This is a genomic window from Geobacillus sp. E263 (assembly GCF_007197795.1).
GTDB lineage: Bacteria > Bacillota > Bacilli > Bacillales > Anoxybacillaceae > Parageobacillus_B > Parageobacillus_B toebii.
Genome location: NZ_CP041632.1, coordinates 3,228,051 through 3,285,721 on the forward strand (window position 1 = coordinate 3,228,051; position 57,671 = coordinate 3,285,721).

The 57,671-nt window shown below is 42.3% G+C and carries 52 protein-coding genes, 13 tRNA genes, 3 rRNA genes and 3 pseudogenes (2 of these 71 cut by a window edge); 14 read left to right on the forward strand and 57 right to left on the reverse strand.

Going from position 1 to position 57,671, the window contains the following annotated elements; genetic code table 11:
* The 18 genes from tsaE to FNL97_RS16515 all read right to left on the reverse strand — a co-directional run.
* A protein-coding gene (gene tsaE, locus FNL97_RS16430; protein WP_012748968.1) for a tRNA (adenosine(37)-N6)-threonylcarbamoyltransferase complex ATPase subunit type 1 TsaE crosses the window boundary here: on the reverse strand, nt 1-44 show its 5' portion. The gene continues 415 nt to the left of window position 1, outside the view; only the first 44 of its 459 coding nucleotides appear in the window; the start codon lies at nt 42-44; the stop codon falls past the left edge of the window.
* Between the two features lie 323 nt (nt 45-367).
* Nucleotides 368-440: transfer RNA gene (locus tag FNL97_RS16435), tRNA-Asp, on the reverse strand.
* A 5-nt stretch (nt 441-445) separates the two neighbouring features.
* A tRNA-Met gene (locus FNL97_RS16440) sits at nt 446-522 on the reverse strand.
* Between the two features lie 190 nt (nt 523-712).
* A 5S ribosomal RNA gene (rrf, locus tag FNL97_RS16445) occupies nt 713-829 on the reverse strand.
* Nucleotides 830-1,202: 373 nt separating this feature from the next.
* Nucleotides 1,203-4,138: ribosomal RNA gene (locus FNL97_RS16450) — 23S ribosomal RNA — on the reverse strand.
* 660 nt (nt 4,139-4,798) lie between these two features.
* A 16S ribosomal RNA gene (locus FNL97_RS16455) occupies nt 4,799-6,355 on the reverse strand.
* The 16S, 23S and 5S rRNA genes sit together here with 13 tRNA genes alongside, the layout of an rRNA operon.
* 373 nt (nt 6,356-6,728) lie before the next feature.
* Nucleotides 6,729-6,802 (reverse strand) — tRNA-Gly (locus FNL97_RS16460).
* 26 nt (nt 6,803-6,828) lie between these two features.
* Nucleotides 6,829-6,902: transfer RNA gene (locus FNL97_RS16465), tRNA-Pro, on the reverse strand.
* A gap of 3 nt (nt 6,903-6,905) precedes the next feature.
* Nucleotides 6,906-6,982 (reverse strand) — tRNA-Arg (locus FNL97_RS16470).
* Between the two features lie 74 nt (nt 6,983-7,056).
* Nucleotides 7,057-7,139: transfer RNA gene (locus FNL97_RS16475), tRNA-Leu, on the reverse strand.
* Between the two features lie 16 nt (nt 7,140-7,155).
* Nucleotides 7,156-7,240, reverse strand: a tRNA-Leu gene (locus tag FNL97_RS16480).
* Nucleotides 7,241-7,245: 5 nt separating this feature from the next.
* Nucleotides 7,246-7,318 (reverse strand) — tRNA-Lys (locus FNL97_RS16485).
* 1 nt (nt 7,319) lies between these two features.
* Nucleotides 7,320-7,394 (reverse strand) — tRNA-Gln (locus FNL97_RS16490).
* 20 nt (nt 7,395-7,414) lie between these two features.
* Nucleotides 7,415-7,490, reverse strand: a tRNA-Asp gene (locus FNL97_RS16495).
* A gap of 49 nt (nt 7,491-7,539) precedes the next feature.
* A tRNA-Glu gene (locus FNL97_RS16500) sits at nt 7,540-7,611 on the reverse strand.
* Between the two features lie 20 nt (nt 7,612-7,631).
* Nucleotides 7,632-7,724, reverse strand: a tRNA-Ser gene (locus tag FNL97_RS16505).
* Between the two features lie 2 nt (nt 7,725-7,726).
* Nucleotides 7,727-7,801: transfer RNA gene (locus tag FNL97_RS16510), tRNA-Asn, on the reverse strand.
* A 408-nt stretch (nt 7,802-8,209) separates the two neighbouring features.
* Nucleotides 8,210-8,677, reverse strand: coding sequence for a SprT family protein (locus FNL97_RS16515; protein WP_062678763.1), 468 nt, complete (start codon nt 8,675-8,677; stop codon nt 8,210-8,212).
* An 88-nt stretch (nt 8,678-8,765) separates the two neighbouring features.
* Here FNL97_RS16515 and cmpA point away from each other — a divergent pair, with 88 nt between their 5' ends.
* Nucleotides 8,766-8,879 carry a cortex morphogenetic protein CmpA gene (cmpA, locus tag FNL97_RS16520; RefSeq protein WP_012748966.1) on the forward strand — a complete coding sequence of 38 codons (114 nt, stop codon included), beginning with the start codon at nt 8,766-8,768 and terminating at the stop codon, nt 8,877-8,879.
* Here cmpA and FNL97_RS16525 read toward each other — a convergent pair.
* The 6 genes from FNL97_RS16525 to acpS form a co-directional block, all read right to left on the reverse strand.
* The gene (locus tag FNL97_RS16525; RefSeq protein ID WP_502707818.1) at nt 8,874-11,039 is read right to left on the reverse strand and encodes a Tex family protein; all 2,166 of its coding nucleotides are present in this window, start codon (nt 11,037-11,039) and stop codon (nt 8,874-8,876) included. The two genes, cmpA and FNL97_RS16525, sit on opposite strands and share 6 nt — an antisense overlap.
* Nucleotides 11,040-11,371: 332 nt before the next feature.
* A complete protein-coding gene (gene ndoA / locus FNL97_RS16530) occupies nt 11,372-11,722 on the reverse strand; it encodes a type II toxin-antitoxin system endoribonuclease NdoA (protein WP_003253417.1) in 351 nt (116 codons plus the stop codon).
* A gap of 4 nt (nt 11,723-11,726) precedes the next feature.
* The gene (locus FNL97_RS16535) at nt 11,727-12,008 is read right to left on the reverse strand and encodes a CopG family ribbon-helix-helix protein (protein ID WP_003253419.1); all 282 of its coding nucleotides are present in this window, start codon (nt 12,006-12,008) and stop codon (nt 11,727-11,729) included.
* Nucleotides 12,009-12,136: 128 nt separating this feature from the next.
* Complete coding sequence (gene alr / locus FNL97_RS16540) at nt 12,137-13,300, reverse strand: alanine racemase (protein WP_062678764.1); 1,164 nt, start codon at nt 13,298-13,300, stop codon at nt 12,137-12,139.
* A 223-nt stretch (nt 13,301-13,523) separates the two neighbouring features.
* On the reverse strand, nt 13,524-14,537 hold the full coding sequence (locus tag FNL97_RS16545) for a LolA family protein (protein WP_143416200.1): 1,014 nt from the start codon (nt 14,535-14,537) through the stop codon (nt 13,524-13,526).
* A gap of 81 nt (nt 14,538-14,618) precedes the next feature.
* The gene (gene acpS, locus FNL97_RS16550; protein ID WP_012748962.1) at nt 14,619-14,978 is read right to left on the reverse strand and encodes a holo-ACP synthase; all 360 of its coding nucleotides are present in this window, start codon (nt 14,976-14,978) and stop codon (nt 14,619-14,621) included.
* Nucleotides 14,979-15,037: 59 nt separating this feature from the next.
* Here acpS and FNL97_RS16555 point away from each other — a divergent pair, with 59 nt between their 5' ends.
* Complete coding sequence (locus tag FNL97_RS16555; protein ID WP_062678766.1) at nt 15,038-15,655, forward strand: rhomboid family intramembrane serine protease; 618 nt, start codon at nt 15,038-15,040, stop codon at nt 15,653-15,655.
* A 95-nt stretch (nt 15,656-15,750) separates the two neighbouring features.
* On the opposite strand, the gene cshA is transcribed toward FNL97_RS16555, so the two are convergent.
* The 7 genes from cshA to FNL97_RS16590 all read right to left on the reverse strand — a co-directional run bounded on the left by cshA (nt 15,751) and on the right by FNL97_RS16590 (nt 23,166).
* Nucleotides 15,751-17,151, reverse strand: a complete 1,401-nt coding sequence (gene cshA / locus FNL97_RS16560) for a degradosome RNA helicase CshA (protein WP_143416201.1) — start codon at nt 17,149-17,151, stop codon at nt 15,751-15,753.
* 107 nt (nt 17,152-17,258) lie between these two features.
* Nucleotides 17,259-17,951 (reverse strand): alpha/beta hydrolase, encoded by a 693-nt coding sequence (locus tag FNL97_RS16565; RefSeq protein WP_172713598.1) that lies wholly within the window; start codon nt 17,949-17,951, stop codon nt 17,259-17,261.
* A gap of 94 nt (nt 17,952-18,045) precedes the next feature.
* The gene (locus FNL97_RS16570) at nt 18,046-19,422 is read right to left on the reverse strand and encodes a UDP-N-acetylmuramoyl-tripeptide--D-alanyl-D-alanine ligase (protein ID WP_143416203.1); all 1,377 of its coding nucleotides are present in this window, start codon (nt 19,420-19,422) and stop codon (nt 18,046-18,048) included.
* Nucleotides 19,423-19,439: 17 nt separating this feature from the next.
* Nucleotides 19,440-20,534: a D-alanine--D-alanine ligase gene (locus FNL97_RS16575; protein ID WP_143416204.1), complete on the reverse strand. Its 1,095-nt coding sequence runs from the start codon at nt 20,532-20,534 to the stop codon at nt 19,440-19,442.
* Nucleotides 20,535-20,683: 149 nt separating this feature from the next.
* Nucleotides 20,684-21,823, reverse strand: a complete 1,140-nt coding sequence (locus FNL97_RS16580) for an MGDG synthase family glycosyltransferase (RefSeq protein WP_012748956.1) — start codon at nt 21,821-21,823, stop codon at nt 20,684-20,686.
* Between the two features lie 12 nt (nt 21,824-21,835).
* Nucleotides 21,836-22,432: a DedA family protein gene (locus FNL97_RS16585; RefSeq protein ID WP_143416205.1), complete on the reverse strand. Its 597-nt coding sequence runs from the start codon at nt 22,430-22,432 to the stop codon at nt 21,836-21,838.
* An 11-nt stretch (nt 22,433-22,443) separates the two neighbouring features.
* Nucleotides 22,444-23,166 carry a polysaccharide deacetylase family protein gene (locus tag FNL97_RS16590; protein ID WP_143416206.1) on the reverse strand — a complete coding sequence of 241 codons (723 nt, stop codon included), beginning with the start codon at nt 23,164-23,166 and terminating at the stop codon, nt 22,444-22,446.
* A gap of 347 nt (nt 23,167-23,513) precedes the next feature.
* Between FNL97_RS16590 and murG the strand changes: the two genes are divergently transcribed.
* Nucleotides 23,514-24,587, forward strand: coding sequence for an undecaprenyldiphospho-muramoylpentapeptide beta-N-acetylglucosaminyltransferase (gene murG / locus FNL97_RS16595; protein WP_143416207.1), 1,074 nt, complete (start codon nt 23,514-23,516; stop codon nt 24,585-24,587).
* A gap of 462 nt (nt 24,588-25,049) precedes the next feature.
* On the opposite strand, the pseudogene FNL97_RS16600 reads toward murG, so the two are convergent.
* Nucleotides 25,050-26,326 (reverse strand): annotated as a pseudogene (locus FNL97_RS16600) (IS110 family RNA-guided transposase).
* Nucleotides 26,327-26,624: 298 nt separating this feature from the next.
* Nucleotides 26,625-27,218, reverse strand: coding sequence for a hypothetical protein (locus FNL97_RS16605; protein ID WP_143416208.1), 594 nt, complete (start codon nt 27,216-27,218; stop codon nt 26,625-26,627).
* A gap of 462 nt (nt 27,219-27,680) precedes the next feature.
* Here FNL97_RS16605 and FNL97_RS16610 point away from each other — a divergent pair, with 462 nt between their 5' ends.
* From FNL97_RS16610 to FNL97_RS18600, 3 genes are all read left to right on the forward strand, one after another.
* Complete coding sequence (locus tag FNL97_RS16610) at nt 27,681-28,010, forward strand: transposase family protein (protein WP_286173412.1); 330 nt, start codon at nt 27,681-27,683, stop codon at nt 28,008-28,010.
* A 180-nt stretch (nt 28,011-28,190) separates the two neighbouring features.
* The gene (locus FNL97_RS18595; RefSeq protein WP_286173569.1) at nt 28,191-28,886 is read left to right on the forward strand and encodes a transposase; all 696 of its coding nucleotides are present in this window, start codon (nt 28,191-28,193) and stop codon (nt 28,884-28,886) included.
* The gene (locus tag FNL97_RS18600) at nt 28,887-29,252 is read left to right on the forward strand and encodes a transposase (protein ID WP_286173570.1); all 366 of its coding nucleotides are present in this window, start codon (nt 28,887-28,889) and stop codon (nt 29,250-29,252) included. It abuts the gene before it with no gap.
* 66 nt (nt 29,253-29,318) lie between these two features.
* Here the strand turns inward: FNL97_RS18600 and FNL97_RS18605 are convergent.
* From FNL97_RS18605 to FNL97_RS16650, 6 genes and pseudogenes are all read right to left on the reverse strand, one after another.
* A pseudogene (locus FNL97_RS18605) lies at nt 29,319-30,028 on the reverse strand (transposase); the annotation flags it as partial.
* 152 nt (nt 30,029-30,180) lie between these two features.
* Nucleotides 30,181-31,122: an ABC transporter ATP-binding protein gene (locus tag FNL97_RS16630; protein ID WP_049624427.1), complete on the reverse strand. Its 942-nt coding sequence runs from the start codon at nt 31,120-31,122 to the stop codon at nt 30,181-30,183.
* Nucleotides 31,122-31,805, reverse strand: a complete 684-nt coding sequence (locus FNL97_RS16635; RefSeq protein WP_064213618.1) for an ABC transporter permease — start codon at nt 31,803-31,805, stop codon at nt 31,122-31,124. Before FNL97_RS16635 ends, FNL97_RS16630 begins: the two co-directional genes overlap by 1 nt.
* 143 nt (nt 31,806-31,948) lie before the next feature.
* Nucleotides 31,949-33,274: a hypothetical protein gene (locus tag FNL97_RS16640; protein ID WP_049624429.1), complete on the reverse strand. Its 1,326-nt coding sequence runs from the start codon at nt 33,272-33,274 to the stop codon at nt 31,949-31,951.
* Between the two features lie 6 nt (nt 33,275-33,280).
* Complete coding sequence (locus FNL97_RS16645; RefSeq protein WP_049624430.1) at nt 33,281-33,964, reverse strand: ATP-binding cassette domain-containing protein; 684 nt, start codon at nt 33,962-33,964, stop codon at nt 33,281-33,283.
* Between the two features lie 172 nt (nt 33,965-34,136).
* Nucleotides 34,137-34,340 (reverse strand): hypothetical protein, encoded by a 204-nt coding sequence (locus FNL97_RS16650; RefSeq protein ID WP_049624431.1) that lies wholly within the window; start codon nt 34,338-34,340, stop codon nt 34,137-34,139.
* Nucleotides 34,341-34,523: 183 nt separating this feature from the next.
* Here FNL97_RS16650 and FNL97_RS18090 point away from each other — a divergent pair, with 183 nt between their 5' ends.
* The 4 genes from FNL97_RS18090 to FNL97_RS16665 all read left to right on the forward strand — a co-directional run bounded on the left by FNL97_RS18090 (nt 34,524) and on the right by FNL97_RS16665 (nt 37,938).
* Complete coding sequence (locus FNL97_RS18090; RefSeq protein WP_172713585.1) at nt 34,524-34,682, forward strand: hypothetical protein; 159 nt, start codon at nt 34,524-34,526, stop codon at nt 34,680-34,682.
* Nucleotides 34,658-35,278 carry a polyprenyl synthetase family protein gene (locus tag FNL97_RS16655; protein ID WP_286173413.1) on the forward strand — a complete coding sequence of 207 codons (621 nt, stop codon included), beginning with the start codon at nt 34,658-34,660 and terminating at the stop codon, nt 35,276-35,278. The genes FNL97_RS18090 and FNL97_RS16655 overlap by 25 nt, the downstream gene beginning before the upstream one ends.
* 130 nt (nt 35,279-35,408) lie before the next feature.
* Entirely contained in the window at nt 35,409-37,367 is a 1,959-nt protein-coding gene (locus FNL97_RS16660) for a sensor histidine kinase (RefSeq protein ID WP_286173414.1), read from the forward strand.
* Complete coding sequence (locus FNL97_RS16665; protein ID WP_143416212.1) at nt 37,339-37,938, forward strand: response regulator transcription factor; 600 nt, start codon at nt 37,339-37,341, stop codon at nt 37,936-37,938. The genes FNL97_RS16660 and FNL97_RS16665 overlap by 29 nt, the downstream gene beginning before the upstream one ends.
* Nucleotides 37,939-37,985: 47 nt before the next feature.
* Here FNL97_RS16665 and FNL97_RS16670 read toward each other — a convergent pair whose 3' ends face one another.
* The 5 genes and pseudogenes from FNL97_RS16670 to FNL97_RS16685 form a co-directional block, all read right to left on the reverse strand.
* On the reverse strand, nt 37,986-38,810 hold the full coding sequence (locus tag FNL97_RS16670) for an undecaprenyl-diphosphate phosphatase (protein ID WP_143416213.1): 825 nt from the start codon (nt 38,808-38,810) through the stop codon (nt 37,986-37,988).
* A 284-nt stretch (nt 38,811-39,094) separates the two neighbouring features.
* The gene (locus FNL97_RS16675; RefSeq protein WP_143416214.1) at nt 39,095-40,051 is read right to left on the reverse strand and encodes a sporulation protein; all 957 of its coding nucleotides are present in this window, start codon (nt 40,049-40,051) and stop codon (nt 39,095-39,097) included.
* Nucleotides 40,052-40,154: 103 nt separating this feature from the next.
* Complete coding sequence (gene ytaF, locus FNL97_RS16680) at nt 40,155-40,823, reverse strand: sporulation membrane protein YtaF (RefSeq protein WP_143416215.1); 669 nt, start codon at nt 40,821-40,823, stop codon at nt 40,155-40,157.
* Between the two features lie 110 nt (nt 40,824-40,933).
* Nucleotides 40,934-41,077, reverse strand: a pseudogene (locus FNL97_RS18610) (hypothetical protein); the annotation flags it as partial.
* Nucleotides 41,078-41,245: 168 nt separating this feature from the next.
* Nucleotides 41,246-41,416: a hypothetical protein gene (locus FNL97_RS16685; protein ID WP_172713586.1), complete on the reverse strand. Its 171-nt coding sequence runs from the start codon at nt 41,414-41,416 to the stop codon at nt 41,246-41,248.
* 431 nt (nt 41,417-41,847) lie between these two features.
* Between FNL97_RS16685 and ltaS the strand changes: the two genes are divergently transcribed.
* Nucleotides 41,848-43,800, forward strand: coding sequence for a lipoteichoic acid synthase (gene ltaS / locus FNL97_RS16690; protein ID WP_205729505.1), 1,953 nt, complete (start codon nt 41,848-41,850; stop codon nt 43,798-43,800).
* Between the two features lie 18 nt (nt 43,801-43,818).
* On the opposite strand, the gene FNL97_RS16695 is transcribed toward ltaS, so the two are convergent.
* From FNL97_RS16695 to FNL97_RS16705, 3 genes are all read right to left on the reverse strand, one after another.
* Nucleotides 43,819-45,144: a S8 family peptidase gene (locus FNL97_RS16695; protein WP_143416217.1), complete on the reverse strand. Its 1,326-nt coding sequence runs from the start codon at nt 45,142-45,144 to the stop codon at nt 43,819-43,821.
* Nucleotides 45,145-45,279: 135 nt separating this feature from the next.
* Complete coding sequence (locus FNL97_RS16700; RefSeq protein WP_143416218.1) at nt 45,280-45,966, reverse strand: N-acetylmuramoyl-L-alanine amidase family protein; 687 nt, start codon at nt 45,964-45,966, stop codon at nt 45,280-45,282.
* A 150-nt stretch (nt 45,967-46,116) separates the two neighbouring features.
* Nucleotides 46,117-46,374, reverse strand: a complete 258-nt coding sequence (locus FNL97_RS16705) for a DUF3949 domain-containing protein (protein WP_143416219.1) — start codon at nt 46,372-46,374, stop codon at nt 46,117-46,119.
* A 219-nt stretch (nt 46,375-46,593) separates the two neighbouring features.
* On the opposite strand from FNL97_RS16705, the gene FNL97_RS16710 reads away from it, so the two are divergent.
* Nucleotides 46,594-47,058 (forward strand): DinB family protein, encoded by a 465-nt coding sequence (locus FNL97_RS16710; RefSeq protein WP_062679282.1) that lies wholly within the window; start codon nt 46,594-46,596, stop codon nt 47,056-47,058.
* Between the two features lie 61 nt (nt 47,059-47,119).
* Here the strand turns inward: FNL97_RS16710 and FNL97_RS16715 are convergent, their stop codons facing one another.
* From FNL97_RS16715 to FNL97_RS16735, 5 genes are all read right to left on the reverse strand, one after another.
* A complete protein-coding gene (locus tag FNL97_RS16715; protein WP_012748935.1) occupies nt 47,120-47,830 on the reverse strand; it encodes a DsbA family oxidoreductase in 711 nt (236 codons plus the stop codon).
* A gap of 141 nt (nt 47,831-47,971) precedes the next feature.
* Nucleotides 47,972-48,664: a DUF1129 family protein gene (locus FNL97_RS16720; RefSeq protein WP_143416220.1), complete on the reverse strand. Its 693-nt coding sequence runs from the start codon at nt 48,662-48,664 to the stop codon at nt 47,972-47,974.
* Nucleotides 48,661-48,993: a PadR family transcriptional regulator gene (locus FNL97_RS16725; protein ID WP_012748933.1), complete on the reverse strand. Its 333-nt coding sequence runs from the start codon at nt 48,991-48,993 to the stop codon at nt 48,661-48,663. Before FNL97_RS16725 ends, FNL97_RS16720 begins: the two co-directional genes overlap by 4 nt.
* 301 nt (nt 48,994-49,294) lie before the next feature.
* Complete coding sequence (locus FNL97_RS16730) at nt 49,295-49,936, reverse strand: tetratricopeptide repeat protein (protein WP_143416221.1); 642 nt, start codon at nt 49,934-49,936, stop codon at nt 49,295-49,297.
* Nucleotides 49,937-50,049: 113 nt separating this feature from the next.
* Nucleotides 50,050-50,520: a YjdJ family protein gene (locus tag FNL97_RS16735; protein WP_089096722.1), complete on the reverse strand. Its 471-nt coding sequence runs from the start codon at nt 50,518-50,520 to the stop codon at nt 50,050-50,052.
* Nucleotides 50,521-50,856: 336 nt separating this feature from the next.
* Between FNL97_RS16735 and FNL97_RS16740 the strand changes: the two genes are divergently transcribed.
* Entirely contained in the window at nt 50,857-51,939 is a 1,083-nt protein-coding gene (locus FNL97_RS16740) for an RNA-guided endonuclease InsQ/TnpB family protein (protein ID WP_015863580.1), read from the forward strand.
* 175 nt (nt 51,940-52,114) lie between these two features.
* Here the strand turns inward: FNL97_RS16740 and FNL97_RS16745 are convergent, their stop codons facing one another.
* Entirely contained in the window at nt 52,115-53,320 is a 1,206-nt protein-coding gene (locus FNL97_RS16745; protein WP_062679287.1) for a trans-sulfuration enzyme family protein, read from the reverse strand.
* Nucleotides 53,321-53,726: 406 nt separating this feature from the next.
* Here FNL97_RS16745 and FNL97_RS16750 point away from each other — a divergent pair, with 406 nt between their 5' ends.
* On the forward strand, nt 53,727-54,182 hold the full coding sequence (locus FNL97_RS16750) for a DUF2269 family protein (RefSeq protein WP_062756457.1): 456 nt from the start codon (nt 53,727-53,729) through the stop codon (nt 54,180-54,182).
* Between the two features lie 125 nt (nt 54,183-54,307).
* On the opposite strand, the gene FNL97_RS16755 is transcribed toward FNL97_RS16750, so the two are convergent.
* From FNL97_RS16755 to FNL97_RS16770, 4 genes are all read right to left on the reverse strand, one after another.
* Nucleotides 54,308-55,057 (reverse strand): MerR family transcriptional regulator, encoded by a 750-nt coding sequence (locus FNL97_RS16755; RefSeq protein ID WP_143416222.1) that lies wholly within the window; start codon nt 55,055-55,057, stop codon nt 54,308-54,310.
* Between the two features lie 172 nt (nt 55,058-55,229).
* Nucleotides 55,230-55,586: a putative RNA methyltransferase gene (locus tag FNL97_RS16760; protein WP_286173415.1), complete on the reverse strand. Its 357-nt coding sequence runs from the start codon at nt 55,584-55,586 to the stop codon at nt 55,230-55,232.
* 292 nt (nt 55,587-55,878) lie between these two features.
* On the reverse strand, nt 55,879-57,189 hold the full coding sequence (locus FNL97_RS16765; RefSeq protein ID WP_286173416.1) for an IS4 family transposase: 1,311 nt from the start codon (nt 57,187-57,189) through the stop codon (nt 55,879-55,881).
* Nucleotides 57,190-57,360: 171 nt separating this feature from the next.
* Nucleotides 57,361-57,671: the 3' portion of a TlpA family protein disulfide reductase gene (locus FNL97_RS16770; RefSeq protein ID WP_172713587.1), read on the reverse strand. The gene runs 238 nt beyond the window's last position; the window shows 311 of its 549 coding nt (coding positions 239-549); its start codon lies off the right edge, out of view; its stop codon occupies nt 57,361-57,363.

Sequence of the window (57,671 nt, forward strand, 5' to 3'; positions counted from 1 at the left end):
ATCGTTTCCTCAGGAGAGTGCATAATCAGTTCATAACGTTTCATCACGTTTCACCTTTACATTTTTATAATGATAACCTTCGCTTCTGAAATTTTATCATATTCTTATCACTTGTTACCACTTTCCCTGCTAATATTTAATATTATTGTTGAAAAGAAGCATCTATGCCTCTACACAATGACTAAAGTTATCGGCTTCCTTCGTCAATCTTCTTAAAGGATGAGTCCAACCTGCAGTAAGCTAGTTGCACATCTAAAAAAAAATAAAAAAACCCTAGGAAGCCACTTCCTAAGGAGAAATAAAAAAACGAAACAAGGCTGTTTCGTTTCCTACGCAAGAATTTTATTAAAATGCATTCAACCTTAAGCGGTCCCGACGGGACTCGAACCCGCGATCTCCTGCGTGACAGGCAGGCATGTTAACCACTACACTACGGGACCAATATTGGTTGCGGGGGCAGGATTTGAACCTGCGACCTTCGGGTTATGAGCCCGACGAGCTACCGGACTGCTCCACCCCGCGGTGATAGAAAGGAATGATTGAATTAGGAACAAATGATTTGGAAAACTTTAATTCAATTCGTTGCCTCTTCCTCTACTAGCTAATTCAAAGATGTCAAATGCGTCGAGGCAACTCGTAGCTTATTCGATGGAGCTTAAGCTCGTTGCTCCACCCCGCGACGATAGAAAGAAATAAATTAATCATATAAATAGCCTAGCGACGACCTACTCTCGCAGGGGCGCTGGCCCCAACTACCATCGGCGCTGGAGAGCTTAACTTCCGTGTTCGGGATGGGAACGGGTGTTTCCTCTCCGCTATTGTCACTAGGCAATTATCTCAATTGGACATTTATTATTATATTCCAATCATCACGTTTGTCAAGAGGGATTTCGTTCCCTCAAAACTAGATAACCGTCCGTTTGGAAGAAGCCGTTTTGCATAGGCGGCCTACGCTTTTCGCTTTGTCTAGCTCCGGACGCCATCGGCTCGCGACGCTTCGGTCCCGTTGCGGCGGCAACAGCCTCCTCACGGGCCCTCCAGCGCGTGTCGCCGATAGGCGGGCGTCCTCTGCTTTTCGCTTTGTCTAGCTCCGGTGCCTAGCTCTCTTGCGCCAAATAACCTTCTCCCTTGAGGTGCAAGCACCTCTACGGGCGAAGAACATTTGGCTTCGAGAGCTAAGCGCGGCACCTCCGCTTTTCCGCTTGGTTAAGTCCTCGATCGATTAGTATCCGTCAGCTCCACGTGTCGCCACGCTTCCACCTCGGACCTATCGACCTCGTCATCTTCGAGGGATCTTACTCGCTTGACGCGATGGGAAATCTCATCTTGAGGGGGGCTTCACGCTTAGATGCTTTCAGCGCTTATCCCTTCCGCACATAGCTACCCAGCGGTGCCCCTGGCGGGACAACTGGTACACCAGCGGTGCGTCCATCCCGGTCCTCTCGTACTAAGGACAGCTCCTCTCAAATTTCCTGCGCCCGCGACGGATAGGGACCGAACTGTCTCACGACGTTCTGAACCCAGCTCGCGTACCGCTTTAATGGGCGAACAGCCCAACCCTTGGGACCGACTACAGCCCCAGGATGCGATGAGCCGACATCGAGGTGCCAAACCTCCCCGTCGATGTGGACTCTTGGGGGAGATCAGCCTGTTATCCCCGGGGTAGCTTTTATCCGTTGAGCGATGGCCCTTCCATACGGAACCACCGGATCACTAAGCCCGACTTTCGTCCCTGCTCGACCTGTCCGTCTCGCAGTCAAGCTCCCTTGTGCCTTTGCACTCTACGAATGATTTCCAACCATTCTGAGGGAACCTTTGGGCGCCTCCGTTACCTTTTGGGAGGCGACCGCCCCAGTCAAACTGCCCACCTGACACTGTCTCCCACCCCGATAAGGGGTGCGGGTTAGAATTTCAATACCGCCAGGGTGGTATCCCACCGGCGCCTCCACCGAAGCTGGCGCTCCGGCTTCTCAGGCTCCCACCTATCCTGTACAAGCGATACCAAAATTCCATATCAGGCTACAGTAAAGCTCCACGGGGTCTTTCCGTCCTGTCGCGGGTAACCTGCATCTTCACAGGTAGTATGATTTCACCGGGTCTCTCGTTGAGACAGTGCCCAAGTCGTTACACCTTTCGTGCGGGTCGGAACTTACCCGACAAGGAATTTCGCTACCTTAGGACCGTTATAGTTACGGCCGCCGTTTACTGGGGCTTCGGTTCGCACCTTCAGCCTTGCGGCTTAAGCGCTCCCCTTAACCTTCCAGCACCGGGCAGGTGTCAGCCCCTATACTTCGCCTTTCGGCTTCGCAGAGACCTGTGTTTTTGGTAAACAGTCGCTTGGGCCTTTTCACTGCGGCTCTCTCGGGCTCATCACCCAAGAGAGCACCCCTTCTCCCGAAGTTACGGGGTCATTTTGCCGAGTTCCTTAACGAGAGTTCTCCCGCGCACCTTAGGATTCTCTCCTCGCCTACCTGTGTCGGTTTGCGGTACGGGCACCTCTCACCTCGCTAGAGGCTTTTCTTGGCAGTGTAGGATCGGGGACTTCGGGACCGATGGTCCCTTCGCCATCACGGCTCAGCCTTTGTGCCAGACGGATTTGCCTATCTGGCAGCCTAACCGCTTGGACAGGCTATTCCAGCAGCCTGCTCGCCCTACCTTCCTGCGTCCCCCCCATTGCTCAAACGGTGAGGAGGTGGTACAGGAATCTCAACCTGTTGCCCATCACCTACGCCTTTCGGCCTCGGCTTAGGTCCCGACTAACCCTGAGCGGACGAACCTTCCTCAGGAAACCTTAGGCTTTCGGTGCAGAGGATTCTCACCTCTGTTTTCGCTACTCACACCGGCATTCTCACTTCTAAGCGCTCCACGAGTCCTTCCGGTCTCGCTTCGGCGCGCTTAGAACGCTCCCCTACCGATGACGGGCGGTCATCCCACAGCTTCGGTGGCACGTTTAGCCCCGGTACATTTTCGGCGCAGAGTCACTCGACCAGTGAGCTATTACGCACTCTTTAAATGATGGCTGCTTCTAAGCCAACATCCTGGTTGTCTGGGCAACTCCACATCCTTTTCCACTTAACGTGCACTTTGGGACCTTAGCTGGTGGTCTGGGCTGTTTCCCTCTCGACCACGGATCTTATCACTCGTAGTCTGACTCCCAAGGATAAGTCATTGGCATTCGGAGTTTGACTGAGTTCGGTAACCCGATGAGGGCCCCTAGCTCAATCAGTGCTCTACCTCCAAGACTCTTCCCTTGAGGCTAGCCCTAAAGCTATTTCGGGGAGAACCAGCTATCTCCAGGTTCGATTGGCATTTCACCCCTACCCACACCTCATCCCCGCACTTTTCAACGTACGTGGGTTCGGGCCTCCAGTAGGTGTTACCCTACCTTCACCCTGGACATGGGTAGATCACCTGGTTTCGGGTCTACGACGACGTACTTAACGCCCTATTCAGACTCGCTTTCGCTGCGGCTCCGTCTCTTCGACTTAACCTCGCACGTCATCGTAACTCGCCGGTTCATTCTACAAAAGGCACGCCATCACCCATGAACGGGCTCTGACTACTTGTAGGCACACGGTTTCAGGTTCTCTTTCACTCCCCTTCCGGGGTGCTTTTCACCTTTCCCTCACGGTACTGGTTCACTATCGGTCACTAGGGAGTATTTAGCCTTGGGAGATGGTCCTCCCTGCTTCCGACGGGATTCCCCGTGTCCCGCCGTACTCAGGATCCACTCGGGAGGGAACGAAGTTTCGACTACAGGGCTGTCACCTTCTCTGGCGGGCCTTTCCAGACCGCTTCGTCTACCCCGTTCCTTTGTAACTCCCATGTGAGTGGTCCTACAACCCCAAGAGGCAAGCCTCTTGGTTTGGGCTGTTCCCGTTTCGCTCGCCGCTACTCAGGGAATCGCGGTTGCTTTCTTCTCCTCCGGGTACTTAGATGTTTCAGTTCCCCGGGTGTGCCCTCCATACCCTATGGATTCAGGTATGGATACTGCCCCATTACGGGCAGTGGGTTTCCCCATTCGGACATCTCCGGATCAACGCTTGCTTACAGCTCCCCGAAGCGTTTCGGCGTTTGCCCCGTCCTTCATCGGCTCCTAGTGCCAAGGCATCCACCGTGCGCCCTTTCTAACTTAACCATGCGAAAACAGCTTCATGCTTGCCGCCTTCGCTTCTCGGCTTCTTCCTATGTCTAGCTTCGGCGCCTAGCTCTCTTGTGCCAAATAACCTTCTCCCTTGAAGTGCAAGCACTTCTGCAGGTGAAGAACATTTGGCTTCGAGAGCTAACCGCGGCGCCTCCGCTTTTCCTTCCGGTTATCTAGTTTTCAAGGAACCAACTTATTTCCTGCATCCGCTCATAGACGCAGACGCAAGGCGACTACTTGAGTATGCTTCCTTGCAGCCTTGTGTCGAGGAATCCTGCTTCCTCGAATTCACTAGCAGACGCAGACACAAAACACTTGAAGGAGTGAAATGCTCCCTCAAAACTGAACAAACCCGAAGCGTCCACTTCCGACTAGCCCATAAGGGCAGTCGCTTCCGCTTTTCTGCTGTCTAGCTCCAGCGCCTAGCTCTCTTGTGCCAAATAACCTTCCCCCTCGAAGTGCAAGCACTTCAGCGGGTGAAGAACATTTGGCTTCGAGAGCTGATCGCGGCGCTTCCGCTTTTCGTACTGTCTAGCTTCGGCTCCTAGCCCCTCGGGCCGCTTCGGTCTCGCTGCGGCGGCAACAGCCTCCTCGCGAGCCCTCCAGCGCCTGCCGGGGCTAATCAGTCGCCTTCGCTTTTCGTATCATCCTTAGAAAGGAGGTGATCCAGCCGCACCTTCCGGTACGGCTACCTTGTTACGACTTCACCCCAATCACTTGCCCCACCTTCGGCGGCTGGCTCCCTTAAAGGGTTACCTCACCGACTTCGGGTGTTGCAAGCTCTCGTGGTGTGACGGGCGGTGTGTACAAGGCCCGGGAACGTATTCACCGCGGCATGCTGATCCGCGATTACTAGCGATTCCGGCTTCATGCAGGCGAGTTGCAGCCTGCAATCCGAACTGAGAGCGGCTTTTTGGGATTCGCTCCCCCTCGCGGGTTCGCAGCCCTTTGTACCGCCCATTGTAGCACGTGTGTAGCCCAGGTCATAAGGGGCATGATGATTTGACGTCATCCCCACCTTCCTCCGACTTTTAGCCGGCAGTCCCCCTAGAGTGCCCAACTGAATGCTGGCAACTAGGGGCGAGGGTTGCGCTCGTTGCGGGACTTAACCCAACATCTCACGACACGAGCTGACGACAACCATGCACCACCTGTCACCCTGTCCCCCGAAGGGGGAACGCCCTGTCTCCAGGGTTGTCAGGGGATGTCAAGACCTGGTAAGGTTCTTCGCGTTGCTTCGAATTAAACCACATGCTCCACCGCTTGTGCGGGCCCCCGTCAATTCCTTTGAGTTTCAGCCTTGCGGCCGTACTCCCCAGGCGGAGTGCTTAACGCGTTAGCTACAGCACTAAAGGGTTTAACCCCTCTAACACTTAGCACTCATCGTTTACGGCGTGGACTACCAGGGTATCTAATCCTGTTTGCTCCCCACGCTTTCGCGCCTCAGCGTCAGTTACAGACCAGAGAGCCGCCTTCGCCACTGGTGTTCCTCCACATCTCTACGCATTTCACCGCTACACGTGGAATTCCGCTCTCCTCTTCTGCACTCAAGTCCCCCAGTTTCCAATGACCCTCCACGGTTGAGCCGTGGGCTTTCACATCAGACTTAAGGGACCGCCTGCGCGCGCTTTACGCCCAATAATTCCGGACAACGCTCGCCCCCTACGTATTACCGCGGCTGCTGGCACGTAGTTAGCCGGGGCTTTCTCGTTAGGTACCGTCACCGTACCGCCCTATTCGAACGGTACTTCTTCTTCCCTAACAACAGAGCTTTACGATCCGAAGACCTTCTTCGCTCACGCGGCGTCGCTCCGTCAGACTTTCGTCCATTGCGGAAGATTCCCTACTGCTGCCTCCCGTAGGAGTCTGGGCCGTGTCTCAGTCCCAGTGTGGCCGGTCACCCTCTCAGGCCGGCTACGCATCGTCGCCTTGGTGAGCCGTTACCTCACCAACTAGCTAATGCGCCGCGGGCCCATCCGTAAGTGGTAGCCGAAGCCACCTTTCAACCAAAGACCATGCGGTCTTTGGTGTTATCCGGTATTAGCCCCGGTTTCCCGGAGTTATCCCGGTCTTACGGGCAGGTTACCCACGTGTTACTCACCCGTCCGCCGCTAACCGAACAGAAGCAAGCTTCCGTTCGGTCCGCTCGACTTGCATGTATTAGGCACGCCGCCAGCGTTCGTCCTGAGCCAGGATCAAACTCTCCAAAAAGAAAGTTGATTGGCTTCTTTTCAGCTTCAGCACCGACACCGCAAGGTGTCAAGCGCTTCAGCTTTTCACATTGTCCAGCTTCAGCGCCTAGCTCTCTCGTGCCAAATAACCTTCCCCCTCGAAGTGCAAGCACTTCAGCGGGTGAAGAACATTTGGCTTCGAGAGCTGATCGCGGCGCTTCAGCTTTTCTTATTGTCCAGCTCCGGCTCGCAACGCCTTGCGGAAAATAACCTTCCTCCGTCGACATGCAAGCATGTCTCGTCGGAAGAACATTTTCCTTTCGGCGTTATCTGCTCGCCTTCGCTTTTCTATTTGGACGCTTCGTTTTGTTCAGTTTTCAAGGAGCATTCCCTGAAACATTAGTTGTTAATTATGGAGCGGGTGATGGGAATCGAACCCACGACATCAGCTTGGAAGGCTGAGGTTTTACCACTAAACTACACCCGCATGTTTATTCATTAAGATTAAATAAATCGGGAAGACAGGATTCGAACCTGCGACCCCATGGTCCCAAACCATGTGCTCTACCAAGCTGAGCTACTTCCCGAAATGGCGCGCTCGAGAGGATTCGAACCCCTAACCTTCTGATCCGTAGTCAGATGCTCTATCCAATTGAGCTACGAGCGCAAATATTGATTTTGGAAACAACGAATTATATTTTAGCACTTCCTGAAATAAATCACAAGTATTTTTTGTATTTATGCGGTCGAGAGGACTTGAACCTCCACGGGGTTGCCCCCACTAGGCCCTCAACCTAGCGCGTCTGCCATTCCGCCACGACCGCATATTTATTAAGTTAGTGGTGCGGGTGGAGGGACTTGAACCCCCACGCCGTAAGGCGCCAGATCCTAAGTCTGGTGCGTCTGCCAATTCCGCCACACCCGCAAAAATGAGCCATGGAGGACTCGAACCTCCGACCCTCTGATTAAAAGTCAGATGCTCTACCTACTGAGCTAATGGCTCATGGCTGGGCTAGCTGGATTCGAACCAGCGCATCACGGAGTCAAAGTCCGTTGCCTTACCGCTTGGCTATAGCCCAATGTAAATAAAGTATCTAAATGGCGGTCCCGACGGGACTCGAACCCGCGATCTCCTGCGTGACAGGCAGGCGTGTTAACCACTACACTACGGGACCATCAATAAAATGGGGTTGGTGCTTTATAGACCCCAACACCCATCAGCAGTGACCCGTACGGGATTCGAACCCGTGTTACCGCCGTGAAAGGGCGGTGTCTTAACCACTTGACCAACGGGCCACGACAAAATATATCAAAAGTGGCGGAGAAGGCGGGATTTGAACCCGCGCGCCGTAAAGACACGACCTAACGGTTTAGCAAACCGTCCCCTTCAGCCACTTGGGTACTTCTCCAATGGCTCCGCAAGTAGGATTCGAACCTACGACCTACCGGTTAACAGCCGGTTGCTCTACCGCTGAGCTATTGCGGAATAAAGGGAAATGTAGTTATCTTGTTGCAAAACATCATAACTTTCCAGTTCGTTGCCTCTTCCTCTGCTAGCGAACTCAAAGTTGTTGGATGCATCGAGGCAACTCGTAGCAAATTCATAGAAGTATCGCTCATCGCTGAGCTATTGCGGAATAAAAATCACAGCAAACTTTTTCGTCGCTTCCTAATTACTTATGGACTTGGACAATCGACATTCTTTATTATATTGAGCTGAGTGATGGTTGTCAATAGCTTTTATAATCATTTATCATCCATCGCCTTTTGGCGACGGCTTTTATAATTTAGCATATACAAACAATAGCTGTCAACACTTTTTTAACAAAAATATTGTTTGTTTTTTTAGGCTTGCCTATAAATGCACAAAAATGAAACTACGGCAAACGTGCTTTCATATTTCTCCGCCGTTATCCAACATTAGTTTTCCGCCACATTGTCCACAAACATACTTGTCTGTATTGACCCGCTTTTTCCGTCTATATTTTAAACTGCACTTAGAACAAACATACACGTAAACTTTTTTTGTTCTTTGTTGTGCTTGCTGAGGGAGTGGCCGACAATAGCGGGGAGCCTGAACTTGTCGTAATAAATCACGAAAGTCTTGGTCACGATGTCGATATCCTTTTCCTTCCAAATGAAGATGGTAATGGCATAATTCATGCTTAATAATGGCAATAAGCTCTTCTTCTCCGAACACTTCGTAATATTTTTTATTTAGTTCAATGTTATGAGTTTGTAATATGTAACGTCCTCCCGTTGTTCGAAGCCTTGGATTGAATGTCGCTGTATGTTTGAACGGTTTTTTGAAAAATTGTAAAGACACTCTTTCGACAAGCCGTTGCAAATCACTTTGTTTCATTTTCGTTACTCCTTACTTTTTTGACACAGGACAGACCAACCATACATACATTATATACTAACCTTTCTGTTACAGGAGGTCGACTGTTATGCCAACATGGTTAAAAAATCAAATGAGACGAGCCTATTATGAAAAAAATCGTTACCAAATCAAATTGCTAAATCAATGCTGGTTTTTTTATCAGAAAAAACACTGCTCATGAAAGCAGTGTTTTTTCTGATTCTTCCGGTGGAATCATAGATAAAGAAATTCTTCCTTTATCGAGATCTACATTGTCAACCCAAACTTTTACCACATCGCCTACTGATACAACGTCAAGCGGATGACGTACATATTGCTTGCTTAATTTTGAAATGTGAACAAGCCCATCCTGCTTAACCCCAATATCCACAAACGCTCCGAAATCGACGACGTTCCGCACCGTTCCTTCTAACTCCATTCCCCTTTTTAAATCTTCCATTTTTAAAATGTCTTTTCGTAATAACGGCTTTGGCAGCTCATCGCGAGGATCACGTTCTGGACGAATTAAAGCGTCGATAATGTCTTGTAATGTCAATTCTCCGATGCCAAGTTCAGCAGCCGTGTCAGGAATGGAAAGAGATTGCAATGCCTGACGAAGCTCTTCACTTCCGATATGTTCAGTTGTAAAACCAATTTGGTGCAACAGCCTTTTCACTTCTTCATACCGCTCAGGATGAATCGGCGTACGGTCGAGCGGTTCGTCTCCATCAATAATGCGTAAAAATCCGATACACTGTTCATATGTTTTAGCACCAAGCCGCGGTATCGATTTTAATTCCTCGCGGTTTTTAAATTTTCCTTGTTCCTCACGGCGTTTTACGATATTTTCCGATACTGTTTTCGTAAGCCCTGATACGTATTGCAATAAAGAGACGGAGGCAGTGTTGACGTTGACGCCAACTTGGTTAACAACGGTTTCCACGACAAACTGCAATGATTGCGCTAATTTTTTTTGTGAAACGTCGTGCTGATATTGGCCAACTCCTACTGATTTTGGATCAATTTTCACCAGTTCGGCAAGCGGGTCTTGTACACGCCTTGCGATCGAAACTGCGCTCCGTTCTTCTACCTGTAAATCTGGAAACTCTTGACGGGCAAGGTCAGAGGCGGAATAGACGCTCGCTCCCGCTTCATTGACAATAAGGTAAAAAATTTCTTTATCTACTTGTTTTAAGGTGTCCGCCACAAATTGCTCCGTTTCCCTTGAGGCAGTTCCGTTCCCAATGGCAATCATTTCGACATGATATTCTTCGATAATGCGGATTAACTTTTCTCTCGCTTCTTCTATCTGTTGCTGCGGGGGATGAGGGTAAATGACATCGATTTTCAGCAATTTGCCTGTTTCGTCGACCACCGCCAGCTTGCATCCCGTTCGATAGGCAGGGTCTATACCAAGAACAATCTTCCCTTTTAACGGCGGCTGAAGCAATAGCTTGCGTAAGTTCTCCGCAAAAATATGAATCGCCCGCTCTTCCGCTTTTTCGGTTAATTCATTGCGAATATCCCGCTCGATTGACGGTTCAATAAGCCTTTTGTAGCCGTCCTCAATCGCTTCAGAAAGGAGGGAAGCGGCGGGAGATTGCGGATTTGTAATAATGTGCTTTTGTAAGTATGTCATAATATCTTCTACCGGCGCCTGAATGGAAACACGCAACACTCCTTCTTTTTCGCCGCGATTGAGCGCTAATACACGATGCGGAACAATCCTATGTACTGGCTCTTCATATTCGTAATACATTTCATATACTTTTTTCTCATCATTTTCCGACTCTTTGACAGTCGATATGATCACGCCTTTTTTCCATGTGTGCTGGCGAATCCATTGGCGAAATTGTGCATCATCCGATACCTTTTCAGCGATGATGTCTTTCGCACCTTGAAGCGCCTCTTCGACGGTACGTACTTCTTTTTCTGGTTGAATAAACTCTTGCGCTTTTTCTTCCGGCCGCGGCCTCATTGGACACGTCCATAACCATTCCGCAAGAGGCTCTAACCCTTTTTCCTTGGCAATGGTGGCTTTTGTACGTCGTTTTTGTCTATAAGGACGATACAAATCTTCCACTTGCTGCAGTTTCGTAGCATTGATGATCGCGTTTTTTAGATCATCCGTTAGTTTTCCTTGTTCATCAATAAGGCGAAGGACTTCTTCTTTCCGCTGTTCTAAGTTTTGTAGGTAATTCCATTTCTCCAAAATATCACGAATTTGCACTTCATCTAAGGCGTCTGTCATCTCTTTCCGATAGCGGGCAATAAACGGCACCGTATTTCCTTCCTCAGAAAGAGAAATCACATTGCTAACTTGCTTTGTGGACAAATGTAATTCATTCGCTATCAGGTCCATCAACGCTTCTCTATTTAACAAATCCTTACCCCTCCATGACTAAAAATAAAAATAGCTACAATGATGCAGCTATTCCTAACGAGTCGTATATGAATAAAATAGTTGGACAGATCGATTGTTTGCGACCTGCCCTTTTTTGCGCATAGCAAACTACCCACCACTTTTTATGAAACGGAGGCGATAGGTGGCTCAGTGCATTCTCTCATGGTGAATGAGACTTATATATCCTGAAGGCCGTTTCCGTCTATACTCTTGCTGCAAAAACGGAGCGGGGGTTTCACGAAACAAGTTTTGTTTCGGAGAAGAGAAATTTAAATTTCGAGCGCTACTGTTTAAAAATCTATAAGTCCTAAACTAATTTGCAGCGCTTCGTCCACCTTATCCATCATTTCATCGTCCAAGTGAGTAATTTTGTCTGTTAGCCGCTGTTTATCAATTGTCCGAATTTGCTCTAGCAGAATGACAGAATCCCGCTCAAACCCGTAACGTTTTGCATCAATTTCGACATGCGTTGGCAGCTTCGCTTTTTGAATTTGTGCTGTAATTGCCGCCACAATCACCGTCGGACTAAATCGATTCCCAATGTCATTTTGAATGACCAATACCGGACGAACGCCTCCTTGCTCTGAGCCCACTACCGGGGAAAGGTCCGCAAAATAAACGTCGCCACGCTTAACAATCAAAGCATTACCCCCCGCTAACTAAACGTTCAACGGTGTGGTCGGCCTCGTATTCTGCAAGAAACGCTTCTGAAGCAATGGATAAATTGATTTTGGCCATTTCCATATAACCGCGTCTCATCGCTTCACGGATTTGACGTTTTTTTCGCTCGCGAATATACATTTTAGTCGCTTGATAAATAAGGTCATTGCGGTTGCCGTTTTCCTGTTTTACAAGCACATCTAATTCGGTTACCAATGCTTGAGGCAAACGAACGACGATTTCTGTTGTTGCGCTAGATTCCGACACGAACATACACCTCCACGAACTGCAGCCGATTCATTACTTCCATTTCATAATACCACTAAATAAAAACGCTGCAAAGTCATTTCTGCTTTTTCTACCTATTATCTTCTGAAAAGTCTTTCAGTTTATACTTAATCATTGCCATCCAAAACAAAATTTCTCACTTCCATTATACTCTTATTTCTGAAAAAAATACGGGGAACGCGATAACTTATTGTACAAGGAACCTCATAGTTAATCGTTCCAAGATATTGAGCCACGTCATCAACAGAAATATATTCGTCGCCTTGCCGCCCAATCAGCGTCACTTTCGTTCCAACAGGCATTTGCTTCGGCAGACGGACCATTAATTGATCCATGCAAATTCTTCCGATAATCGGCGCTTTTTCTCCGTTCACAAGTACATGGAAATTTTGCAGTTTACGCAACCAACCATCTGCATATCCAATCGGGACCGTTCCAACCCACTGCTCCGTTTCCGCCGTATATGTCGCTCCATAACTCACCTTTTCTCCAGGCTTTAACTTTTTCACATGAACGAGACGGCTATGCAATGAAAAAGCTTCTTTTAGCTCATACGGCAAATATTGTTTGATTTCCGGTGAAGGAGATAGCCCATACATCGAAATGCCAAAGCGCACCATATTAAAGACTTTATCCGGAAACCGTAAAGCTGTCGCACTGTTTCCGCAGTGGATAATCGGCGGTTTATATGGAAGCCATTCAAGCATTTGCAAAAAATTATCGTATTGAAAAGAAAAATAATCCGTGTTTATTTCATCAGCTGTAGCAAAATGAGTATATGCTCCTTCCAATGAAAAATACGGATGTCGGTCAATTTGTTCAATGACGCGCTTTGTTTCCGTTTCCTCCCTGACACCTAACCGTCCCATTCCTGTATCCATTTTTAAATGAAATAAAACGGGACTCGTTTCGCTGTATACGTTTGCCGCTTGTTCTATCCATTCCGGCTGAAACACAGTGAGCGTAATCCGATGCTTTGCGGCAATATTAATATCGCTAGGCCGGCAAGCCCCTAGCACAAGAATAGGTGCAGTAACTCCTTTTTTCCTTAGCGCAATCGCTTCGTCTAAAAACGCCACTGCTAAATAAGAAGCACCTGCTTCAAGCGCTGTTTTTGCCACTTGTACATCACCGTGGCCGTATGCGTTTGCCTTCACTACCGCCATAATGCGGATGTCGTTTTGCAAAAAGTTTTTTAATTGTGAAACGTTGTAGTAAATGGCATCTAAATCAATTTCTGCCCAAGTATCGCGGTAAAACAAATTGCTCATATCTCGCTGCACTTCCTTGTCTATCAAAATGAATGCAAATACATTGAAAGATATTTACTCCAACTTTATCTTCCTATCTCGATAAAATAAAGCATTCCATCTTTTTTTAGTTTACCACTTGCAAAGCAATGAAGGAATATGTACTTATCGTCAATATTTAAGTTCCCCAGATTTTTTAGCAAACAAAAAAGGCCCAGCAACTGCTGGTCCGTGCCAATAACGGTTATTTCATTGCTTTTCCTTGTACAGAACGAGCAACCATTATCATTTCTTCTGGCGTTAAGTCTTTCGAAGCGAGCGTAAATTCGACTCCTTTATACGACCATGTAAGAGTCTGATCTGTCAACGCGCCGATCGCAAAACCTAAATCAATCGGTTCGCCATTGACAAGTGTCGGAGTGCTTGTTGCCGGCAATACTCTCGCTTTCTCTTGGACTAACGTGAATGATTTTTCGCCTCCAAATGTCATAATAATCCGTTTCCCATCTTCGGCAGCAACTTCTTTTTCATCTATTTGTTTTACCCCTTCCGGTAAATTGACCGGATACATTACTTCAATCGCTTTGTCTTCCGCTTTTGCCATCGTTGGTACTTCTAAGCGTGCTCCTGTCATGTTTTTAGAGGTATCAAACGCATCATCATCAAATTTTTTATTAAACTCTACTTTTGAAAATTGTACGGTTAACAAGGCGTTCCGGTCTGTATCCATCACTTTGACGGATACCGGCGATAAATCTTTTTTGTTTAACGTAATTTCTTGCTTTGGAATCATGTTGCTGTTCGGATAGTTTGTTTTCGTTTCAAATACGTAATGATTTTTCGTCGCTTTAAAACCCGCTTTCGAATCGCTTAAAATGTCTTTGACCAGTGACTCATACAAATACGCTTGACTGCTGTTTTTCGGCCAATCACTTTGGAAACGGAAGCTTTTGTTTAGCGCCGGAGTAAAAACAAAAACCCCTTCATCGTTGCGTAAAATCATCTGGCTTTGACCTTTGTCGGCATTTTTTAAGCTGACACGGTAGTACGAAGGCTGCTTATACCAAATTTCAACATGGTATACTTGCGGCTTAGATCCTGTTTGAAAGGTCATTTTTGCCTCTGCTTGGTAACTTGTCATCTCATCCATCTTTTCATCCAGCGCTTTCATCACGTCTTCTTGTGATTTTGCCCCGCAGCCAGTTAAAGCGACAAGCAGTATGATGCCCATAAATACACTAAACACTTTTCTCCTCATCGTTTCAACCCCTTTGTCTCATATCGATTTCCATCTGTGCATTACAATATATGAGACAACTTAGGGGAATATGCAGACTAGCTATGACAAGCGCTCAATAATGACTTGAGCAATCGCATAATCGCGGCTATGAGAGATCGAAACGTGAATGCGGCAATCCTTCCCATTTGAAACAACGATCGGTTTTCCGTTATCGTCATTCATAATTTGGATATCATGAAATGATACATTCTTTCCGATTCCTGTTCCAATCGCTTTTGCATATGCCTCTTTTGCCGCAAACCGCCCTGCCAAAAATTCTACTTTTCGTTTCGGTGATAATTGAAAAAAAATCCTTTTTTCTTCCTCCGTTAAAATTCGATCAATAAATTTTTCATTTTTCATCATTAGTTGTTCAATCCGTTCCAATTCTACAATATCGATCCCAATCCCGATAATCATCGTTCTTCTACCCTCTCTATGTACATACATTTTAATAAACGAATAAAGGAGCGAAGTTTATGTTTGCGCGCATGGAAAATGCCCATACATTTTTTCGGTTTTACCCTGCCGTTTCCATCCTTGTCGCCCTTCACGTAGTGATTTGGTTCACGTTTTTTTTACGCATTCCTATAGCCGAGCCATTATGGGAAAAAATGATTGGTTTTAATGCCGCTGTACAGAACGGGGAGTATTGGCGGTTAGTAAGCCCGCTTGTTTTACATGTACGGTTTGAACATATGATCATTAACTCCATTTCTCTTATTTTATTCGGACCTGCTTTAGAAAAAATGTTAGGGAAAAGCAAGTTTCTGCTTCTTTATATTGGCAGTGGAATATGCGCCAACATTGCAACATTTTTTGTTCTGCCAGCGATGTATAGTCACGCTGGAGCTTCTGGGGCCATTTTCGGTCTGTTCGGCATGTATGGATACTTGATCGTATTTCGCCGTGATATAATCGAAACACAACACGCGCGACTTCTTTTTGCCGTCATATGTATTAGCCTATTTATCTCATTTACTGCCCCTAATGTAAATATGGTCGCTCACCTGTTTGGTTTTTTAGGCGGTGGGATCATTGCTCCTTTCATTTCTTCCCATCTGCATCCACATCAGCCTTTTCTTCTTCATCGCTAAGATTCCGCTTTCTTCATTCATGAAAGCGGGATCTTATATTACCGAATGAGAAATATTGGATCGCTCAAATAAAAAACGGCGCTTATGCGCCGTTTTTAACGGGCAACGCGCCGTTTTTTTGTACGCTCTTTCGGTTGACTGCCTTGACGGTTCCCGCGCTTTTTCTCCCGTTTTACCGGAAGCGGCGGCTCTTCCGTTAATTGCACTGGCGTTGCATCAGGCTCTTTTGTCAACATTTTAATGCACGCGGCGACAAGCGACACGGAATCATGTTCTTCCAATAACTCTTCGGCAGCTCGTTTATAAAAAGAAAGATTTTCCGATTCGACAGTCGCAACCAGCTTTTCCACAGCGATACGCTGTTGGCCTTCTAGCGCCTCATCAAGCGTCGGCGGCTTCATCCGTTCCATCTTCCGTTTTGTCGTGCGCTCAATATTATGAAGCTGTCCAATTTCCCGCGGCGTAACAAACGTCATCGCTACACCTGTTTTTCCAGCGCGACCGGTGCGGCCGATACGGTGAACGTAGCTTTCCGGATCTTGCGGGATATCAAAATTGTAAACGTGCGTCACGCCGGAAATATCCAATCCACGTGCCGCTACATCCGTAGCGACTAAAATTTCAATCGAACCTTCTTTAAATTTACGAAGAACGGATAACCGTTTCGCTTGGCTCAAATCGCCATGAATTCCTTCGGCAGCGTACCCACGCAAGTTGAGCGCTTCTGCTAATTCATCCACGCGCCGTTTTGTACGTCCGAAAACAATGGCTAACTCCGGCGCTTGAATATCCAATAAACGCGTTAAAATATCGAATTTCTTCTTTTCTTGCACTTCTAAATAATATTGTTGAATATTTGGAACCGTCATTTCCCTCGCTTTTACTTTCACAATGTGCGGCTCATTCATAAACCGCTCGGCAATGCGGCGGATTGGCTCCGGCATCGTTGCGGAAAATAATAATGTCTGCCGTTTTTCAGGAACATTGCTTAAAATCGCTTCGATATCGTCGATAAACCCCATATTAAGCATTTCATCCGCTTCATCAAGCACAACGGTGTGCACGTTTTCTAACCGAAGCGTCTTACGGTTGATATGATCAATAATTCGGCCAGGCGTTCCTACAATGATGTGCGGGCGTTTTTTTAACGCGCGAATTTGCCGCTCAATATCTTGCCCTCCGTAAATCGGCAATACTCGAACACGCTTGACTGCGCCAATTTTATAAAGCTCTTCCGATACTTGAATCGCCAGCTCCCGTGTTGGTGCCACGACAAGCCCTTGAATGGCTTCGTTTTTTACATCTACTTTTTCGATGAGCGGAATACCAAAAGCAGCCGTTTTTCCGGTGCCAGTTTGCGCCTGTCCAATGACGTCTTTATTTTGCAGGCTTAACGGAATCGTTTCGGCTTGGATCGGGGTTGTTTCCTCGAATCCCATCCGGCTAATCGCCTTCATTAATTCGTTGCTTAATCCTAATTCATGAAACGTTGTCAATGTTATTCAAACTCCTTTAATTTCCTTACTATCCGAAATGAATCGAATAAAAATATTTAACATTTATCATACCATTTTCACGTTCTTTTTTCAATAAATACCATTTTCTAACTATTTTCCCGTAAAAATTTTTCTACTTCGCGAAATAATAGATGGCGGTCAGGGCCGTGGCAGACATGATGATATGACTCTTGTAAAACTAACAGCTTTTTTTGTGATGAACCGATCTTATTATATAAATAATAGGCGCTTTTCATCGGAACGATGCTGTCTTTTTCACCTTGAACAATCAGCGCTGGAATATGTACATTAGGCAAACTCGGCCGGACTTCATTGACTAATTTTCGGAACTCTAATATGGCTGTAAGCGGCGTTGCTAAAATTTTATTTTTGTAACGGATAAAAAGCGGATTTTCGCGAAGACGCCTCCTCCATCCATCACGAACGATTTCATGGATATCTTTTATTAATTGACGCGGATTGACATAATAAAAAGCGGCGCTTAATAGCACAAGCTTGTCAATCTTATATTTTTCCGCCAAATATACTGCGATTACTCCACCCATCGAAAAGCCGATGACATAAACCGTTTCGCATATTTCCATTAATGCTTGCAATTCCCTTTCTGCCGCTTGAAACCATTGATCATAAGTAATTCCTTTTAGTTGCAGCCGCTTTCCATGTCCGGGAAGTGTCGGTGTTTTGATCACCCAGTCCGTTCGTTTTTGTAAATATTCCGCCAGCGGAGCTACTTCATCAGGGCTTCCCGTAAATCCGTGTATACATAGACACCCAATCATCATCATCACCATTTTCCAAAAAAAATCAAAAGCGGCAGTTAGAAACGCCGCTTTTATTTTTTCACGGTTGTTTTCATTTTACACAATGATGTGGTTATTGCAAATCAGGAAGCAACTCTTCTAGCTTCATTCCACGTGAAGCCTTCAGCAAAATCACATCGCCAGAGGAAACAACCGCAAGCAAGTCTTTTGCCAAAGACTGCTTATCTTCATATGCTTTCACGCGTCCATCTGGAAAAAACGGCTGTGCCGCGAGCGCAATATGGCGTGCTAACGCTCCATACGTAAATACATAATCGACCATTTCCGGCCGCAGCATCGCGCCGATTTCCCGATGAAACTCCACTTCTTGATCGCCAAGCTCCAGCATGTCTCCTAACACAGCAATTTTTTTCTCATATCCCGTCAATTCGTGAAGCAATTGTAACGCCGCTTTCATCGATGTTGGGTTAGCGTTATACGCGTCATTAATAATCGTCCAGCCTTTCTTTGTTTCGATTAATTCCATGCGCATACGCGTCACTTGCAATTGTGAAAGTGCTTCTTGAATCTTCTCCCAGCTTACATTAAAAAAGCGAGCTACAGCAATAGCAGCCAACGCGTTATATACATGATGCTTCCCTAAAATCGGAAGGAAAAAGGAGCGATTTGGCGCTTGATGAACGGTAAACGTAGTGCCATTGGCCTGTACATGGACCGCTTTCGGATAATAATCGTTGTCGCTTCCTTGTCCAAATCTCAAGACGTGCTCAGGCAGCGGCAAGTCTGGAACCCGGTTCACCAGCAAAGGCTCGTCTCCATGATAAACAAAAAGGCCGTTCTTTTTTAAACCCGATAAAATTTCTAATTTTGCTTGAGCAATCCCTTCGCGTGAACCTAGTTCTTGCAAATGCGATTCGCCAATATTTGTAATAACTGCCGCATCCGGCTCGGCAATGTTGGATAATAATTCAATTTCGCCGAAATTGCTCATTCCCATTTCGACGACAGCCATTTCCGTGTCTTCTTCCAAACGGAGAAGCGTCAATGGCACTCCAATATGATTGTTCAAATTTCCTTCCGTCTTTTGTACTTTATATGTTGTTGCTAATAGTGCTGCTACCATATCCTTTGTCGTCGTTTTGCCATTGCTTCCCGTAATGCCGATGACTTTTACCGAAAGCTGCTTGCGATACCGATGCGCGAGGCGCTGGAGCGCGCGCAACGTGTCGTCCACGATAATCACCGGCACATTTCTCGGCGGGGTTCCTTCCGTTTCCGCCCAAAGCACAGCGCTCGCCCCTTTATCGATCGCATCTTGAACAAACGCATGGCCGTTAAACTTAGCTCCTTTTAATGGAACGTACAAATTGCCTTGTTGAATCGTTCGCGTATCGGTCGAAACCCCGTAAACCGTGATGTCGAAAAACTCGTTCGCCAACCCGCGGCCGTCCACCATCGACTGTATATCGCGCAATGTACGAGTGATCATTTCTTTCACCTTCATTTCTATTTCTCAAATGTGTACGTGATCGTTTGCTTTTCTTCATGGCGTTCGATCGCTAATTGTATGAGACGTTCAATCAGTTTTGGATAGGAAACGCCGCTATGTTTCCACAACAAAGGAAACATGCTATACGGTGTAAATCCAGGCATTGTATTAATTTCATTAATATACGCTTCGCCATCTTCCGTTAAGAAAAAGTCGGCTCGTACGAGTCCAGAAAGGTCAAGCGCCTTAAACGCGGTAATCGCCATTTGTTTAATCGTTTCGTACTGCTCTTTTGTAACGTCTGCCGGAATAATTAATTCCGTATTACCGTCTTCATATTTCGCTTGATAATCGTAAAATTCTTTTTTCGGGACAATTTCTCCAACAACCGAACAAATTGGATCATCGTTGCCGATGACGCCGATTTCGATTTCACGCCCAACAATCGCTTCCTCAACAATAATTTTTCGATCATACTTAAACGCCTCAGCAAAAGCTGCTTTTAAATCATCGCGCTGCTTGCATTTCGTAATCCCAACGCTTGATCCCGCATTCGCCGGCTTGACGAAACAAGGATAGCCAAGCTCTTGTTCCACCTTGTCATAAGCCGCTTCTTCGTTTCTACTCCATTCCCGCTTCGTAAACGATACATATTTTGCCTGACGTAATCCTGCCTGGGCAAATAAGTTTTTCATCACCACTTTATCCATCCCGACTGCGGAGGCAAGCACACCGTTTCCAACGTATGGAATATTAAGGAGCTCAAGCAACCCTTGCACCGTGCCATCTTCTCCGTTCGGTCCATGCAATAATGGAAAAATGACATCCACTACCGCTTCCTCTTGCTTTTTCCCGTCCGCAACCGCCGGCGTTTGATTTAACGCTACCGGTATAATGGCTTTTGCGTCAGATTGAAACTGCAATTGCTTTATATCATTTACTTTTCCAGTCAACCGTTCTCCCTTGATCCACTGTCCTTCTGTTGTAATATAAATCGGAATGACGTCAAATTTATTTTTATCAATGGCATTCATCACCGCCATCGCCGTTGATAAAGATACGTTATGCTCAGGCGATTTGCCGCCGTATAAAATTCCAACTCTCGTTTTCATTTAGGCTCCTCCTCTTTGTTTACCATAGTTTCTATTTTAACACGTTTCTGGCACAATCGTATGGTATTTTATATGAGTAATATAGGTTGTTTCGTCACTTTGAAAACAGTAAAAACACCATCTAACCCATTCGTTAGATGGTGAAATCGCTATTTCCAGAGAGCGCGGTATTGTCCTTGGTACATTGCCACAATCTCTTTTAATGCGTCTTGCGCCGTTTTTTCAATCTGTGAAAAATATTCATGCACCCGTCGATAAAAATGATTTTTTTCTATTTCATCCGTGAGTACATGAATGATTTTTCGTTCGTAATAACGAAACCCTGTCAAATTATAAATCAATCCATGTTTTTCAAGATATTGCAAATTAATTTGTTCTTGACCAGGCAAGTAACCAACCGTAAAAACAGGCAATTGTTTATGCAGCACTTCACTTACCGTAACGCCGCCTGGTTTTGTAATTACCGCATCTACTTCATTATACAAACGATTCATCTCTTGTGGGCTAGATATGTATGAGAAAGGGCGAATATGTGGTTGCTTCCAGCTTGCGATTTCATCATATAACTTTTTGTTCGTTCCACATAGTACCGAATAGCGAAATAAACGGGAATCTTCTACTTTCTTAAAAAAATCGACAATATTGCCTAGTCCTTGGTTTCCTCCCGCCAACAGCAAATGAAACGGGCGTCTTTTCCCCCTCAGCTCGGAATGTTTCGTCATAAACACTTCATGGACGGGAATACCTGTCACAATAATTCGTTTTTCATCAATATGATATTTCGTCATTAACTCCTTTTTTGCGTCCGCATGTGGAACAAAATGATAGTCGATGTCCCGTTTCCCCCATACGCTATTGATGAAAAAATCGGTATATACGTTGATTACTGGTATTTGAATCAGCTTCTTCCGCTTTAGCCGTTGCAAAATGCGCGATGGGAACGAATGAGTGCAAATAATGAGTGTCGGTTTCTCCTTCTCCAACATTTTTTTCATTTTATTTTCAAAATAAGGCAGCCATGGCTCAAAAGAAACGAATTCTAACCGATGAACATCATAGTACATAAACGCCTTATAAACACGATGATAGGAAGCTGGATGAGAGCGAATCCATCGTAAATACATTTCAGAAACCATTTTTTCCATCAGTTCATTACAATAGCTTAAAAAGTCGATTTTTTTACAGTATATATCTTGAAATTGCCTTTGCAGAAAATCAATCAACGTATCGGCTACTTTATGATGGCCTGTGCTCATTTGGAACAACGGTAATACAAGAATTTTCATCATCGTTAGCTCCCTTTAATTTTCAAAAGATTTTTTGCGAAATTGCTGTCCAACCCACACTCCAAGCAGAAACAACAAAAATAAAACAATCCCGATCATCGGAAAATAAATCAGTGGAATTTGCACATGTTGACCAAGCAGCATTCCAACAACGATGATGGGAATCACCCATATCGCTGCGCCAACGGATGCAAGCAATAAAAACAAACGGAAAGGAAAGCGGATCACACCGGCCATATACGGAGAAATTTGCCGAACGCCGGGGACGTAATAGCCAAATAAAATGACCCATTTTCCATATCGATGAAACAACTTTCGTGTTCGCTCCCATTTTTCCTCTTTCATCCCTACATACTTTCCGTACCTTTTAATAAATGGCGCTCCTAAAAAACGGCCGATGCCGTAGGCGACGATCATTCCTATAACAACACCGCCCCAGCTTACGATAAAACAATATTCCCATAACAGCTGCTTCCTGGCAATAACAATCCCTAGAAAAAACAGCAAACTCTCTTCCGGAGCGGGAATGCCGACAATGCCAAAAAACAGAAACAGAAAAATAATCACATATCCATATGATTGCACGTACGAAAAAAGAATGCTCGTATCCATAGATCCCCCAATTATATCGATGAAATTTGTTTATTAGTTTGCTCGTTCAGCAAATCTGTAATCGTCACCCAGCGCATATTTTTCGCTTCTTCTTCCTTCAATAACAATTCCAACGCCGAAAGCATTTGTTCTGGAGCCAATTCATCAGCGCCAAACGTTTTCCCGCTATCATGAAGAACAATCACCGCTCCATCTTTCATGCTGTTTTTCAGCCGCTTAAACAATTCCATTGTACCAATTTTGGCATTCCAGTCGCCAAGAATGTCCGTCCACATCACCGTTAAATATTTTTTCTGCAAAAACGGGGTGAACAAATTAAAATGCCCCCACGGCGGACGATAATACATCGGCCGCGTTCCCGTAATTTGTTCGATAATATCTGCTGATTTGCGCAATCCTTTTCCTAAAAAAGGAGGGAAAATGAACCAGTTGCTAATATGCCGGTAGTTATGCATCCCAATTTCATGGCCTTCATCATGCATTCGTTTCACAATATAAGGGTATTGCTTCGCCTTTTTCCCAACAACGAAAAAGGTTGCCTTCACTTGATGTTTTTTCAACAAATCTAACAGTCTCGGTGTATAATATGGGTCGGGTCCGTCATCGAACGTTAACGCGATCATTCCTGGTTGTGTTCCTTTGCGGTAAATGCGAAAATTTGTTTTTCGAATAAGAACTGTTGGAACGATGCCGTATAATATCATTACTCCAGCGAACAAAACGATCCATAGCATCGTTTTCACCTCTTTATTTGTACTTTACCAGTACTCTTTTTCTTTGAAAATAGAAAATTATAATCCTATTTATCTTTATATATCATTTTCACGTAATCATTTCCAATTTTACACTTTTTATTAAATGAATAAAATCAGTCATATGTTATATACCGCAAGCACTTTCATAAAAATAAAAAAGAAAAAGATACAAACATTGCCTTGATTCTTCTCCATCTAACGAAATTTTCATGTTTTCGCACCTCAAGCGTCAATTTGCTATAATACAATACGATATTAAAGATAGTAATAATCGTTTTTAAAAGGAATGTAAAATTTCAATATGCTCAAAAAGATAGGTGATTACATTGAATAAAAAAATTATTCTTACCGGCGGCGGAACAGCCGGGCACGTGATGGTCAATTTAGCGCTCATTCCCAAGCTAAAAGAACAAGGCTGGGATATCGCATATATCGGTTCCCACCAAGGTATTGAGCGCGAACTAATTTCGAAGGTGGAAGGCGTGCCTTATTTTCCGATTTCGACAGGAAAACTACGCCGCTATTTCGACTGGAACAACTTTAAAGATCCATTTAAAGTCCTCAAAGGTACATTTCAAGCGTACCGCATCATTAAAAAAGAAAAGCCGAGCATCGTATTTTCCAAAGGTGGATTCGTTTCCGTCCCCGTCATTATCGGCGCATGGTTAAATGGCGTCCCATCCATCATCCACGAGTCCGATATTACCCCGGGACTTGCCAATAAAATTGCGATGCCGTTTGCGACCAAAATTTGCGTCACGTTTCCAGAAACACTCCGCCATGTCAAAGAAGAAAAAGGGATTTACATTGGCGCGGTGGTGCGTGAAGAATTAAAACGAGGAAACGCCGACAAAGGGCGGGAGTACTGCCAATTTGAAAAAGGGAAACCCGTTCTTCTCGTCATGGGCGGAAGTTTAGGCTCGAAGCGGATTAACGATGCACTGCGCGCCAATTTACAAACGCTTCTTGATGATTTTCAAATCGTCCACATTTGCGGAAAAGGAAATGTCGACCCTCAATGGACGAACAAAAAAGGCTACAAACAGTTTGAGTACGTTCATGAAGAGCTTCCTCATCTGATGGCAATGGCGGATATCGTCTTATCACGAGCTGGCGCAAACTCCATTTTCGAGTTTCTCGCATTGCGAAAACCGATGCTGCTCATTCCTCTTTCCAAAGAAGCAAGCCGCGGCGACCAAATTTTAAACGCCCGCTCTTTTGAAAAATCCGGCTACGCGGAAGTGCTGATGGAAGAAAACTTAACGAACGAATCGCTGCGCAATGCCATTTATCATCTTTACCAAAACAAAGACCGCTACCGGCAAAACATGGATCGGTCCGATGCGGGAGATGCACTGCAAAAGTTGCTGACGTTGATTGAGGAAGCAAGGAAAAGTTAAGTAAAAAAGACGAGGTTGACTCAAAAGGTTGCTAAATCCACCTTTTGAAGTCAGCCTCTCTTTCCCATTTTCCCTATTTTTTTATTATCTATTATTTATTACACTTACTAATTCCTTTAGTGTGTCATTAATTGGTATAGTTGAAAACCTACAAAAAGACACCAATTGCTACTAGAGACAATACTTGTCTTGATTCTTCACTGGGTACGCTTCGCGGCCACTACTGGTTAAATTTGGTTGTAGTGGGGGGGAAGCGTATGGGATGCACCGTGGATCTCTGCATCGCTGATGATGACGAACCCTCCCATGTCTCTTGCCATCCTTGTGCCTACATTCCTTCGTTCGGTCTAGTCATCAGGCAGAGGCCGGCTAAGCTCCTTTAGGGACTCAAGGTCGAATGGATGATATCGCGCCAGCTTCTCCGTGTCATCCTTGTTGTCTAGAGAATCGAGACTATAGGCATCAAGCAGCCGTTTCGAGGCCAAAGATGTCCTGCATCATTCGCTTCGCATCGAACGCTTGGTGCTTCGTACATACAGCGTGCAATACCTTCAATAATTTTCCGCATAACACCACAATCGATTGCTTCTTCCGCAACGGATTATCAGGACGTGTCGTGTAATAGTCGTGCAGCTGCCGAAACGCTTCGTTGTGGCGGATCATCGGCATCATCACCCGGAACAGAAGGGCGAGCAACCGCCTTCTTCCACGCTTCGAGATCCGTTTTTGCCCTTTGTGTTGGCCGGAGGAATGTTCCCGCAGCGTCAGGCCCGCTAATTGGATAAGCTGCCGCGGATCCTGATAATGGGAGAAACTCCCGATCTCTGATAACAGTTCCACGATGGTCGCATCACCTAAGCCCGGAACGATCTTCAACCATCGTACTCGACCGATGTCTGTACGAGTTCGATCAGCTGCTCTGTCAGTGCCTCGATTTCTTCTTCCAGTTGGCGGTACCGGCGGACAAGCGTGGCAATTTCGATACGGGCCATCTGTTGTCCTTCCGTTACGCCAATGGAGTGTTGGGCCAGTTCTATGAGCTTCTTCGCTTTCGGTTTTTGTGGCGACTGTAATCCCTCACTTTGCCGGTAAAGGGCCAGCACCTCTTCTAGTTCTTTTCCTGCCAGATCACTCGGAAATGGCGTATATTCCAGCACCGCGAGCGCCATTTTCCCAAATGACGGGAAGACTTGGAAAAACTCCGGAAAATATCGATCAAGCCAGCGAATCATTTGATTTCGAATCGCTCCCTGTTCTTCCACCAATTTGGAGCGAAATGTCGCTCCCACGCGCAGATCCGCCTCCATCCCTTTCAGAATGCGCGGATAGCTGAATCGGCCGTCTTTCACTAACCGGGCAATGACGAGCGCATCTTTCGCATCATGCTTGGTTGGAAGGTTATCGTTCAGCTCTTTGGATCGCTTCACGTGCATCGGGTTTGTCATGACGAGAGGGATGCCTTTCTCATCAAGAAAATAGGCGAGATTCAGCCAATAATGTCCCGTTGGTTCGATGCCAACGATCACCTTGGTTTTCCCGAATTCCTTCATTGCTTCCACGATGCACTGGTACAACCATTCCAATCCTTCTCTCGATTGCAGAACGGGAAACGGCTTTTTTAACACCCTCCCTCGCTCATCCACAAAGCAGGCATAATGTTTTTTCTTTGCGATATCCATCCCAACAACCAGCGTTTGATCGGTGACTTGATTAATCTTCTTGTTTGAGATAGAATTCATGTATAGTCCTCCTTGGTATCCAAATTAGGGGTCAATTCGTGCGATTGACACCCCCGAATCATATCAAGAGGGCTTTTTTTATTCAAGTCCCCGGAAAAACTTCTAACAGGAATGCTCCTTTTATAGATACTTTCCACATGAATTTAGAATGCTTGGTAGTTTAAAGTCCTTCAAACACTTTCTCCATTTCATCTATCACACGCCCCATTGTCACTACGATTATAAAAAATAACCTTTATCGTGTGTCCGGGGGCTAATGAGTAAAAACCCTATTTTTAGTATATATTTCACGTAGAAACTAATGATATTCATGCCATTGTATTGTCCTTAGATCATCATATTGTTCATCTTTAGAAAAACCATAGTAATATTTTGGCTTTTTATCGGCAGAAAGAGCTATTGGGTTGATATCTCTTTCATTAAACTTCCCTTCCCAGTAAAAAATCTCGATATTCCCTAGATGCATTGGACGCAAAAATCTTTCTCCGTCCGGACCAGCTTCAACATATTTAATGTCATTTGTATTTGTTTTAAAAGCCAACATAAGCATATTAATGGTTTGATCATTTATCTTGGCGTAGCCAACTGTTTCAATATCATTTTTTAAATTTGATTGATAATTAAATGCTATCTCACTTTTCCAGAATGGTCCAAAAGGCTTAGATATGACAGTTTTATAGGATTGATCGTTATCCTGAAAAATATATATTTTGTTTTCACGAGCGTTTATTTCTTTTAGTAATACAGCATTCTTATGTATATAATTGTTTTTCTTAGCAGCGTTTAAAGGAGTAAGATATAAATCCAAAAAAAATACAGTACATGCAAATACAAAAACTAATATAAAAAAGACGATACCTATAAGCTTTTTAACAGGTTTCCTTTTGTTCATAAAGATCCCTTCCTCATTCATTATCTTGTCAAGCCGCTCAGCTTCCCCCCATTGTATCAAAACGAATTAGAAAAAACATCCGTATTTACCGCAAATTTGATTGCAGAAAATGCGGATGTTTAAGGATATCCATGAGATTGAACAATCGGTGGCAGCATTTTAGCGTACATCGAGCATCACAAAGAAAAGTTTTTCAGTGCTTAGGACGTTTCACTTGAGAAGCAACAAGCAGAGGGAGCTTGATCTATTATTTTCTAATTTTTAAGAAAAGTTTTTACTTCCTTTCCCATCCCTTGTTCTTCAATGATCCTGAAAAAGCGCAAGCAGCAGCTCTATATGCTACTGAGGTTTCCTGTCTGCTCTCTGAATGAAAATAACTGTTGTAAAGGTTCTTACGCTAATTTGGGGAGATGACTTTCTATTAACTACATGGGTACAATAAAAATAAAGGGGTTCATAACGATGATTAACCTTTCTTGGTCTCCTCTTGATTCAACTATCGAGTTACTAGATGTGTCTGATGCCGGTGATCATTTACGTTTAACGGTAAAAAGCAACCGAGAGTCTTCTTCCTGTCCTGCCTGTCATCATGCTTCCTCCCGCCCGCATAGTCGGTATACACGTGTGATTCAAGATCTTCCTATCGCTGATCAGCCTGTTCGACTCCTGCTTATTTCTCGAAAATGGTTTTGTGATGATTCTTCCTGTTCCGTTAAAGTGTTTACAGAGCGTTATGACTGGCTAGCGCCGCATGGCCGTCGTACGCTTCGGGCAGAACACACTTTGCGTTAAATTGCCTTTTCCACGAGTTGTTTAGCTGCGGAAAAGATTGCACAGGCGATTCTCATCTGCCTATCAGCCATGATTCATTGTTAACGATGATTCACAAAACTCCTATTCCTGTAGAGGTGTCTCCCTTTCCTCGGCGTCGATGATTTTGCTTTTCGAAAAAGCCATACGTATGGAGCGATAATTTGTGATCTTTGCAGTCATCATCCTGTTGCTCTCTTGCCAAATCGGCTGCCGCAAACACTTACTGAATGGCTGAAAACCTATTCCCATGTACAAGTGATGAGCCGGGATGGATTTACAGGATTCCGTCAAGGGATTGCCAATGCCAATCCTTCCATCCTTCAAGTGTACGATCGATGGCATTTTATCGGGAATGCGAAGAAGAGACTAGATTTCCTTCTTTTATCCCTCGTTCCTTCTGTGATGACATGGAGTGAATCGAACACATCTGTTCGTGAAATCGAAATGACAAAGGCAGAAAAGAGGAAAAAGCAGCGCCAGGAACAAAAATGGACACTCATTCAAGAAATCCAAATGGCTCATCAATCAGGCAAGAATATTTCTAGGCTTGCGAAGGAATATAAGCTGGATCGGAAAACGGTGAAAAAATATCTCCAGTTGACAACTCCGCCACTGATTCATCGACGAAAAAGAAAAACACCGATTTCCCCTTTTTTGAACCGTGTCATCGAGTTAGAAGCGCAAGGTCATACCATTCCGTCTACTGATTCTATTCTTTCTATTCTTCGCAAAGAAGGATATTCCGGCACGTTTTCGGCGGTACGAACCACGGTAGAAAAGATTCAACGGAACCGAAAGAGGAATGATCCATCGATGCTGGAACATCGTATCTCAAGGAAACAACTCGCTTATTAGATATGGACTCCGCGTCATCAACTTTCTGAGAAGGAGATCATGGGTTTGGAACGATGTCTGGAAAGTTACTCCAATGTTCGCCCCATCTATGAAATGGTTCAAGATTATCGCGAAGCGATTCGTCAAGCAGACTACGATCGTTTTTTGCGTTGGCTGCGTCATCAGCTTTCGGATTCAAAACAGCCGTTTTATCCATATACTCGGCGTTTGCGCAGCGATTTGCAGGCAGTAAAACACACTTTTCTTCTCCCATACAGCAATGGTGTGCTGGAAGGGCAAATCAACCGGTTGAAAACTATTAAACGAATGATGTATAGCCGAGCTGGATTAGCTCTGTTAGAAAAACGTGTTCTCTATAGACTGTAATCATAATTTTAATAAAACAATAAAAATCTCCAACAGGATGATAGGTAATCATTCACCAAAAGAACGTAAGAACCCGTTGAATAATTGAATCACATGAAAGTGGTCAAGAACGTGAACGGCTTTTGGACATACCTTTTCAATGGCTTTTCTCATGGCAGGAGCCAAGTCACTGACAACATACTTCACTTTGGAGCGACGGGTTGAAGCGCCTCCACAATGGCTTCTTCATTTTTTCCAGAAGCAATGGAAAGGACATTCCGAGTCTGTGTGTCCATCACCGCTACTCCGTAATCATGTCCCTTTCGGAAAGCGAATTCATCCACATATACTACTGTAGGATTCGATGTTGGTAAAAGAGCTGGGGCATATTGATAAAACCAGCGTTCTACTGTTGTGTAGGCGAGTTGTAACAAGCGAGCGACTTCTTGAATCGTTTTTCCGATGCATAACTGGGCGACCCATTGTTGAAACGATTCCGTTGCGATACTGTGAGACGAAAGTCCCGGATAAGAAACGGTGAACATCAGAGAACAGGCTTGGCAACGCCGTCTTTCTATGGGAAGTTCAATCCAAAATAGACCGACCGTATTGGTATAGCCATGAATCCATTGTTTTCGTTTCGATGACATTTTGATGGTTCGTCCAAAGCAAATAGGGCAGACCGGACAATGAGAGGGAAGAGAAAATTCGACAATCCAGCGTTCTCCCTCTTTTCGTTCTCCTTGAATAAGAAAGCCTGGTAAAGCGATCAAATCTTTGATAAACTGAGATTGTATGCGAAATTTCCTCCGTGGTTGATGGTTTGGTCACCTTTACCATACAGGAAATTTCGCATTTTTTGTACCCTTAATCAGAAAACAACCTGATTGTCAAGTACATTTTGTGGTGAAGAGCCTTTTTAATGTAATTAGTCCATAATATGTAAAAATTAAGTTTTGATCATATCTATCGCATCCCTAGATGTCCGATCAAAGAAAATATCTTCTAGTGTAGCTTTTTCCGTTTTTACTTCATATATATCAATGTTTTGGCTGGATAAATAATGAATCAATTTAGGTATATCAGCTTCCTTATACAGATAACAATATAAATATTGGTCTTTTACTTGTATATCAGAAACATAATCGACTAAATTATTTTTCATGGAATGGGCAATAAAAGAATCCTCTTTCTTTATTTTGATGGAAAGTCGTATAGTACGTTGATGTAAAGCTCTTAATTCTTCCATGCTCCCGATTTTAGATATTATACCGTTTTCCATAATAGCTATTCTGTCACAGATTCTCTCAACTTCAATAAGATTATGTGAAGTTAAAAAAATAGTCATGTGATCTTGAGATAGCTCTTGAATAAGTTGCTGAATTTCAACGGCTGACTCCGGATCTAAACCAGAGGTAGGTTCATCCAGAAAAACGACTTGTGGCTTCCCTAGAATAGCCTGGGCAATTCCTAGCTTTTTTTTCATACCAAACGAATAACTGCCAACCTTTTTCTTTTCATGACCTTTCAGCCCTACTCTCTCCAATATAGCAAGCAAATCACTATTTTTCATTTTTAATTTTTTTAATTTCGAAAAAAATATGAGATGTTCAATAGCAGTTAAATCATAGTAATAGTTTGCAGCATCAGGCATTACTCCAATGATCCTCTTGATTTGATCGATTTCTTGATTCGTTTTTCCACCTATAGTAAAACTGCCTTCAGTGGGCAAAATAATACCTGTTAACATATTCATTGTTGTCGTTTTTCCCGCTCCATTTTTACCTAAAAACCCGAAAATTTCACCTTTTTTTACATCAAAAGTAACACCTTTCACGACATAATGATCTTTAAATTTCTTTTTTAGGTTATATACCTCTATGATTTTCACTACAAATCTCTCCTTTGAAATATAGCCAAAGCTATCAACAGCATAAGAATAGAGAGAAAAAACGGAAAAATGATATAGTAACCGCCTTTAAGAATATAGTAATACGGGAGTATATACTTAATGATTTCCGATATGAATTTAGTCGAGCTAACAGACCACAATCCTAAAACAGGTAGCGCAATACCTAACAAAATACTTACAAATGTAGTATGAGACGGTTTTTTTATTACTAAAGATATCAAGATGGTTAGACTGACAGCATAGGCAATGAAACACATAATTTGCAGAAAGTCAAAAACAAATATCTGCTTAGCAAATAAACCAATAACAATAAATGAGCATAAAATACAAATCAGCCAAAACAAAAAAATCCCTAAAAACTTTCCAATAACAATAGAACTTCTAGAGGATTTAGTAACCAAAAAGCGGATCGTTTGGTTTTCAACTTCTCGGTTGATTGCATCATGGGATAAAGACAAGACAAAGAGAAACCCTAAAAACATAACTAGCCCTCGAATACTAGAGACGTAAGCTGATTCAGCATGATCTTTTTGTAATATATCCAGGTTATTACTGAAAAATTTAGAAGCAGCAAAACACACTACAAGAAAAAATGCAATCACAGCAATAGACTTAAAACCTTTGAACAAGCTTTTAAATTCTTTCTCGACAATTGCTTTCATAATAGTCACCTATTTTTGCTTTCCTTTGGAATTAAATACAGATATTAAAAGTAACGCAATAATTGCTATAAATATAAAATTTTGTGGAGACTGGTTACGATAAATAAAATAGGCAATGGTAGCAGCAATTAGTAAAACGTACTTCATAGTGTATTTTCAGTCCTCTCTTCTCTATATATTTTGTAATAAGTGAAAATACATAAGATTATTAAAACTAAGATATTGAAGAATATCCCTAGTTCCAACAACATTAGACCAATAAATAGGCATAAAACAATATATTTAATTGAAGTAATAATTATCCCTTTCTTTGTTGCAGATTTTCGTACTTTAAAATAAACACTGATAATATAAAAAACACAAGAAATTGTCAAATTAGTTAACATAATAGATAAATCGACTTTTAACAAAATGCTATAGAAGGCCAAAGCTAATAAACTAAACAAGATATTTAAACAACCTGCAATAAAATCGATTGAAATAGTTTTATAGCGATTTAATATAGGAAAAAAGTCATCAAGATCATTCGAATAGAGTAATCCTAACATTCTAATTTCATAGAAAAAATAAAAATTCATCATAAGAGTTAAATAAAAGCTAGAAATTTTATCTTCAGAACCTTGAAAAGTGTAACTAATCCAAGAATATATTATAGATAAAGTGGTGATTACTAAATATTTAAAGAGTACGAATTTATCTCTTATGTATATCTTTATGTAAGTTTTAATAATGTTCTTTAACTGCTTATTAAATAATACTAGACTGCTCACTCCTGCTATAATATTACTTAGCTTTATAATTGGTGTAGGGATACTAGTCTTTTTAGTGTTTAACAATTTATTAACAAAAAACGGACTTATAACTAATAATATAATAAATCCTAATAAAATGATATCATCGTATAATTTTATTAAATTCTTTAATAAAAGATTAATACTAAAAAAGTATGGTTCTTTTTTCCCTAATAAAAATAAAATAAATAATAGAAGCAAAGGAACCAAGAAGCGGGAAAAATATTTTTCTTTTACTACGCACACCATATACTCTATAACTTGAGAAATCATTATTAGAAAAAAGATTCGAAAAAAATAGAGTCCTATTAATGATAATGGGATTTTAAATGCAATCAACACAAAAAAGCTACAGAAATAAAAACGAATTTGGTCTTTACTGAATAATTTACACAGAAAGTTAAAGACAATAATAGTAAAAGGGGGTATAGGAGTTGTCTTTAAAAACGCAAATAATAAGTTGATACTTTCTCTTTGATTTTCATTCATAAATATTGCAACTAGATGTAAAAGGAAAATGACTGCTGGAACACCCTTTAATACAATGTCATCTTCAAACATATATAACATAACGGCTAACATTCCACCAAAAAGGAAAGCTGTACCCCACGATAGTAATTTATTAACATGCCCTTCTACTAATTTCGAGTAAATTTTAAAATATTGGTTTATGAGCATGCTATCCTATAGCACTCCTTTTTGTGAAGTGTCAACTTCTATAATTTTTCTATCCACTATTTGATAACATTTATCCGTAATAGTGATGGCCTCATCATATAAATGAGTGGTAAAAAGAATAGAATGTCCGATTTTTTTCTTGTTTAAAAACAAATCTTGAACTTCTCTTACAGATTGTTCATCCAATCCTTCGAAAATCTCATCACAAACTAGAAGAATAGGATCATACAATAAGGTGCCTATCAACACAATTTTTTTTCTTGTACCAAAGGATAAATTCTCAATGAGTTCATCTAGATAGGGCTGTACTGCTAACTTCTCAGCTAAATATTCAATTTTTTTCCTTGTTTCTTTATAAGGTAAGGAAAAAACACTTTGTATAAACGAGAAATATTCATTAGGGGTTAACAATTGGCAAAATGAGTAATCATCACTTGGAACAAATCCACTGTATTTTCTTATCTGCCGTCTTTCCCGTATATTATAATCTCCAATCTTAACCACACCAAAATCAAAATCTGTATAACCTAGTATACATTTTAAAAATAGGCTTTTCCCCGTACCATTTTTTCCAAAGAGGGAACATATCTCTCCTTTTTTTATTGTAATGTTACACTCTTGTAAAATAACTTTATTATTTATGGATTTTGTTAAGTTGCGTACATATAATACATTATTACTCATTGACATATTACAAAAACTCCATTATAATTATTATTAATAAATGGTTTATATTTAGATGTAGGCTAGAACGCATCGTTTTTTGTGAATTAATTGTGAGTTAACGATGTGTTCTAGTTATTCCGGCAAATTTGGATTGGCTCAAAAGAACTTTCATAGAGTTCTTTTGTAGCCAATTTTTTTATAGACCTAATAATTTTGCAATAGCTTCGATAACGGCAGATGATAAGGTAGAAAGATAATTAATGAGCGCATTAAGACCTCGAGCAATCGCGTCTACAATTGCACTACCCGCGAGAGTGATGATAGCCTGTTTTAGCCAGTTGCTCATTTTAGGCCAGTATTTGAGTAAGTATTCTGCGATCTTTCTAATTACACTTGACATTTTTCATCCTCCTATTAAGATGCGTTCATAGCCTACGACTACAATTTACTACATTTAAAAACAAAAAACATCCGTATTTTCCGCAAATTTGATTGCGGAAAATACCTATTTTTTAGAAAATGATGACAAAAGCTGTAATATAGTGTAAAATTTTGATGAAAATATTGGTTGGAGGTAGGTATTATGAACCAAAACTTATGGAATGTTCTTCAAACACTACTAGGGAAAGATTCCATCGGAACAACGGAACTTGCGTTAGCAAGGGAGAATTTAAGCCCAGAAGTCTTCTCAGCATTAGTGGAGTCTCTGCAAGATGGATGGAGATCAACAGGTATCAGATAAATATTGTCGGAAGAAGCGAAATAAAGACTTTTTGCAAAATCATTTGTCCACTAACTGCATGTTTCACCCATGAGTGGCAAAACGCTTGTAATGGACAGTGGAGAGATTTACATTTTGTCATTTCTGAACATGTTCCGACAGAAGACGATTATTTTCGTATTATCAAACAAAAGTCCTCATCCTTAGTAAAACTAGTTTGCGAACTCAGCAATATCCATAACCAAAACATATGGGGACCCATTGCAACTGACATCGGCATTGCCGGCCAACTGAAAAATGACGCAAAAGATATTCTTTCTGATTATAAGAGTGATTTAACGAACAAAAAGGCCACTCTTCCTTTCATTAAAGCCGTTGAATATAGTATCGAAAAAGATAATGGATGGCTGCTAAAGAAACTTCATCAACTGAAAATAAATGATCACAATTCCCTATTAAAACAGGAGATTAAGAATTATATACGTAAAACCGGAGCAATCGACTACTGTTTCATTCTCTCCAAAGTCTATATGAATAAAGCATTGGAGCAACTTACTGCCTATTTTCCCGAAAAACAAGTTCAAGTGAATCGTTTAAAAAGCTATCTAGAAAGCTAGGGATAACATGAACAAAAAAGCTTTTCCTTTTGTCATGCTATTCATTTCTGTCTTCATTATTTGTTATACTCTATTAAAAATATACAATGAGCACTTTTCTTTTCAGCATTATTTCACGATATTCATTGGAATGGCGTTTTTGTTCATTGGCATCTATAGCTATGTGCAAAAACCGAACTCCATCGTTGTTCAACATTTTTTCATGTTAATGTTGATTAGCGGGCTGGCGATTGCTTTGTCAACACCTTCTAGCTGGAACATAAAACCGGCAAAAGAATTGGAAGTAATCGCTGTTTCTTTTGCCCCGTATATTCTTATGAAATTTTTTGAGCATTTTCCTTCGTCTACAAAACCGACATTTTTTCGTCAAGTGCGTATGATCACATTATTGATTGCCATCTTCGCAACGCTCATTTATTTCTTAATAGGCATTCGTCACGATGTCATCGTCAGCACGATCGTTCGGCCATTCATTGTCGCGAACATGGTTCTATCGTTACTATCTTGTATTGTCTTATTTTATTTACACCTTCAATCCAATTCCGATAAAATAAAAAATCAAATGTATCTTTTAATCTCTGGCCTGATTCTATCGTTTGCTCCTGTTGTCATTTTTAGCTTAATTCCAGATGCGTTTCTTTCTTTTTCGGGCGTTCCTTTTCATTATAGTCTTAGCAGCATCATCGTCTTTCCTATGACACTGTCATATCTATTAACAAAGCAAGAAGTCGTTGATTTTCGAGAAATCTTTCGAAAAATTAGTTTTCAATTATTAGCAGTGATTTTGAGTTTAGTTGCATTTAACCTATTATTGGCTATGTTTTACAATATCCACTTAAAGTCAGCAATTTTAATAAACACCTTACTGGTATGTACCTTCGTTGTTTACGACCTGATCCACAAAGGATTGGAACCTTTAAAAATGAAAAAATGGGATCTTAAGAATCAAGAAATACAAAAAGAAAAATTGCTCATCCTTCAGCAATTACTGAACGGGAAGCATTTGGAATATTGCGCAAAGCTCATTGCTGATTTAATACATAAAACGATCGATGTTAGCGGAGTATGCCTGATATGGAAAAACGATAACATCCCTATGGTCTTGCATAAAACAGGAGTTTTTCTCCATTTTAACGATGCGGAACTACTGACTTGCGTTCATCCAAGCTGCCATCCTGAAAAAATGAATATCAATGGAAAGAACTTCTTTTTCTATCCTATGAATATGGAGGATGTAACGATCGGATGGGTCATCATCGGAGAGAAAACGAACGCGACGGTTTTTGAAAAAGAAGAAATCAAACTCATCGAAAAAATTCGAACCGACGCGACAGAATTATTTTCCAGTTCGAAATCGTTACAGCAAATCGAAAAACAGTTAAAGGAAACAATGAAAGAATCTCAAGATTATAAACAATTTCATTTGCTGCTGATTAATGAACAAGAAGAGGAAAAAAAGAAGCTATCTGTTTTTCTCCATGATGAGGTGTTGCAAAATTTAATCCTGCTTTTTAATAAACTTGAATTGCTAAGCAAAAATAAAGAAATGGATAACGGAGTTTTCGAAGACATTAAAGAGTCGCTCCGCAACAGTATTTTTGAAATAAGGGAAATGTGTCATGAGCTATATCCGGTTATAGTCGAAGATTTGGGATTGGAGAAAAGTCTCTATTCATTAAAAAGAAAATGTCAAACGAACCATAATGTGATCATTGAGATTGATTATAATACGAATCTGAGAGTCATTCCCGCTTCCCTCTCTATTCAAGTGTTTCGAATGATCAAAGAATTGGTTTGCAACGCTATCAAGCATTCTTCGTCAAAGAAGGTTTTCGTTTCTGTTGTAGAAACGAACAATTTCCTAAACATAAAAGTAAAAGATCATGGTATTGGATTTAAGGTGCCGAATCGTTTATCAGAGTTATCGCAAAACAATCATTTAGGATTGATTACGATTCAAAAACGAGTCAATCAGTTCAAAGGCACACTTGACATCCAATCTGAACCGGGAGCTGGGACTTGCGTTTCGATAACTCTGCCAATAGATGGGGATGGAACAAATGAAAATCAAAGTATTACTAGTGGATGACCATTTATTAGTGATGCTCGGGATTCAACAATTGTTAGAAAATGAAGCTGATTTAGAGGTTGTAAATACGATTTGTCATCCCGCCCGTTTAGAGGAGGAAATCATCAAGCACAACCCTGACGTCATTGTCATGGATATAAGAATGAAAAACGATAACGGAATTGAATGGACGAAGAAAATCGCTGAAACATATCCAACATGTAAAGTCGTTATTTTATCAGGGTATGACTATGACGAATACATTCACGCTGCTTACGAAGCTGGGGCTTATGCGTTTGTGACAAAAGAAAATTCCGCCTTTGAATTGGCCAATGCGATTAGGCAAAGCCATTTAGGAATCAAATCTTTTCCGATTGACCGATTATCCAATTATAATTCTCCTCTCACAAAAATAGAATTAAACATTCTCCAACTCATTTCCGAGGATAGAACAAACGCAGAAATTAGCGAGCTGTTAAACATCAGCAGAAGAACGGTCGAACACCACGTATCTTCGATTTTGCGAAAATTGGATGTCGACTCACGGGTCGGAGCGGTTGTCAAAGCGATGAAGCTTGGGATATTGGAATAAAAACAGCCCGATGGAATGTTGTCCATCGGGCGTCAGTTAAATAATTTCTAGAAATACACGATGTAAATAACAAGCGCCAAAACAATACGGTACACCGCAAACGGCACGAGGCGGATTTGGTTAATAAGCTTTAAGAAAAAGCGAATCGAAATGAGTGCGAACAAAAACGCGCTAATAAAGCCGGCGGTGAAAAACGGCAGAGCGTCGATCGTAAAATACTGCCAGTTTTTCAGCAAAGAGAGCACGCTCGCTCCCATCATAATCGGAACGGCCATAATGAACGTAAAATCGGCTGCCGCCCGGTGGCTCATTCCCACCAATACCCCGCCGGAAATCGTCGAGCCGGATCGGGAAAATCCTGGCCATAAGGACAAACATTGAACAAGACCGACGATAAGCGCCTGCTTATATGTAATTTGGTCCACCGTTTGCGCTTTCGGAGTAGTCTTTTGGGCAAACCAATCAGCCACAATCATCAACAGCGCTCCGAGCACCAATCCGATTAACACTGTTGCGGTGGAAAACAAATGTTCATCAATGTAATCCTCAAACAAAACGCCTAATACCCCAGCAGGAATCAACCCGACAATGACTTGCGCCAGCTTCAATCGCGGCGCCCCGTCATGATGACGTCCCCGCAATCCTAACAAATCAATAAACCGGTCTTTAAACACGACAACGACCGCCAAAATCGAGCCGAGCTGAATAACGACCTTAAAAGTATTTGCTGCATATTTTCCTAAAAATTCCTGCGATTTCAGCCACATATCATCGACAATAATCATATGACCCGTTGAGGAAACCGGGGCAAATTCCGTTAATCCTTCGACCATTCCTAAAATAATGGCCTTTATAATCTCTACAATGTCCATCCTCTAGCATTCCTTTCTTTTCGAAATTATGGCTGTCCTTATATAACATATTTCTCCGCTATGCCAAAATATCACGATTCTCTTCTTTTTACATCACTTTTTTGCTTTTACCAATCGATACACACCAAAAAGTCAGCACGCCTTATTTTACTATAAATCTTCAATTTCTACCACCGCCAAAAGAGGTATCTATCTGCCATAAGCCATTCACCGTTTAAGCTCACGATGATTGACGCAGAAAAAAGGGTGTCCCCTTTCGCTTTTGGAAACACCCTCTGTAATGATTATATAATATCGTCTCCACCGTCGAACCAATCGCCGACATCCAACATGTCTCCTAGGTCATGGTCATCGAGCGCTTCCTCAATGACATCCTCCAGCAACTCCTCCGCTGCCATACCTGCAAGCATTCCTGCCGCAAATCCTCCAATCGCTCCCGCCATTCCATGTCCGTGGTGATGAGATACGTGCCGCGGAGGATAGGAAGCATGTGGAACGTACGATGTGCCAGCATAAGAACGTGGCTGCTCGATCATTTCTTCGATAGCTGTGTGCAATTTTTTCGCTGTTTCTTCCACATCCTCTATTTCTTCATCGCTCAAGAAGATTTCTCGTTTTATTTCTCTTTCATGGAAGCCGCCAAATCCGCTCCATACATCCACTTCAAGGAACAATCGAATACCGTTTTCTTCGATGAATGCTGAAAATTCTACTTCTTGAACAGTGCCTTTAAACACTTCCGTTGGGAAAAACGCAAATTCCTGACCATATGCAGTTATTTTCCCAGATGAAGGCTTTTCGCGGAAGCCGAGCTTTTCAAACGCATGAAATAGTTTCTCGAGCGATAGTGGAGGAAGAATACGGATCGCATCTTGGTCAAAAGCATCGACTCCGTCTGCAATATCTAAACGTGTTACAAACGTATAGCCCACGCTAGGACGAGTAATTGGCAAATGCAGTGGAAGCACATACGAAAACGGCAATACTTTTCTTTCTCCAGGCTGAATCGTAAATGAAGGGGAAACCGGAATGACAGCAACCGTTCGGCGATATGCTTTTCCATTCGTCTGAACGATAAGCTGTAGTTCCACCTCTAATTTGCGAATGAGTTGTTCTACTGTTCCTCCTTCAATAAAAAACTCCCCTTCCAACTTCTCCCCAAGGCGCACGTGAGGATGATGCAGCACAAGATCGACTTTCGCAGCTCCTACTCCAAGCTTGGACAAAAGCTTTTTCAACATGGCACCGATCTCTCCTTATGGAATAATGTTTATTTCAACAATGGTTACGAACCAACCGGCAAAAAGGATTCAACATAATAAATCCTAAAGGCAAATAGTACCTTTAGGATGTTCTAAAAAATATTTTGACAATCCCAAGAAAGATTAAAATCATCCCAGGGATGACAGTTGCTTTTTTCATTACCTTTGTCTTGGCAAACATATTTCCGACCCTGAATCCTAAGCGAATGAAAATGACATTCCATATACATACAAGCAAAGCAAGCATAAACGGCGAATAGCCTAAAAACGAGGCGCTTAATCCGGCTCCAAACGCATCCATCGATAGCGCGAAACCAATAAGCAATGCTTCTTTTATACTAATGCTTCCTGAACGATCTAAATCCGCTAACATTGGGCGTTTCAGCACTTGAATAACGATACCAAACCGTTTTAAATCGAATCGCCATACTTTGATTCTAAGTCGTTTTGGCAATGGTTCGGAATAATCGCATTCATCCTCATCTTTTTTAATAACATTATAAATCGCCCAAATGCCGAGCGCAATTAGCAGACATGAGGCGATCCATCGTTCCGCTTGCACCGGTAAAAACAATAGAAGAAAGCTGCCAACATGCATAGACAGTAGTAACATCACACTGGACATACACGCAATAATCATAACGGATCGAAGCGGAAATTTAATATTTCTCATTCCATATGTCACACCGACACTGAAACTATCCATACTCACGGCAAAAGCTAACATGAACATCGATATATATTTCCACATAATTCGTTCCTCCTGCGTTACTATATGCAAACAGCAACGCAGAGGAAACCATTTTGTTTCATTCGACACATATCGATTTCCAAGGAAATATTTCCGCTTTTATCGACACATTACTCTTTTAAATGATACGGCAACGTCGCAATGACAATATCTTTTTTCATAATAAAGAAAAAGCGCAAAATAATCGCTGTTTGGTTGTGCAGAAGCGTATGCCACCATTTTTTTACGATGAATTGCGGCATTAAGATCGTAACCGGTGAATCCCATTAGAAAATACAAGACGATCGCCGCGAGCCGATAAGCTCCTTGGCAAAAATCGATCATTGGCAATAAAGGAATTTTGCTTATTTTATGGCTTGCTGTTTTTTCTTTCTCACTCTTTTGCTTATTTTTCGCTTCTCGCTTAACCAATCATCATTTTTTTAGATAACAAAACGAATCATGTTTGCGATGCAATGTGGCCAGCCTAAGGCGATCGGTCCAACTCTTCCTCGCAAATATTGTAATGTTAAATCACCAGCATTCAATGTATCCAATCCAGCTGTTCGCGGTGCTGCGGCCTGATAAAGTCCGCATAGTTGTACATCAACCATAGAAAAACATACAAGTACGCTCAATTTTTCATTGCTTTATTTTTAATCATAATAAGCAATTCCATTAATAAAATGATTAGAGGGCATGACCATTCCTTTATTTTATAAATTTTACATAAATCATGAAACTATTTGTCTTCCATTTTCGTCTATATAAAATGGAAAGAAAAATGCTTGGTTTTAAAGGGGAGGCTCACCGCAAGAAGCAAAAAATGGGGTGGAAATATGATAAAAACATTCCAATTGACTTTATATAAAATAGATATTATGCTACTTGACGTAGAGACTTTTCAATGTAAAATGGTGACATAACGTTTTTTTGCATGCTGCACGGAACTTTGTGCAGCTGTTGGTCTTATATTCATATATTCGTAGTTATTTGCACCAGACGTTGGAATAACGAATAAGGAGGCGAAGAGGACGTGAAGAGGATTGGTGGAAAGCTATTAGAAAAATACCGTTCTCTCCCTAATCAATATACTGTTTTTTTTATTTTTACCGTATTTTTATTTTGGATGAAAACATATGCAGCTTATCAAGCTGAATTTAATTTAGGCATTAGCAATTCCTTGCAGGAATTTCTATTATTTATCAACCCGGTTAGTTCGGCAATTTTCTTTTTTGGATTAGCGTTACTCGCGAAAGGGAAACGAACATATACTTGGCTCATTATCATTAATTTCATTTTATCGTTTATTTTATACGCCAATATTGTTTATTATCGTTTCTTTAGCGATTTTATTACGTTTCCGACGCTCACACAAACGAAAAACTTTGGCGATCTTGGCGGAAGCATTTGGGAACTAATAAAGTGGTACGATATTTTCTACTTTTTAGATACGATTATTTTAATTGCTATTGTCGTTTCGAAACGTTTTTCGTTGCCAGCAGTTCCGGTCGGACGTTATAAAAAAAGCATTGTGTTCGCCATTTCTGCTCTCATTTTCAGTGTAAACCTTGCACTAGCGGAAGCAGACCGTCCACAATTGTTAACAAGAACGTTTGATCGCAACTATATCGTGAAATATTTAGGTGTTTACAACTATTTGATTTATGATGCTGTACAAAGCATGAAATCGTCGACACAGCGTGCTTTTGCGAATAAAAGCGATATCACAACCGTTCTGAACCATGTACAAGCAACATATGCAAAACCAAATCCAAAGTATTTCGGTGTAGCAAAAGGAATGAATGTGATTTACATTCATTTGGAATCATTCCAAAGCTTTTTGATTAACTATAAATTACATGGTGAAGAAGTAACGCCATTTTTGAACTCGCTCGTTCGTGATCCGAATACGTTTTACTTTGATAACTTTTTCCATCAAACAGGTCAAGGGAAAACATCCGATGCTGAGTTTATGCTAGAAAACTCGTTGTTTGGATTGCCACAAGGAGCCGTGTTTACAACCAAAGGACAAAACACGTATCAAGCAGCACCGGCAATTCTCCGCCAGTATGGATATACGTCGGCGGTGTTCCATGGTAACTATAAAACGTTCTGGAACCGCGATGAAATTTATAAATCGTTTGGTTTCGACCATTTCTTTGACGCAAGCTACTATGACATGAGCGATGAAAATGTGCTTAACTACGGGTTAAAGGATAAACCGTTCTTTAGAGAGTCGATTCCGTTGTTAGAATCATTGAAAGAGCCGTTCTATGTAAAATTTATCACGTTATCGAACCACTTCCCTTATCCAATCAGCGAAGAAGAGGCAACAATTGAACCAGCTGAAACGGGAGATGGCTCGGTAGACCGTTATTTCCAAACGGCTCGCTATTTGGATGAGGCATTAAAAGAGTTCTTTGATTATCTCAAAAAATCCGGTTTGTACGACCGTTCCGTCATCATTTTATATGGTGACCATTATGGAATTTCCGAAAATCATAACAAAGCAATGTCACAAGTGTTAGGAAAAGAAATTACACCATTTGAACATGCACAATTGCAGCGAGTGCCTTTATTTATCCGTGTTCCGGGTGTCAAAGGCGGAATTATGCACCAATACGGCGGACAAATTGATTTATTGCCAACGGTTCTTCACCTATTAGGAATCGATACGAAAAACTATGTTCATTTCGGTACAGACTTGTTGTCACCGGAACATCAGGAAATCGTACCATTCCGTAATGGTAACTTTGTCACTCCGACAGTGACAGCAGTAAATGGAAAATATTATGATTCGAAAACGGGCGAACCAATTAAAGAAACACCGGAAATTAAACAGCTTGAGCAAATCGCCCGTACAAAACTCGATCTTTCGGACAAAGTCGTATACGGAGACTTACTGCGGTTCTACACACCAAAAGGATTCAAACCGGTCGATCCTACAAAATACGATTATAATAATCGTGAAGATAAAGAAAAGGGAAGCGAATAACAGCTTCCCTTTTCTTTTTTATTTTTTCAATAACTCAATCGCCCTTTTCGCATTGACATATCCCGCGCCATATATATTTGGGTCACGATCTTTCCATAAGACTGCGCCTTCTTTTAGCGCGCTTTTTATCTCATCTGGCGTTGCATTCGGTTTATATTCGAGCATTAAAGCAACAATGCCAGCGCAGATTGGCGTCGCCATCGATGTTCCTGACATGCTCGTATAGTATTGCCCAATGCGATTTTGCTTTTGATATTTATCGAATGTTGATTTTGGCGCACGTAAAGAAATAATGTTTACTCCTGGAACGACAATATCTGGTTTCCTAACTCCATAATAAGTCGGCCCACGGCTAGAAAATTCCGCAATTTCATCATCTTCTCTTGTCTCTGCTGTATCGCGGTCATCTAGCGCTCCAACTGTAATAATTTTATCGCTAATTCCAGGGCTTGAAATCGTTTTATATTCCGGCCCCTCATTTCCAGCTGCAGCACAGACGACTATGCCCCTGTCCCATGCCTCTTCCACTACTTGAACAAGCGGATCGTCATTTTCCGCTGGAAACGGCTGTGATTCCCCACCCAATGACAATGAAATAACATCGATCTTTCTATCTTTATTCGTTTCATTATATTGGATGCACCATTCAATCCCGCGAATAATCGTATCAAGCGTGCCAGCGCCTGTTTTATCCAACACTTTTACTCCAACCACATTTGCCTCATACGCCGGTCCCGCATACAATCCGGAAGAAACCGAACCATTCCCTGCTGCGTCCCCCGCGCAATGGGTGCCATGTCCATTATCATCATATGGAGCTGTACGCCCATTGACGAAATCGACAAACTCGACAATCCGTCCTTCTAAATCAGGATGCGGATAAATCCCTGTGTCGACAATCACAATTGTCACTCCTTTTCCGCTTAACGTTGTCCCGTTCACCGTCACATGCTTCGCATTCGCTGATGGAACAGCGTTATTTAATAGCGCGCTTACTTTTCGGTTTAAGTATACTTTTTTCACATCAGACCGCTGTAAAATTTGTTCTAACACTTGCGGAGTCACTTCGGCACTGCACGAAGAGATATAGCGGAATTGATGGTGGATTTTCATGCGGAAGTGTTGTTTTTCAATTTCCTGGAGAGCAAAAATACTATTCTTTTCATGAAAATGAATGATAACCGGAATTTTTTTTGCCTTTTTCATCCATCTTTCTAGCTGCTTATGAATCATACAAGGAGTATACATAAAAGGCTTATACATACTTACCATAAAATGGCGCAAAGGACGGTCTAATTTATGTGTATAATTGCGCGCTAGTTGAACGATAGAATACCCAAACATTCGATCTCCCCCTCTTGTGAAACCTTGATATACTCTATGAAAAAGGAGGAGCTTCGCAACGGCTTGTATCTTGCGACAAACCAATCAAAAAAGCCTATCACACTTCATAAAGTGCGATAGGCTTGCTATACGAATTTATCTTTTCACTCGTTCCAACTCGATTTTATTAGCCTTTCCTAAATAGTACTCAACTTGTTTCAATACATTTTCTTTTTTCTCATAGGCACCGATTTGCTTTCCATCAACAATGACACGAATCAAATCGTTCGAATCCGACTTTTTCGTTAAATGAAAAGCTTTCTCTAACCCATTCACATGTCCTCTTGCGATCTTTTGAAGAAACGCAGGGTCTTTCAACTTTTCCGCATCTTCTTTTCGATCGACAAATCCGTTTTCCGTAAGTATCGCTGGCATGACCGTTTCTCTTAGCACGTAAAAGTCTGCTTTCTTTTTCCCGCGATCATGGAATCCTGTCGCCCGTATCACTTCTTCGTGAATCATGTCGCGAATCCGTGCTGTTGTTGAGTGATCCGAAAGTCCTTCATAAATGTAATCCTCATACCCCGTTCCTCCGCCAGCATTCACATGAATCGATACGTAAACATCGGCGCCCCAGCGGTTCGCTTTAGCCGCCCGCTCGCTTAACGGCACGGCTATATCGCTTGTTCGACTTAATTGCACAGATACGCTTTCATATTCGTTTTGCAATATACGCCGCATCTCCAATGCAATGGACAACGTAATATCTTTCTCTTGCAGTCCGTTTCCAAGTGCGCCTGTATCTTTTCCGCCATGTCCCGGATCAATAAAAATTTTCAGCATATGCTCCCCCCTATCAATTCCATGACAGAACCTCACTATTAGAATAAGCACAACGATGAAAATCGCAACGCATCATCGTCTATGATAGAAAAATAAGGCACAACGGAACTAACATTGAAATGGATGAGGAAAGCGTTTGTCCCTTGATCGCTATAATTTTCCTTTATGATGGCGAATGCGATACAATGCGTTTGCGGCCAATGCAGCAGGCCAATTCAATATGTTTCCTTGCATATGGAAGTGTAATTGTTCTTCTTCAAACGACATGTTTTCATACATTTGTTCTTGCGAAAGCTTCGATTTTCTTGCCCGTTCTTTTATTCCCGATATATACAAATATTGAATTGGAACCATCACAATAAAATAGAACAATACAACGATGCCAAAAAACAACCACGCCGATGTCATCCTCATTCCCCCCTTTGTTATATTTACGAACCATATTTCCAAAAGTTTCATTTTTATTGTAATGGTGAACCATGATTCTATAAATGCATGGCAGTGCCATCAAAGTGGAAAGCATCCTGGGACAAGGTACAACATTATCGTAAAGCTTCCTTATTAACAACTTCCAATTCCCTTATGATATAATCAAAATCAAGAATGAAGAAAAGGGGAGGCATGTTCATGAGCCGAGCACAGCAATTCGTGCAACACTTTTTATCCCATCGCAATGTCACGGTGGAGTTAATTAATAAAATCGAGGAAAAGCATTATGACTACAAACCGACACCAACGTCGATGTCGGCAAAAGATTTAGCCACTCATATTCTTTTTAGCTTTTATAAATTCGCCAACACCGCAAAACAAGGGGATCCAGCGTTATTTACACAAAAAATCGAGGAAGCGGAGACCAATTTGCAAAAGCTTGCTGAAACATATACAGAAAAAACGAAGCAATTGCTCGAATCCCTTACCGATGAAGATTTCGAGCGCGTTTTAGATCTCACAAACGTATTTGGCGCAAAAATCCCAACAGCGCAATTTTTGCAAATGGCGATGGACCACGAAATCCATCATAAGGGCCAGCTTTTCGTATACGTCCGCGAAATGGGGCATACCGACTTGCCATTGTTTGTCAAACGAGGATAATGAAAAAAACAACCAGGCGTCTCTCTCCAAAGACCGTCTGGTTGTTTTTTCATACGCTTACCTATTCGATTTTGCAACTGCCATCAGCACATTGACCACCTGCTTCCATCGCCAGCGGCTGCAATGGAGAGTTTGCGTTTTCCTCTTCCCATACTTTTTCAAGCGCCTGCATAAACACTTCGGTCGGCTGTGCGCCGGAAATCGCGTATTTGCGGTTCAGCACAAAGAATGGCACACCGCGGACGCCGAAACGAGCCGCTTCCGCTTCGTCTTTTCTCACCTCATCAGTATAGCGGTCGCTTTCAAGAACTTGTTTTACTTTATCGCGATCCAGCCCAGCTTCGCCTGCCAACTCGATAAGCACGTCATGGTCGCTAATTAGTTTCGAATCGGTAAAATACGCTTGAAACAGCCGCTCTACCATTTCCCGAAGTTTTCCTTGTTCTTCGGCATATTTGGCAAGACGGTGGGCGTCAAACGTATTCGTCGGTTTCATCGTGTCAAAGCGGAACGTCAGCCCGACGGACTCTGCCTGTCTGCCAATATCGGCATTGACCCTTTTCGCCTCTTCAACTGAAATACCATATTTTTGCGCAATGATTTCGTGAATCGTCATATCATAATGTTTTTTCGCATTAGGATCCAACTCAAAGCTGCGAAACACCACTTCGACTTCGTCTTTATGCGGAAACTGCTCAAGCGCTTTTTCCAACCGGCGTTTCCCAATATAGCAAAATGGGCAGACAAAATCAGACCAAACTTCTATTTTCATCGTATATGCACCTCGGTTTAAGCTCTCCGTTGCATAAACAACAAGAAAGCAAAATTTCATGTTTCCACTTTATTGTAGCGAATCGCCATGCCGGCATCAAATAAATGAACTCGGCATGCGTAAAGGAAATGCCGCTCACAACTATTTTGTAATGCGAAACTTCTTATTGAGCGACCATGTCATAGCTAATACAAGCAAGCCGACAAGGATGCGAACCATTCCTCCCGCTTCAATGCGGTAACCAAATTCAGGGACAATCCTTTCCGCTAGGACAAATATACCGATGACAAGGCAAAAAGCAATCAAGACAACCAAAAACTCCTTGACCTTGCTGCTAAAGGTGCTCGAAACATCACGGAAAACGAATTTTCTAACCGAGTGCATGACAAGAGCAACCACTAACAAAATAACAGCAAAGTCAATAACAAAAAGAACAAACACTTTTCCGAGATACACGGTATCATCCACATCTGTAAACAGCTCTGCTGCTAGTTCCACCGCACCTGTCGCCAAGGCAATGAGAGCGAATAAGCGGATCGCTAAATAGCCAATAAAAGCATATATATTTCTCTTTTTTTCCTTTGGCAGCTGACGAATCAACTCATCACAATACGCTTTCGGATCTTTGCCGAATACATCTTCCGCACTTTTGCCATGCTTCTGTGCCTCCAATAAATGATCTAGCAATTCCATCAACAATTCTTCGCTTTGCTGTTCCGATAGCAACAAATGGGAACGGATATAAACGAGCATATCTTCATAGTAGTTTCGATTATGTTCATTTAACTGTTTCCGCTTCTCATTGTTAAGTTTGACCAAATCTTTCGCGTTCATGTTACCTCTCCCCCTCGTAAAATCGCCTCTACCGGCGTCCGAATACTCTCCCACTCGGTGATGAAGTCTTGCAGCGCTTTCTCCCCTTTTTCTGTCAGATGATAATATTTCCTCTTCGGACCTGAAGGGGAGTCACGCATTTCTCCCTTAATCAACCCCGCTTTTTGCAGGCGAAGCAAAAGCGGATAAATGGAACCTTCGCTTACGTCATTGAGGCCAAATTGCTGCAGCTTTACTGACAATTCATAGCCGTACACGGATTCTTGTTTAATAATGGCCAAAATGCATCCTTCCAGCACCCCTTTTAACAACTGGCTTCTTAGCGACATGTTTTCCAGCTCCTTATATACCTTGTAATGCAAGATAGTCAGCAAAAGAAAATGTATCTTGCAATGCAAGATACCTACATGTTTATTATATATCCACTTCCATCTGAATTTCAACCAAAATATTCCTTACATTTCAGTGTTGATTTTAGACCGCAGACAAAAATAGATCTTGTTCAACGAAACCCCCGTTAGCCAACTATGCCACATTTCATGGCACCACAGATGATGGAAGTTAATTCATTCTTCCAATTGAACATAGTATCCTCTAATCATTCTAGTTTTAATTTTTAAAAGGGCTTATTTAAAAAAATGAATGTCTGTTTGGATTTTTTTGCTGACGTTCTAATGATCGGACAAGCACATATTTTTGCAGGCCTCTTGCGGAAGAAATAGCGAGATGGCCAAGCTGTTCCGCCTCTTTTTTGTCTCCTTGGCGAAAAGCCTTTTCTGCCTCCAATACATAACGGAGCACTCGATTTGCCACGTTGTTCTTTGCCTGTGCAAACTGCTCCTCTTTCCCTTGCATGAGGGCGACGAGCGCCTGGTTATAATAACGGACGGTATCATTCTTGATTTCATTCGCTATGTCAGCGGCTTCTTCCAGCTGATTTTTCTCTATTTGAATATTCGCCAGCGCCGATTTTCGCGCTTCTTCATACTTTCCCGTCAGTTGTTCGGCATATCGCTCCGCCTTCTCAAGATCCCCGTTTGCCAGCGCCAGCATCAAAGCGTAATAAGGCTGCTTCTTTCGCTTCTTGAGATATGCTTCGACGAACTGGATATTCTTTGTCCAAAAAAGAACATACGCATGATGACCAACAATGACAACGACCAGCGCAATTACGATTCCGACGGCGGCCCAATCCGGGATCTGCACTCCCGTCATCCCGAGCATCCATCCTATTGCGGCTCCTACTATGCACCAAATAATAATTGTTCTCATTTCCAAACTCCTTTGCTATGTTTTCAACATTTATAAAAAACAACCTTATGGAGCGTCCAAATCCATTAGGGGTTAATGAGGAAACAACTCTGTAAAAAAAATTAACTCCATTTTTATATCCTTTTATTACGATTTAATACTTGGAAATAAGTTATTATAGCTATTACAGTACACAAAGATCCACTCACTAACCAAATATAAAAAAAGATTTTTCCACCTATTGAAGTAGAATCAATAAAAAAATAACTAAGTAGGAGTAAGCCTCCTCCTAAAATTAATAGAAAATAAGCAAATCTTTTATGCTGCAGTTTTAAGAAATAGTACCCAATAAGAATTAATAAGTATAAACTGCTTATTGCCATGATACTTGGAAAAATAGGACGGAATTTAGCCGCGTATACAAAGTAGTCAAGTTGTGAAATATGGCTTTCACTATGTACTTGACCGTATAGCATTTGGGAAAATGGTGTTGAATGCTTCCATTCCCAAGGATTATCTAATATTGCACTACCTTCATACCAAGCAGCTAGAGTAGAAAATAAAAGTAAAATAGTGACTAATCCAAATTGAATAATAATCCTCAAAGCAATAATCCCTCCCCCTAAAACGTAATCTTATAATTTCTTCTATGTCTTGGACTGTTGCTTTACGAATTTCAAATTGCAAATTCATTATAAACCCTCCCTTCATTCATTATGTACACATAAAAAACTTCTCTAAAGACAATTCTCCCTACAAACTTGATATCCTTCTTCAAGAAAACTGCCTATTTACAGATGCTTTTTTTATGCTCACGAGAACATCCGCTGGAAGCCCACTGCTTTAGCTGTGGGAGGAAGGCGGGGTTTATATTTTCAGTATATATTGAATTTTTCGTTCAGTATAAGTACACTGGATTTAGAAAGGTAGGTGAATCAAGAATGCTCTGCACTCTCAAGATTAAATTAATGCCAACTCTTGAACAGTTTCATGCGCTGCTGGAAACAATGAAACGGTTTAACCAAGCATGCAACTATATTAGCGAGATTGCTTTTCGCTCCAGAACCTTTTCCAAAACGAAAATCCAGCGGCTTTGCTACTATGACGTCAGGGAAAAATTTGGCCTCTCTGCCCAAATGACCGTTCGTGCCATCGGCAAAGTGTCGGAAAGCTATCGTTTGGATAAAAAAACCTTGCATAACTTTAAAGAAACCGGTGCCATCGTGTATGATGAAAGAATCCTGTCCTTTAAAGGGTTAGAGTATGCTTCCATCCTTACCTTGCAAGGAAGAATGGAAATCCCTATGGTCATTAGCCGCTACCATCAAGGTTTGCTGTGCGGCAACCGTGTTCGGGGTCAAGCCGATTTAGTCCTTCAAAACGGTATTTTTTATTTACTGCTCGTGGTGGACGTTCCCGAAGGCCAGCCCAATTCCGAAAACGGATTTATCGGTGTGGACCTTGGCATCATTAATATCGCTGTCGATAGCACCGGTGAGGTATTTTCCGGCTCGAAGGTCAACGGGCTGCGCCGCCGCCATGCGAAACTTCGCGCCAAACTCCAAAAGAAAGGCACCAAGTCAGCGAAACGCCTGCTTAAAAAGCGTTCCAAGAAGGAAAAACTATTTGCCCGTGATGTGAACCACTGCATTAGCAAGAAGATTGTTGAAAAGGCAAAGGCACTCGGATGCGGCATTGCCCTTGAAGATTTAAAGGGCATCCGCCAACGCACCGAGAAAACGGTTAAAAAGCAACAGCGTCGTCAACACTCTTCTTGGTCTTTTTATCAGTTGAGAAAGTTTATTGAGTATAAAGCGGCGATCGCTGGCGTGCCGGTGGTATTGGTTCATCCAAAAAATACTTCCCGCACCTGTCCGGTTTGCGGACATGTGGCCAAAGAAAACAGACCGTCAAGGGATCAGTTTTGTTGTCGAGCTTGTGGGTACGCTGCCCCTGCCGACAACGTGGCTGCGGAAAACATCCGCAGGGCTGCTGTCAACCAGCCGAACGCGGCAGCCAATTAGGCTAGTTGCAAGCCCACGGCTTTAGCCGTTGGGTAGTTGACAATCATTTTCTCCTTTCCCTGCTTGATAGGATGGTTCTATTATAGAACATACGTTCACTTTTAGGAATCAAAAATTCCCGATTCATCTCCCCCCTTCCCTTTATTTTGAGGAGGGAGACTCCTCGGGAAAAATGTTAAACTACCTGCAGAGCCTGCCATACATCCGCTTTCAGGTCCTCGATGTGTTCGATGCCGACCGAGAATCTCACGAAATTGGACGGAATCCCAGCTGTCTTCATCTGCTCCTCGGTCATTACTCCTTCCCACATCGCCGCTGTATGTACCACAAGGGAATCGATCCCTCCCAGACTCACCGCATTAGGTGGTAGTTTCAATGCGGAAACGAACCGCTGAGTTTCTTCATAACCCCCTTTAATGGCAAAGGCAATAACCGCTCCGAACCCTTTCATCTGCCGTTTTGCCAATTCGTGTTGCGGATGGCTAGGAAGGCCAGGATAATACACACGCTCTACTTGCGGCTGCTCCTCCAAAAACTTTGCCAATGCTAAGGCGTTGGCATTAATGCGTTCCATCCGTATCGGAAGCGTGCGCAGACCGCGCAATAATAGCCATGCATCCATTGGCGAGAGGACGGAGCCGATGGAAATATGCGTATGCCAAATACGCTCGGCTAACTCCTCGCTGGTGCAGATGACACCAGCTGTCAAATCATGGTGTCCACCCAAATATTTTGTCGCGCTATGAATAACGATATCAACGCCTAGATCGTGAGGACGCTGATTGATCGGAGACGCGAAGGTGTTATCAGCTACGACGATAATTCCATGCGGGCGCGCCAACTCCACCACAGCAGCTAAATCGGTCAACACCAAAGTCGGATTAGCTGGCGTTTCTACCATGATAAGCTTTGTGTTAGGCCGTATCGCTTCCGCAAAGGCGTTGATGTCCGCTTGTTCGACCAGAGTCACTTCCACACCAAATCGCGGTAACATTTCATCCATGATCTTGGCGGTGCTCATATAATGCCGTGTCTGTGCAATCACATGATCTCCTGCGCTGACCAAAGCCAAAATGGTCGTAGCAATTGCCCCCATCCCGGAGCCAGTTACCATTGCAGTTTCTGTACCTTCCAGTTCAGCCATAATCTTCGTTACACGCTCATGCACTGGATTGCCGTAACGCGTGTAATACCGAGGATGACGGGGTGTTCCCGCCATTTCCGCAAATTCACTGGAATTATGCGCGCGAAACGTAGCTGAGTAATAAATTGCCGGAGCTATCGTCCCATCATTAGTTACCCAGTCATCGCCATGCACGACCAATGTTTCGGTTCGGAGTCCTTCAAGGTTCATCTCTTTACGATTTTCACGTTTGTTCATCTATTCTCTCTCCTTTACTTTTCTAGATAAGCGGCGCCGGTCTATTATTGGGCCTATATGGATCTACTTCAAAATTAACATAACCTTCATTTATTTCAGAATTTAATAGATATTATATAATTTTTCTTAAAAAAAAGTAAACCCATCGTTATAGATGGATTAAGTCAAGAGGGCGTGTGATATTCTCCCTTTCTCCTTTTTGTTTGCCATTGTGTTTTATTGCCTGTATCACCATCTACTTAAGCAAAAACTTATTTTGCGGTATAAGCAGCGAAAGCAGAGCAATCCCCTGCTTTTGTTCACATTATTTTCTTGTTTTGTATGAAATATCACTGCGTTATATAAGAATAAATGGTGTATGATAAGGTAGAAAGCGCAACTTGCCTCAACAGAGAGGAGGATTCTCATGACATCACTTTATAAAATTCTTGTTTTTATACATATTTTTTCAGCGATATTAGGTATGGGACCGGGTTTTATTTTAATGCATGTCGTAAAACCCGCGAAAACAATGACGCAACTTAAATATGCTTACGCAATTAGACGGCAGCTGCATACCTTCACTATGATCGGAGGCACACTTTTACTTATTACAGGTTTGTTAATGGGATTTTTAAATAGAAGCTTATTTCAGATGGGCTGGTATGTGACAAGCCTTGTTCTCTTCTTAATTGCACTCGCGATGGGACCGCTTGTATTAGCGCCTAAATCAAGACCAATAAAACATTTGTTAGAAACTTATAAGGGAGAAGACATACCAGAGGAATATACGCGTTTATCCAATCAGCTTTTTCGTTATGAGCGCATAGAAAACGGTATTTTTTTAATCATTATTGCACTTATGATTCTAAAACCATTTTGAGCATGTGGTGATATGCAGAAAAATTCATAAATAGCCTTTTTCCTTCATCCGTCTATTTAGCAAAACCCGAACTCTCAAATTACCAGTCTGAACAAAAGCGGGGCATTGCCCTGCTTTTGTTCACATCATTTTTTGTTTTGATCCGCAAAGACTGCCATGGCATCGCGCATAAATTTTGCCAGGCCTTCTCCAAATTGGTCGATGTTTTTAGTGAAGCGTGCATCGTCCACGTACATTTGCCCTAATCCTTTGAACGCTTCGAGCGAGTAATTGCCAAAGTTATTGTTCAAAAAGTCATACCATTCTTTAATTGCCGCTTGCGCCTCTTCTGATTCAGGCGAGCCGTGGCGAAGGGCTGCAAGTTTTTGATAGATCGAATTCATTGTTTGAACCATAGCTTTTTGTTCTTCTTTAGACATGCTCCCGATTTTAGCGTTTGCTTTATCGACCGCTTCATCTCCCCAACGTTCACGTGCTTCTTGTTCATATGGATTATGACGAAAATCAAAACCTTCAAATTTCTCTTTGTTTGTCATTTGAATTTCTCCTTTCATGTGCTGAATGGTCTTATCAATTGTCGCAATCATTTTATCGAGCCGCCTGCGTTTCTCCAGCAGCATTTTCCGCTGCAGCACCAACGCCTCATATCGGTCAAACGAAGGATTATTGATAATTTCTTTGATCTTTTTTAAAGGGAAGCCAAGCTCTTTAAAAAATAAAATTTGTTGCAATTTCTCAAGATCAGCATCTGTATAAAGGCGGTAACCAGCTTCGGTTGTCTTCTCTGGGGTTAATAGCCCGATTTCATCATAATAATGCAGTGTGCGCACACTAATGCCAACTAAATCCGCCACTTCTTTCACTCTCATTGCCATCGTTTTGGCCCCCCTTCACCATTCACTATAAAGTATCACGCAACGTGAGAGTCAACATGAGTTTTGAAAAATAAACGTATAAAATATGCATAACACCGTTCAGAGATCCGAACGGTGTAAAAAACAGCAATTTCTTCTGTTTATGTGGCTTTCTAAACAAAGCCATATGGCCTTATTTTTTTCCAACTAAAATATCTAGATCGATGGTTATTTCGGTTAAATTCATATTTAACAATGCCTCTAAATGCACTTCATTTTTTATCCATTCACTAATCATCTTGTATAACGGTTCAAAAAATCCATTTTCAGCAATAATCTTACGTGATTCAAATAATTCCTTATCGTACTTCGTTGCGAGAGAACGAGTCATCAAATTTACATATCCCTGCTTAGCGATATCAAAAGTATGGTTGTTAGAGCAAACCAAACTTTTCAAGTCCACGGTTCCCATAGGGGACGAACAAATAGGACATTGAAAAATCCCTTCAAATTTATTCATAAGTTTTGCGCTTATTACTTTTCTGTTCATTTGGACAAAGACACCTCAGATGATGTATAAAATTTTGTGTAAAGCATTTTACTAGACCAAAAGAAAAAAGGTAGGGTATTCTCTGATTTGGACCAACACATTCCAGAGAAAGGAGAACCTTACCTCATACCCGTCAAGTTTAGCGGTATAAAATTTTTAAGACGATACTCGTGTTCATCCCCGCAGTGAATGATGGGGATCACATCCATTATTGGGCATACCAAATACCCCTCCAGAAGAGGGGTATTTGGTATTTATATCCATATCTAATTCTACCATATCTCTAATTTCGTTAAGATATCTGATGCCGTTTCTTCCCCTTTCCTTCGACCTTTCTTGGCATGTTTTCGTAACAGGGAAAGGAGAGAGAAAAGGTTGATTTCCGCCATATGCGAACGCAAAAGCAACTGGTGCAATACGATTGGAGAAGATCGAGCGCTTTCCGTTCACTGATTTCAATGTCTTCCTTTTGATGCCAATACATCCGAGCTTGAAACAGAAACGTCTGGGTGACCAAAATGGCAATCAACGTCCCGTATAAATGGCATTCGAAATGTTCTTTTTTCATCTCCTTGACTTTCTCCAAATCAAATACGGATTTCCAGGCTTTAAACAACAATTCAATTTGCCAGCGCAGGGAATAGAGCTCATAAACCTGTTGACCATCAAACGACTCTTGTGGTAAATTCGTCAGTAAGATGTGGTATTTCTTTTGTTCGAGGGTTTGGCGTGCCAGCGCCTTCCCTTTTCTTTTTTCCTTTTTCCGCACATACGCCATCCGTTTTTGCCATTCTTCCGCCGTCAGACGGCGGAAAACCAACCGTGGAACATACAAGCGTTCATGTCCGATGTATACATGTTCCATTTCCACTGATTCCCCTTCCTCTAATTGATTCCCAAGGGATTCCCAATCCCATTCCTTCCACTGGCCATTCTCCTTGATATACACTTTCATATCGGAACGGAGCCGAGTAATATAATACGCTCCGCGGGCGTCGATCTCGGCCAGTGCGGCAACGGAGAAAAAGCCCAAATCCCGAATACATAGGTCATTCGGTAAAATCGTATGCTGGGCATGATAGGCAAAACGAGCGTCCGAGTCATTGGCCGATTGAACGCATAGCTGAAGGCAGGCGCCGGATAACAAGTCATATTCAAACTGAATTTTCACCCCCGACGAAACGGAACCTCGATAGTCTTCCCCATAGTCAGCGGGAACCAAAAAGCTGGTTGAGTCCAAAATCCGCAGGCGGGTAAAACAAGTTCGATAGGTCTCCATGGCTGACAAAAGCAATGGACGTTGATGCAGGAGGAGAAGGAAAAACACTTCTCGCAAAAATGCCACGGCCCGATCGGTAAAACGCTGATTCAAGCCTTCGCTTGAAAGGGAACAGCCATGCCAGAGCGTCAAGGCCGCACACAACCGCTGAAGCGACTGTTTGGCCAGTGAGCCATCTCCCCATGCACAGAGAGTCAGAAAGGCTTCCGCCGTTAACGAACGCTGCCGCCGGATAAAGCCTGTTTTCCGTGCGAGACGGGTTAATTCTTCGGGAGAAAAGAGTTGACGAATGGTTTGAATCCATGCTTTCATTTGTTTTTCCATGAAAAAAATCCTTTCTAACGTGGAGTGTTCGTTAGAAAGGATACCATGTTTTTGACGATGCACAAAGACCAAAATTCTTAACTTGATGGGTATGGAGTTTCTCACCCTTTTTTTCATGAATAATGATTGTTTGGATTTTGAAGTGTAATCAAACAAATATTAGGTAATCTTTTAGCTAGTTGCTCTAAAATCTTCGTCAATTAACATAAGGCTTAGTTCTTTAGGATTTTTAATTCCCGTACTAATTTCAATTTCTTCTGACTGATTTATCAAATATACATAAGGTGTACTATTCACTTTATATGTATTAAAGAGATATGCAGCTTTGATATATATTATTGATTCATCGATGTTTTCTAAAACAAGCTGATCATTATTACTTTCATCGTTGTTTATTAATATAATTTTAAAGTTAGCTCGATTGCTAATGTTAGATAACTCTTTCACGACTCTCTTACATGTTGGACAAGCACTACTAATAA

Coding starts and splice junctions, on each gene's coding strand:
- FNL97_RS16635 (WP_064213618.1), bottom strand. CDS start 31,805: ATGAAAGCAATTGTCGAGAAAGAATTTAAAAGCTTGTTCAAAGGTTTT.
- FNL97_RS16750 (WP_062756457.1), top strand. CDS start 53,727: ATGACATCACTTTATAAAATTCTTGTTTTTATACATATTTTTTCAGCG.
- FNL97_RS16555 (WP_062678766.1), top strand. CDS start 15,038: ATGTTTGCGCGCATGGAAAATGCCCATACATTTTTTCGGTTTTACCCT.
- FNL97_RS16715 (WP_012748935.1), bottom strand. CDS start 47,830: ATGAAAATAGAAGTTTGGTCTGATTTTGTCTGCCCATTTTGCTATATT.
- FNL97_RS16575 (WP_143416204.1), bottom strand. CDS start 20,534: ATGAAAACGAGAGTTGGAATTTTATACGGCGGCAAATCGCCTGAGCAT.
- FNL97_RS16720 (WP_143416220.1), bottom strand. CDS start 48,664: ATGAACGCGAAAGATTTGGTCAAACTTAACAATGAGAAGCGGAAACAG.
- ytaF (WP_143416215.1), bottom strand. CDS start 40,823: ATGTGGAAATATATATCGATGTTCATGTTAGCTTTTGCCGTGAGTATG.
- FNL97_RS16700 (WP_143416218.1), bottom strand. CDS start 45,966: ATGCTGAAAATTTTTATTGATCCGGGACATGGCGGAAAAGATACAGGC.
- FNL97_RS16730 (WP_143416221.1), bottom strand. CDS start 49,936: ATGAGAACAATTATTATTTGGTGCATAGTAGGAGCCGCAATAGGATGG.
- FNL97_RS16765 (WP_286173416.1), bottom strand. CDS start 57,189: ATGGAAAAACAAATGAAAGCATGGATTCAAACCATTCGTCAACTCTTT.
- acpS (WP_012748962.1), bottom strand. CDS start 14,978: ATGATTATCGGGATTGGGATCGATATTGTAGAATTGGAACGGATTGAA.
- FNL97_RS16590 (WP_143416206.1), bottom strand. CDS start 23,166: ATGCTATGGATCGTTTTGTTCGCTGGAGTAATGATATTATACGGCATC.
- FNL97_RS16670 (WP_143416213.1), bottom strand. CDS start 38,810: ATGGACATTGTAGAGATTATAAAGGCCATTATTTTAGGAATGGTCGAA.
- FNL97_RS16565 (WP_172713598.1), bottom strand. CDS start 17,951: ATGATTGGGTGTCTATGTATACACGGATTTACGGGAAGCCCTGATGAA.
- FNL97_RS16610 (WP_286173412.1), top strand. CDS start 27,681: ATGATTAACCTTTCTTGGTCTCCTCTTGATTCAACTATCGAGTTACTA.
- FNL97_RS16525 (WP_502707818.1), bottom strand. CDS start 11,039: ATGGACCTGATAGCGAATGAATTACATTTGTCCACAAAGCAAGTTAGC.
- FNL97_RS16605 (WP_143416208.1), bottom strand. CDS start 27,218: ATGAACAAAAGGAAACCTGTTAAAAAGCTTATAGGTATCGTCTTTTTT.
- FNL97_RS16545 (WP_143416200.1), bottom strand. CDS start 14,537: ATGAGGAGAAAAGTGTTTAGTGTATTTATGGGCATCATACTGCTTGTC.
- FNL97_RS16740 (WP_015863580.1), top strand. CDS start 50,857: ATGCTCTGCACTCTCAAGATTAAATTAATGCCAACTCTTGAACAGTTT.
- FNL97_RS16760 (WP_286173415.1), bottom strand. CDS start 55,586: ATGAACAGAAAAGTAATAAGCGCAAAACTTATGAATAAATTTGAAGGG.
- FNL97_RS16650 (WP_049624431.1), bottom strand. CDS start 34,340: ATGTCAAGTGTAATTAGAAAGATCGCAGAATACTTACTCAAATACTGG.
- FNL97_RS16655 (WP_286173413.1), top strand. CDS start 34,658: ATGGAGATCAACAGGTATCAGATAAATATTGTCGGAAGAAGCGAAATA.
- FNL97_RS16725 (WP_012748933.1), bottom strand. CDS start 48,993: ATGTCGCTAAGAAGCCAGTTGTTAAAAGGGGTGCTGGAAGGATGCATT.
- FNL97_RS18090 (WP_172713585.1), top strand. CDS start 34,524: ATGAACCAAAACTTATGGAATGTTCTTCAAACACTACTAGGGAAAGAT.
- FNL97_RS16695 (WP_143416217.1), bottom strand. CDS start 45,144: ATGTTTGGGTATTCTATCGTTCAACTAGCGCGCAATTATACACATAAA.
- FNL97_RS16660 (WP_286173414.1), top strand. CDS start 35,409: ATGGCGTTTTTGTTCATTGGCATCTATAGCTATGTGCAAAAACCGAAC.
- FNL97_RS16580 (WP_012748956.1), bottom strand. CDS start 21,823: ATGATGAAAATTCTTGTATTACCGTTGTTCCAAATGAGCACAGGCCAT.
- FNL97_RS16685 (WP_172713586.1), bottom strand. CDS start 41,416: ATGGTTGATGTACAACTATGCGGACTTTATCAGGCCGCAGCACCGCGA.
- FNL97_RS16570 (WP_143416203.1), bottom strand. CDS start 19,422: ATGATCACTCGTACATTGCGCGATATACAGTCGATGGTGGACGGCCGC.
- FNL97_RS16675 (WP_143416214.1), bottom strand. CDS start 40,051: ATGTTGAAAAAGCTTTTGTCCAAGCTTGGAGTAGGAGCTGCGAAAGTC.
- FNL97_RS16710 (WP_062679282.1), top strand. CDS start 46,594: ATGAGCCGAGCACAGCAATTCGTGCAACACTTTTTATCCCATCGCAAT.
- FNL97_RS16745 (WP_062679287.1), bottom strand. CDS start 53,320: ATGAACAAACGTGAAAATCGTAAAGAGATGAACCTTGAAGGACTCCGA.
- FNL97_RS16640 (WP_049624429.1), bottom strand. CDS start 33,274: ATGCTCATAAACCAATATTTTAAAATTTACTCGAAATTAGTAGAAGGG.
- alr (WP_062678764.1), bottom strand. CDS start 13,300: ATGAGCAATTTGTTTTACCGCGATACTTGGGCAGAAATTGATTTAGAT.
- FNL97_RS16645 (WP_049624430.1), bottom strand. CDS start 33,964: ATGTCAATGAGTAATAATGTATTATATGTACGCAACTTAACAAAATCC.
- FNL97_RS16515 (WP_062678763.1), bottom strand. CDS start 8,677: ATGAAACAAAGTGATTTGCAACGGCTTGTCGAAAGAGTGTCTTTACAA.
- FNL97_RS16705 (WP_143416219.1), bottom strand. CDS start 46,374: ATGACATCGGCGTGGTTGTTTTTTGGCATCGTTGTATTGTTCTATTTT.
- cmpA (WP_012748966.1), top strand. CDS start 8,766: ATGCCAACATGGTTAAAAAATCAAATGAGACGAGCCTATTATGAAAAA.
- FNL97_RS16665 (WP_143416212.1), top strand. CDS start 37,339: ATGAAAATCAAAGTATTACTAGTGGATGACCATTTATTAGTGATGCTC.
- FNL97_RS16755 (WP_143416222.1), bottom strand. CDS start 55,057: ATGGCAATGAGAGTGAAAGAAGTGGCGGATTTAGTTGGCATTAGTGTG.
- FNL97_RS16585 (WP_143416205.1), bottom strand. CDS start 22,432: ATGGATACGAGCATTCTTTTTTCGTACGTGCAATCATATGGATATGTG.